This window comes from Vibrio metschnikovii CIP 69.14 (assembly GCF_000176155.1).
Taxonomy (GTDB): Bacteria; Pseudomonadota; Gammaproteobacteria; order Enterobacterales; family Vibrionaceae; genus Vibrio; species Vibrio metschnikovii.
In genome coordinates, this window is record NZ_ACZO01000004.1 from 57,672 (window position 1) to 115,342 (window position 57,671).

Sequence of the window (57,671 nt, forward strand, 5' to 3'; positions counted from 1 at the left end):
GAGATCGCAAAATTGATGGGGCGTTTTGTACGAGTTGACGACGAATCTTGTTTATCACGCGTATTATCCGTTACCTTAAGAGACTGAACGCCCATCATAATGGATGTTAAGGTCACAATACCTGTTATGCATCAAAAAATGGTTATCGATTAAGATGAGCAATGACGCTTTCCAGCGTATCAAATCAAGGTTATAGTTGATGGGTTTCTGATGAGTAATTCTTACCGTGAATAGCACATACTGTATAGCATTGGTCATATTTTGATGGCCGCTCAAGATTTATCCTATTGGTTTGGCCATCTTGCCGATTCTAGTCCGGCGTTTATGGCTATTTTAGATAACCAACATCACTATGTTTTAATCAATGAGCGTTATGCCGAACTAACCGGTTTAACTTGCTTTGAATTGATTGGTATGAATGATAGCGATACGTTCGGAGACGCTTTCTATCAGCAAGTAAAACCTTATTATATCAATGCCTTTGCTGGACAGGCACAAGAACTGACATTAACTCTCAATCATCCATCACGTAGCACGAGTCAATGGCACCTCAATATTACACCACTGATTCAGACGCCTCACCACCCTGATTATATTATTGTTCATGCCTTAGAGACCTCAGAACAACACCGGCTCTTACATTCACTGCAAGAATCTGAACTTAAGTTCAGCGCACTCAGTGCACTCCTTAATGAAGGGGTTTTCTTAATTGAAGATGATTGTATATTGGCCGCGAATCCTTCTGCAGCGCGCTTACTTGGCTTCGATGAAACACAGGATTTGCTGGGAGAAACGCTTTCATCATTATTTAGCGATGAAAGCAACCAAAGTGGTTTTAATCACACCTTAGTTCAACAGTTGCTGATCAATCCTATCCACTGTTTCACACATGCTGATTACGGCCCTCCTAAAAGAGTCCAGTTAAGCGCGGTCAGAACGCCACTGTTCGGTAGTCATGTACAGCTGGTGGTTATGGAAGATAAATCGACAATGACCCCTATTTCATCGTCTTATCCGGCCGATGAAGGGTATGTGGATTCGTTAAGTGGTGTCTATACGCGCACTGGTTTTATCAAACGCCTTGATCATCTTATTGAACAACATACGCCGTTGATCATGCTCTATCTCGACATTGATAACTTTAAAAATATTAATGATTCATTAGGACACCATATCGGCGATAACGTCATTAAAGAAGTGGCAATTCGTCTAAAACGCCTACTTCCGGCGCAAGCGATACTCGGTCATCTGGGTGGGGATGAATTTGCGCTTATTTTACCTTACCCAGAGCATCGCCACAGCGGTGAGATGCTCGCTGAACGGATCATCAACTTAATTAATCAACCTTTTGATTTGCATCACTTTAGTAAACGATTGGCCTGCTCTATTGGCAGCGTGCTTTACCCCGGTGATGGCCACAATGCTCGCGTTCTACTACAAAATGCCGATACTGCCATGTATGAAGCCAAAGAGCGTGGCCGTAACCGCTTAGTGCAGTTTGATAATCAAATGAACAAAGAAGCGCGCATGCGCTTGTGGCTGGAAATTGAGCTGCAAAAAGCCTTGCAACAAAATGGTTTGGAAGTCTGGTATCAACCCAAAGTCAACGCTCGTGATTTTAGTATTAATGGTGCTGAGGCATTGGTACGCTGGAAGCATCCGATTGAAGGGTACATCAGTCCTGGGGCTTTTATTCCGGTCGCAGAAAAAGCCGGGTTAATCGAACATTTGGGCCGAGTGGTGATCCGTGAAGTATTTACCACAGTCAAGCGTTGGGAGCAGCAAAACCTACTGCCAGGCAATGTCGCGATCAATATCTCGCCTGAACAATTTGCCAACCCACAGTTGATCGATTATCTGACTAAGTTACTTCGCCAAACACAGTTAAATCCTCGTTATATTACCTTTGAATTAACCGAAAGCGCGATCATGAGTGGTAGTGAACATACTCTGCAAATGCTCAGTGCAATAAAAAAATTAGGCTTTAGCTTATCGATTGACGATTTTGGAACTGGCTATTCATCGCTAGCGTATTTAGCCCGTTTCCCGATCGACGAATTAAAAATTGATCGATCGTTTATCAGCGATATGGATAACTTACCCAAACAGATCACGGTGATCGAAAGCATTATTAAACTGGGTCAATCCCTCAATCTAACCGTGGTAGCAGAAGGCGTTGAAACTCAACAACAGGCGATACTGTTATCTAACCTTCATTGCCATACGATCCAAGGTTTTCATTTTTATCGTCCCCAACCTAAAGAAGAGGTTGAAGTACTTTTTTCCCAGCATCGCCGTAGCCACTAAAGCACTCCGTCCGGCTACTCTCGTCGCGATTGATGATCAATAATCCGAGAATTTTCTTCCCTTTGAATCACTTAAAATAGCCATTGATTGAGTGAAACCTGCCTTATATCAATTCCCTAACACAGAATAATTCCTACACTAACGCACATTTATCAAAAAACAGTAATGAGCAATGGAACTACTCTGCCCAGCGGGTAATTTACCCGCCCTAAAAACCGCCGTTGATTGTGGCGCAGACGCGGTCTATCTCGGATTTAAAGATGAGACCAATGCCCGGCACTTCGCAGGACTCAATTTCAGTGGTAACAAACTCGATAAAGCGATCCAATATGCCCATGACCGACATAAAAAAGTTCATGTCGCTTTAAACACTTTCGCTCATCCAGAGGGATTTCAGCGTTGGACGCAAGCCGTCGATAATGCAGCAAACTCTGGTGTTGATGCTTTGATCATCGCTGATATTGCCTTACTCGATTACGCGACACAACATTACCCGGATATGGAGCTGCACCTTTCGGTACAAGCTTCAGCGACGAATGTCAAAGCAATTGAGTACTACCAACAACAGTTTAATATTAAGCGAGTTGTGCTGCCTCGAGTACTCTCCATTCATCAAGTAAAGCAACTGTCTCGGACAATCCCTTCCGGTGTAGAGCTAGAAGTTTTCGCTTTTGGCAGTTTATGCATTATGTCCGAAGGTCGTTGTTATCTGTCTTCTTACCTAACCGGCGAGTCTCCCAATACGGTTGGCGCTTGCTCACCAGCCAAATATGTTCGCTGGCAAGAAACCGCTAATGGGCTTGAATCTCGCTTAAATAATGTTCTTATCGACCGCTATACGCATGGTGAAAATGCGGGCTACCCGACCCTGTGTAAAGGACGCTTTATCAGTGATATCGCCGGTCAATCTAAGCATTATCATGCACTTGAAGAGCCCACCAGTTTAAATACCTTGTCTATGTTACCTGAATTGTTTGCGGCTAACGTTGCCTCGGTCAAAATTGAAGGACGACAGCGCAGCCCTGCTTACGTTGAACAAGTGACGAAAACTTGGCGTGCAGCCATTGATAGCTATCTTGCTGCACCAGAGCGCTACCAAGTTCGAACGGAATGGGATAACTGCTTAGCGAATGTGTCGGAAGGAAGACAAACCACACTCGGTGCATACCATCGACAGTGGCAATGATAGGATAGAAAATCATGAAATACGCTTTAGGCCCATTACTGTATTTTTGGCCCAAAACAGACGTCGAATCGTTTTATCAACACGCTCTGTCTAGCTCAGCGGATATCGTTTATTTAGGCGAAACCGTCTGTTCGAAACGTCGCGAAATGAAAGCGGGCGATTGGTTTGATATTGCCAAGCAGCTCGCGGCAGCAGGAAAAGAAGTCGTCCTCTCGACCATGGCGCTCTTAGAAGCGCCCAGTGAAATCAATCTGATGAAGAAGTACATTGATAATGGTGAGTTTACTATTGAAGCGAATGACGTGGCAGCGATTCAGCTTGCTTATCAACAAGGCGTCCCGTTTGTCGTTGGTCCTGCTATCAATTGTTATAACGCTTATGTGCTCAAACGGTTTCTACAACAAGGTATGATTCGCTGGTGTATGCCCGTCGAGTTATCGCGTGAATGGTTAATCAATGTGTTGAATCAGTGTGATGATTTGAATATTCGTGGCAAATTTACCACCGAGGTGTTTGCGCATGGTTATTTACCACTCGCCTATTCGGCCCGTTGTTTCACCGCGCGCGCAGAAAACCTAGCCAAAGACGAGTGTCAAACCTGTTGTATTCGCTATCCGACCGGTATTCAGGTCACCAGTCAGGAGGGGCAAGCCGTCTTTAACCTCAATGGCATTCAAACTCAATCTGGCTATTGCTATAACTTAATCAATGAGCAAGCGGGCATGCAAGGATTCGTCGATGTCGTTCGTCTTAGTCCATTAGGGCAGGAGACTTTTTCACTTATCGATGCGTTTAAAGCCAATCAAAACGCCGAGCATCCTCAACGGTTAGACAACCATCAATGCAATGGTTATTGGCATCAATTACCAGGATTAGACGTTCATTATCAATAGTTCTCTGACGCCCAACTCATAAAAATTGGCTTGGGCGTCCGTAAATCGCGTTATTGTGCGACTCGCGCTTTGGCTAAATGAGCTTCTCGTAAATCATGATACATACGGCCTAATTCAATAAAGGCATAACGATGCTCAACATACTCATAGACATTAAAAGCAATCGCTAATTTATACAGCGAAATAGCCTGTGCAAAGTTATCTTCCATTTGATAACGTTTACCAAGATAGAAGTACGCCTCGGTGAGCTGCTGTGCCAATAAGGTATTATCACGGGTGGTGCTTAATAGCGCTTTAAACACCTGATCTTGTGGAATCTCATCCAGCATCACACCAACCAATACCCAGCCACACTGTTCATCATGATCTTGATAGCGGTTCAATAAATCGTTCTTCGCTTGCTGTGGATTGACATCCGATTGAATAATGTAGAGCCACAAAGCGCGAAAAGGGTCGCTCGGGTCTTGCTGATAATGAGCTTGAATATCTTGTAACGCGAGCTCTGGACGGTCACCATAATACAGGGCGATAGCGCGGTTTCTAAGGGCATATTCGTTGCTTGGATCAAGTTCTAAAGTAGAGTCAAATGCTTCATAGGCAGCATCAAATTCACCTGCTTCGGTATAATAAACCCCAAGCAAATTAAAAATATCTGGCTGAGCCGGGTTTAAGGCCAATGACTGAGTAAAGTCTAATCGTGCTAGATCTCGCAGTCCGAGATTATCGTAGCCATTGCCACGTTCAAAAAACATTTTTGCTCGCAGTTCATCGTTCAAATCGGTACGCTGCAATAATTGGCTTAAACGAGCAATCTGCACTTCCTGCTGAATCGTGGATTGCAAGGGAATCGCCATCGGTGGATAAACCCAGTGCGTTGCTTGAGAACCACCTTTTACGGCGCATCCAGCCAATAACAAAATCATGACACTTACTAGAGCGCTTTGAAACCATTTCACAAATCAGTACTCCTGTGGTTCCCCTAATCAATAAAAAAGGGAGCGAATAGGCTCCCTTTATAACATGCTTTATCACGAAAAAGCGAAAACTGTTATTTCACTTCTGTCGTTAAGCGATTATTCTGCCGCAGGTGCAGTGTTTTCTGCACTGGCTTCTTCTGCTGGTTTCTCTACCGCTTCTTTCATGCTCAAACGAACACGACCTTGACGGTCTATCTCCAACACTTTTACTTGTACTTCTTGGCCTTCTGCAAGGACGTCTGACACTTTTTCAATACGCTTATCTGCGATTTGTGAAATATGTACTAGGCCATCTTTACCAGGAAGAATCGTTACAAAGGCACCAAAATCAGCAAGACGAGCAACTTTACCCGTATAAATCTTACCGACTTCGACTTCCGCGGTAATTTGCAGAATACGACGAATCGCTTCTTGCGCTTGATCACCGTCAGTGGCAGCAATTTTGATCGTACCGTCATCTTCGATTTCAATCGTCGTGCCCGTTTCTTCGGTCAACATACGAATCACTGCACCGCCTTTACCAATCACATCTTTGATCTTTTCAGAGCTGATCTTCATGGTATGGATACGAGGCGCAAATTCTGAAATATCATCACGGGCACCAGCAATTGCTTGATCCATAACTGAAAGAATGTGCAAACGAGCACCTTTCGCTTGGTTCAGAGCAATCTGCATGATCTCTTTAGTGATACCTTCGATCTTGATATCCATCTGTAGTGCAGTCACACCGTTTGAGGTACCTGCCACTTTAAAGTCCATATCACCAAGATGATCTTCATCACCTAAAATGTCAGAAAGAACAACGAAATTCTCGTCTTCTTTGACTAGGCCCATTGCGATACCAGCAACAGAAGCCTTAATAGGCACGCCAGCATCCATAAGAGCCAAAGATGAACCACATACTGAGGCCATTGATGATGAACCGTTTGATTCAGTGATCTCAGAAACAACACGTACCGTGTACGGGAATTCATCCGCAGAAGGCATTACCGCTGCGATACCGCGCTTAGCCAAACGACCATGACCAATTTCACGACGCTTAGGTGAACCAACAAAACCTGTCTCACCAACACAGTAAGGAGGGAAGTTGTAATGCAGCATGAAGTAATCTTTACGCTCACCCGTTAACTCATCGATAATTTGAGCATCACGCTGAGTGCCTAGTGTCGCCGTGACTAGTGCTTGCGTTTCACCACGAGTGAACAAAGAACTACCATGTGTACGTGGTAATACACCGGTACGTACATCCAAGGCACGGATCATGTCTTTTTCACGACCATCAATACGTTTTTCACCCGCAATGATGCGACCACGAACGACTTGTTTTTCAAGTGCGCCTAGCAGCTTCTTAATTTTCATTACATCTTGCGAATCATCTTCAGCCAAGATCGCCGCAATGACATCGGCTTTGATCGCCGCGACTTTCTCGTAACGCGCCATTTTTTCGATGATTTGGTACGCTTCGGTTAGACGAACTTCAGCTAGCTGAGCAATTTTCTCTTTTAATGCGGTATTTTCTTGTGGTGCAACCCAATCCCAAGATGGCGTAGCCACTTCAGCTGCAAATTCATTGATGGCATTAATGACCACTTGTTGTTGATCGTGACCATAAACCACCGCGGCTAGCATCTCTTCTTCGCTGAGGATGTCGGCTTCTGACTCAACCATCAACACCGCGCCTTCCGTACCTGCAACAACAAGGTCAAGACGTGATTGATCCAACTCTTTCGGGCTTGGGTTAAGTACCAATTGACCATTGATATGACCAACACGAGCAGCACCAATTGGACCATTAAATGGCATGCCAGAAATCGCTAACGCAGCAGAGGTACCAATCATGGTAACGATATCTGGTTGAACATTTGGGTTAACCGATACTACCGTGGCAATCACTTGTACTTCGTTAGTAAAAGCATCATGGAACAGAGGGCGAATAGGACGGTCGATAAGACGAGCGATTAACGTTTCACTTTCTGAAGGACGACCTTCACGCTTAAAGAAACCGCCAGGAATTTTACCCGCAGCGTAGGTACGCTCTTGGTAGTTAACCGTTAATGGGAAGAAATCTTGTCCTTCTACGGCGTCTTTTTTACCAACCACAGAAACAAAAACGGCGGTATCATCCATCGTCGCCATCACAGCGGCTGTCGCTTGGCGAGCCATTACACCGGTTTCTAACGTCACGGTATGATTACCGTATTGGAAAGTTTTCACTACTGGTTTTTCGAACATTAAGTTTTTCCTTTTCTAGGTGAGACCTAGATAAATTGAACAAGACTCAAAGCACTACCAATCGCGACTAGTAAAAAAAGACTCGCTGATCCTAATCTGTTTTTAATAGCCGCGACCTGCTGGTCGACTGGGGTGACTGTAATGCGATGAGAAATAATCGTGCCAACCATCAAAGTTGGACGGGATGTAGTATAAACTACTTAGCTAGGGATATGCCAAATTTAGATAACAAAAAAAGGGGCATTAGCCCCTTTTTTAAACAAACTGTACTATGCAGCCACTGATTAGCGACGTAGGCCTAGACGTTTGATAAGGTCTTGGTAGCGTCCTAGATCTTTACCTTTTAGGTAGTCTAGAAGTTTACGACGACTTGAAACCATACGTAGCAGACCACGACGGCTGTGGTGATCGCCTTTGTGCGTTTTGAAGTGACCTTGTAAGTGGTTGATAGAAGCAGTCAGTAGTGCTACTTGTACTTCTGGTGAACCAGTATCGCCTTCGGCACGTGCGTATTCAGCAACGATTGCTGCTTTAGTTTCTGCATTCAGAGACATTATTCTCTCCTAAAGAGTTAAGTTTATTATTGTGCCAGCCAATCTCTGATTCAGCCGACACGCGAGCGCGAATTATAGGGAATAACGCGCAGACACACAAGCGCAAACTCGCTTAGCCTGAGCGGATTATTGTGGATAAACCACTAAACGTTTCGGAGCGACTTTTCCATCTTGATCAATTTGCCCTACGCCAAGAAAACGCCGTTGTTCGCCTTCGGTCATTCTAACCAGACCTTCGGTGGGGGCTCCGAAAACTTGCACCGCTTGTCCATGTTGAACCATATGGGCAAGTTCAGCAATCAGGTTAACCTCTGGCAAATCTTGTACAGCCGTATCCATTGGCAGTAGCAATTCATCCAATCGCTGATACTTCTCACTCTCTTCGCCCTGTACTTCTTCAACCAAGGCATTCAATTGCTCTAAGGTCACCATGCTTTGATACGGGTAATTGGCGACTCCAATACGGCGCAACATGGTGACATGAGCACCACAACCGAGCATCTCACCTAAATCATCAACAATCGTTCGAATGTAAGTCCCTTTAGAACAGTGGACTTCCATCTCTACTTCATCGCCTTCAAAACGGTGTAAGGTGATCTCATAGACATTGATTTTTCGAGCTTCACGGGCCACTTCAATCCCTTGGCGCGCATACTCATAAAGTGGCTTACCTTGATGTTTTAAGGCAGAAAACATCGAAGGAACTTGCCAGGTTTGCCCCTGAAAAGAAGCAATATGAGTCAGCAGTGTTTCACGCTGTACATTGACCGGACGAGTTTCTACTACTTGACCATCAGAATCTGAGGTATCAGTGCGCTGACCTAGTTTAGCAATCACACGATAACGCTTATCAGAATCGAGTAAAAACTGAGAAAACTTGGTCGCCTCCCCCAAACAAATCGGTAACATCCCCGTCGCTAATGGATCAAGCGCACCGGTGTGTCCTGCTTTTTCAGCAAAATAGAGGCGTTTCACTTTCTGTAGTATATCGTTCGATGAGATGCCCGTGGTTTTATCGAGTAGTAAGACGCCGTTAATTGCACGGCCTTTACGACGTCGTGCCATTACTCTTCGTCCTCTCGACCTGCATCTTGTTGACGACGTTTATCTTGATTGACCACTTCAGTGACTAAGTTAGACATCCGCATCCCTTCGACAAGAGTATTGTCATAGTGGAAACGAATTTCTGGTGTTAGACGTAAGCGAATTCGCTTACCAAGCATCATACGAATGTGCACTTCGTGCTCACGCAGCGCTTTAATACAAGACTCTGGTGTTTGCTCTCCGATACAAAGAAAGGTCACAAACACTTTCGCATACGCTAAGTCTCGTGAGACTTCCACATCGGATATGGTAACCATTCCTAAACGTGAATCACGAACTTCACGCTGTAAAATCATCGCTAATTCTTTTTGTAATTGCTGAGCCACTCGCTGAGTTCGGCTAAATTCTTTTGGCATATTTTTTCTCACTAATAGAAAGAATGGGGGGATGGTTTCCCAGCCCCCCATGGTGTATTCAACAACCTAACATTACCGTAAATGCAATTTTAGTTGCTAGTCGATGGTACGCTGGATCTCAACGATTTCAAAGACTTCGATCTGGTCACCAACGCGTACGTCGTTATAGTTTTTAACGCCGATACCACATTCGTAACCATTCTTAACTTCAGCTACATCATCTTTAAAACGACGTAGTGATTCAAGCTCGCCTTCATAAATAACCACGTTATCACGTAGAACACGGATTGGACTGTTACGCTTAATGGTACCTTCCGTTACCATACAGCCAGCAATCGCACCCAGTTTTGGTGATTTGAAGACATCACGTACTTGAGCAAGACCAATGATCTCTTGCTTAAATTCAGGGGCAAGCATACCGCTCATCGCTTGCTTCACTTCATCGATCAATTGGTAAATGATCGAGTAGTAACGCAGATCGATATTTTCATCTTCAATCGTACGACGAGCAGAGGCATCGGCACGCACGTTAAAACCAACCACGATAGCGTTAGATGCTGCCGCTAATACCGCATCCGTTTCCGTAATACCGCCAACACCAGAACCGACAATGTTCACTTTAACTTCATCAGTTGATAGTTTTTTCAGTGATTCAGCAATCGCTTCTACAGAACCTTGTACGTCGGCTTTCAGTACCACGTTCAACTCAGCAACATCACCGGCCGCCATATTTGAGAACATGTTCTCAAGTTTAGACTTCTGTTGACGAGCGAGTTTAACATCACGGAATTTACCTTGACGATAGTTAGCCACTTCACGAGCTTTACGCTCATCACGAACCACGGTTGCTTCATCACCAGCAGAAGGAACGCCAGATAAACCGAGGATCTCAACTGGAATTGATGGGCCAGCATGCTCAATCTCGTTACCCACTTCATCACGCATCGCACGTACACGGCCATATTCCTGACCACATAAAACGATGTCGCCTTTATTCAAGGTACCCGATTGAACCAACACAGTCGCGACTGGGCCACGGCCTTTATCTAAGCGAGATTCAATCACCACGCCTGACGCCATACCTTCTTTAACGGCTTTCAACTCAAGCACTTCTGCTTGTAGAAGAATCGCTTCAAGTAAGCCATCAATATTGGTGCCTTGTTTAGCAGAGATATGGACGAACATGTTTTCGCCGCCCCACTCTTCAGGCATGATATCGTACTGAGCAAGCTCATTTTTCACGTTATCTGGATTAGCCGCTTCTTTATCGATTTTGTTGACCGCAACGATAAGAGGAACCCCTGCCGCTTTCGCATGCTGAATCGCTTCTACCGTTTGAGGCATTACGCCATCATCTGCAGCAACAACCAACACAACGATATCCGTTGCTTGAGCACCACGAGCACGCATTGAAGTAAACGCAGCGTGTCCCGGAGTATCAAGGAAGGTAATCATACCATTAGGCGTTTCTACATGGTAAGCACCGATATGCTGGGTAATACCACCCGCTTCGGCATCAGCCACGTGAGTACGACGAATATAGTCAAGCGTTGACGTTTTACCATGGTCAACGTGGCCCATAATCGTTACGACAGGAGCACGAGAAACCAGTTCAAACTTATTATCACGATCAGAAAGAATGGCTTCTTCTAGCTCATTTTCTTTACGCAAAATAACTTTATGTCCCATCTCTTCTGCCACTAATTGAGCCGTTTCTTGGTCAATCACTTGGTTGATGGTAGCCATAGCGCCCATTTTCATCATCACTTTGATGACTTCGGTGGCTTTTACCGACATCTTATTGGCTAGCTCAGAAATTACGATGGTTTCACCAATCACAACGTCTGATTTAGCAACAACGGCGCTCTTATCGAAGCCATGTTGCATTGATGTAGGTTTGTTAATTCGACCTTTACGTCCCGCTTTACCGCCACGAGTACGTGAACCACGCTCTTGTTTATCATCACGTGAGGATAATTTGGTCTTTTTCAATTTGGCTGCACGACGAGCGCCTTCTTCACGACGGTCTGCTTCATCTTCCGCCTCACGTGCATGAGTTGAGGTGGTTAGATGGTAATCTGTATCTTCTTGCATATTGCCTTTTTTCTCTTCTTCAGCAGACCAGCGATCTTTATTTTTTTCGGCCAACTCGCGTGCTATCTCTAGCTGACGCTGACTTTCCTCTTCAATTTTACGCTGAGCCTCTTCTTCTTGGCGGCGTTTTAATTGTTCGGCCTCTTTTCGTGCTGCTTCTTGCTTTGATTTATCTTGTGCAGAACGCTCACGTTTTGCTTGATTGACTTCAACCGGTACATCACGTTGAGCTTCTTCGGCTTCACGCTTCGCCTTCTCTTCTGCTTCACGCTGAGCTTTCTCTTGCGCTTCACGTGCAGCCTTTTCTTCAGCCTCACGTTTCAATGCTGCTTCGGCTTCACGTTTGGCTTTTTCTTCTGCTTCACGTTGCGCTGCTTCTTCAGCTTCACGTTTAGCATCATCTTCAATTACACTGCGCTTAACATACGTCCGTTTTTTGCGCACTTCAACCTGAACATTCTTACTTTTACCACCACCGGCATTCACACTCAGTGTGCTGCGGGTTTTACGCTGGAGGGTTAAACGAGTCGGCTCAGAACCTTCACCATGTTCTTTACGCAAATGAGTAAGAAGTTTTTGTTTCTCTTCTTCACTTACATGATCTGAACCCGCTTTTTCCATACCTGCATCAGCAAGCTGTTCTAATAAGCGGTCAACTGGCGTACCAATTTCTTCACTCAGTGCTTTAACTGTAAGTTGTGTCATGCCGCTTCCTCCCCTGCTGAAACTATGCGTCTTCGCCAAACCAACAAATATTGCGAGCCGCCATAATTAATTCGCCCGCACGCTCTTCGGTTAGGCCTTCAATACCTTCAAGATCGTCGATGCCTTGGTCAGCGAGATCTTCCAGAGTTGCTACTCCTTTCGCTGCCAATTTAAATGCCATATCACGCTCTAAACCAGCTAAACCAAGCAGATCATCTGCTGGCTCAAGCCCTTCAAATGACTCTTCTTGCGTTAGGGCAATCGTCGTTAATGCCTCTTTGGCACGAGCGCGTATTTCTTCGATGATCTCTTCATTCAGACCATCGATTTCAAGCAACTCGCTTACTGGAACATAAGCTATCTCTTCTAACGTAGAGAAGCCTTCTTCTACTAACATCTCGGCAAAATCTTGCTCAATATCGAGGTACTTCATAAATTTCTCGATAGAGGCGGTTGATTCTTCTTGATGTTTTTTCTGTAAATCTGCAACCGTCATCACGTTCAGTTCCCAACCAGTAAGTTGAGAGGCTAAGCGGACGTTTTGACCATTGCGACCAATCGCTTGAGCTAAATTATCGGCTTCAACAGCAATATCCATTGAGTGGGCGTCTTCATCAACAATGATCGAAGCAACATCAGCAGGAGCCATCGCATTGATAACGAACTGCGCAGGGTTATCATCCCACAGCACGATATCGATACGCTCACCACCAAGCTCACTAGACACCGCTTGTACACGTGCACCACGCATACCTACGCAAGCACCGACAGGGTCGATGCGCTTATCGTTACTTTTCACCGCGATTTTAGCGCGAGAACCAGGATCACGTGCCGCGCCTTTTAGCTCGATCATCTCTTCGCCAATTTCTGGAACTTCAACACGGAAGAGTTCAGCAAGCATTTCCGGTTTAGAGCGCGTAATAAACAGTTGGAAACCACGAGCTTCAGGTGCCACTTTAAAGAGCAAACCACGCACTCGGTCACCTGAGCGGAAGTTTTCACGTGGTAATTGGTCTTCACGTAGAATTACCGCTTCCGCGTTATTACCCAAATCAACAATCACGCTATCGCGGTTAACTTTCTTAACCACGCCAGTGACAAGCTCACCTTCGTTATCGATAAACTGTTCAACAATTTGCGCACGTTCGGCTTCACGGACTTTCTGTACGATCACTTGCTTAGCAGTTTGAGTGGTAATGCGATCAAAAGTCACTGACTCAATTTGATCTTCAATGTAATCACCCAACTGAACCGTTTCATCATCATAATTCGCCGCATCAAACGAGATCTCTTTGGTTGGATGCTCAACGTTTTCAACCACTAACCAACGACGGAAAGTTTCAAACTCACCCGTTTTACGGTCGATAGCAACACGAACCTCAATTTCCATTTCGTGTTTTTTCTTGGTCGACGTAGCCAAAGCTGTCTCTAACGCTTCAAAAATACGTTCACGAGGTACCGCTTTCTCATTAGAAACCGCCTCAACGACCGCTAAAATTTCTTTACTCATTGTTATAGCCTCTTAAGCTCTATTCTCTAGGAGAACTAAAATTTAGGGATCAGGTTAGCTTTGGCAATATTACTCAGGGCGAAATATTCTTCTTGCCCATCAGCAATAACGGTGACCGTTTCGCCTTCAACCGCATGGATAATACCTTTCCATTTACGGCGATTAGCAACAGCCATTTTTAAGACAATGCTGACCTCGTGACCTATAAACTGCTCGTAATGTGCTGCTTTAAAGAGTGGTCTTTCCAAACCAGGCGAGGATACTTCTAAGTTGTAAGCGACCGTGATCGGGTCTTCAACGTCCAGTACCGCACTGACTTGGTGACTAACTTCAGCACAAGCATCAACGGTGATGCCATTTTCATGATCAATATAGATACGCAGTGTTGAATGTTCACCAGCACGCACAAATTCTAATCCAACTAATTCATAACCTGTTGCCGCTACTGGCGCTTCAAGCATTTCAGTAAGTTGTCTTTCTAAACCAGTCATTTAAACCACTCCAGAAACAAAAAAAGGGCATAGAGCCCAATTTAAATTCCAAGCAAGCACCTGAAATTTTCATGATGAAATTCAGATAACAAAAAACCCCGAAAGTCGGGGTTTTTTGTTGCTGGACCCTGATAAATTGAGAAATTATTCTCAACTGCAGTGAGGTTAACACTGCCAAACTTGCATCAATTTACCACTTAGGTAAATGGTTGCGGGGGCCGGATTTGAACCGACGACCTTCGGGTTATGAGCCCGACGAGCTACCAAGCTGCTCCACCCCGCGTCCGACTTGTAAGCAATTATACGCGCTACAAGGTGATTTACAAGTTTGTAAATAATGGTGCCGAGAGAGGGACTCGAACCCTCACACCATAGGCGCTAGCACCTCATGCTAGTGTGTCTACCAATTTCACCATCTCGGCATAACCTGACTTATCTTTTGATAAGTTTAGCGAGGAATCTCATCGCCTTTAGGGGCTGGAATATCACTCACTGAGTTATCAGCTTGCTCGACCACATGACCTTGTAACGGGTCAACCCATTGTGATTCGGTTTTGTGTGTAGACATATTGCCTAACACCAAGCTAATAACAAAAAATGCGGTTGCAAAAACTGCAGTCATTCGGGTTAAAAAGTTACCTGAGCCACCAGCACCAAACACTGTGTTTGAAGCACCGGCACCGAATGAGGCTCCCATATCTGCGCCTTTACCTTGTTGAATCAACACTAGGCCGATAATACCAACCGCTGCCAACAGGTAAATCACAAGTAGAACTGTAAACATTGCTTCCACCTATGTTCCAAATTGTTGAGCCAGCGCCGTTCAATCATGCGACTTAAACAAGGCTAGCGACCTCCTCATCGAGGGCGGACGCAATACTAACGAATGCCCGTTTCGCTGACAAGAGGTATTTAGCAAAAAAGTCTTTTTTATCAATCAAACGGTCAAAAAAGGCTCAACAATCGGCATTGATAACGCTATTCTCTCTATTTATTAACATTGGTCGCCATTAAAAAATAGAGAAAAAGACGCTAAAAACTTAGCAATTGGCTTTGACCGCCGCCGCAATCTCTAACGCTGATGCTTGTACTAACTGGGCATCTTCGCCCTCTACCATCACTCGAATAAGAGGCTCGGTGCCCGACGCACGTAACAGTACCCGTCCTTTATCACCGAGCTGAGATTCAACCTGCTTTACCGCCGCCAATACCGCTGTCGATTCAAGAGGTTTGCTCTGCCCACTAAAGCGAACATTTTCTAACACTTGTGGATAGAGAGTCATACCTTGCGATAATTCATATAAAGACAAATTACTGTCAATAACCGAGGCTAACACTTGCAACGCGGCAACAATGGCATCTCCAGTCGTGACTTTGTCGAGTAAAATCACATGCCCTGAATTTTCAGCACCAATTTTCCACCCTTTTTCGAGCAGTTTTTCCATTACATAGCGATCACCGACCGCTGCGCGGACAAATGGAATACCTAGCTGCTTTAAGCCATTTTCCATGCCTAAATTCGTCATCAGGGTGCCAACCACCCCACCTTTCAGCTCACCTCGGCGCAGAGCATCACGAGCAATGATATAAGCTATCTGATCGCCATCGATTTTATGCCCCAAATGATCAACCATGATGATTCGATCACCATCACCATCAAAAGCCAGCCCTAAATCGGCTTGCTCAGCCACCACTTTCTGTTGCAAGGCACGAACATCGGTCGCACCCACCTGATCGTTGATGTTTAAACCATTCGGCTCAGTGCCGATGGAGACCACTTCTGCACCTAGCTCTTTAAAAACATTAGGGGCGATATGGTAGGTTGCCCCATGAGCGCAATCGACCACGATTTTTAAACCAGATAGACTAAGTGTGGAAGGAAAAGTACTTTTGCAAAATTCGATATAACGGCCAGCAGCATCGACCAAACGAGTCGCTTTACCCAACTCAGCCGATTCAACACATTCAATCGGTTTATCTAATTCAGCCTCGATAGCCAATTCCAGTTCATCGGGTAATTTAGTCCCAGCAGAAGAGAAGAATTTGATGCCATTGTCATAATAAGGGTTATGCGATGCAGAAATCACAATCCCCGCTTCGGCGCGAAAAGTTTGGGTAAGATAAGCAACGGCAGGCGTCGGCATTGGCCCAGTGAAAATCGCTTTTAACCCGGCAGCAGCTAGACCTGCTTCTAATGCAGACTCCAGCATATAACCTGAAATTCGCGTGTCTTTACCGATAATCACTTTTTTGGTGCCTTGCTGAGCCAACACACGCCCCGCAGCCCAACCAAGTTTTAAAACAAAATCAGGCGTGATTGGATACTCACCAACTCGGCCTCGAATACCATCGGTGCCAAAATAACGTCTAGTGTTAGACATAATACTTCCTTAATGTTTATGACGCTGCATCATTTGTATGATCGTCAATGCTTCTACGGTTTGTTCAACATCATGTACGCGAAGAATCTGCGCACCTTTTAAAGCCGCTAATGTTGCGCTCGTCACGCTCGCCACCATGCATTGTGCCGGCTTTTTACCTAATGGTTTAAACAACATTGATTTACGAGACATTCCAGCCAGTAAAGGCAAACCAAAATGGTGAAAGGCCTCTAAATTCGCTAACAGATGATAATTGTGTTCCAGTGATTTACCAAAACCAAATCCAGGATCCAGAATAATATTCTGGCGTAGGATCCCCGCTTTCTCACATGCGGCAATACGCTCGACTAAAAATTCATCCACCTCTTTTAAAATATCATCATATTCAGGAGCGATTTGCATCGTTCTTGGCTGGCCTTTCATATGCATAATACACACTGGCACTTGGGCATCGGCGGCGGCTTGCAAAGCCCCCGGCTCTTGTAACGCTCGTACATCATTAATTAAATCAGCGCCCGCTTGTACCGCCTGACGCATAACTTCCGCTTTACTGGTATCAATCGATATCCAAATTTCAGGATAATGATGGCGGATAGCCTGAATAACCGGGATCACTCGTCCAAGCTCTTCGGCGAGCGATACCTCTGGCGCCCCCGGACGTGTCGATTCACCACCGATATCAATAATGCTGACTCCGGCATCAATCATCTGTTTGGCTCGTAAAAGTGCACGCTGTACAGTGGTGTATTGACCACCGTCAGAAAAAGAGTCTGGGGTCGTATTCAGTATTCCCATCACTTGAGGCTGGTCAAGCTGAAGCTGTTTGGTTGTGGTTTGAATTTTCATAAGCCTCTGAATATAGAATGGATTAACAAAGAATACGTTACCCCTATCACTCACTAAGCTCAAGAGTTATAGCAAAACGATAAATAACTTATTCATCGAAATGGCAATCCAAAACGTGTTCGCCAGTAAGTAAAAAACCCCGAACAAGTCGGGGTTTGATTATCAGATAAAACGTTAATCTTTATCTTTGTGTTCTGAAGCTGGTGGAGTTTCCACATCAGATTCTGCAGAAGCGGTAGACTCTGGCTCAACATTATCTTGAGTGGCTCTAGCAGCCTGATCGGCCCAACCAGCAGGTTCACGAATCTCCGATTTACGAGCCATCAAATCATCAATCTGTCCTGCATCGATGGTTTCATATTTCATCAGTGCGTCTTTCATCGCGTGCATAATATCCATGTTTTTCTCAAGGATCTCACGGGCACGATCATAGTTACGGTCAATGATCTTACGAACTTCATCATCAATCAGCTTGGCAGTATCTTCAGAAACGTGCTTAGTTTGTGTCACACTACGACCTAAGAACACTTCACCTTCATCTTCTGCATAGAGAAGAGGACCGAGTTTCTCTGAAAAACCCCATTGAGTGACCATCTTGCGAGCAATCGCTGTGGCTCGCTCAATGTCATTCGAAGCTCCAGTAGAAACGTTATCAGCACCATAAATCAGCTCTTCAGCAAGACGGCCGCCATAAAGACTGGATATCATCGATTCTAGATGTTGCTTAGACATGCTGACACGATCTTGTTCTGGTAAGTACATAGTCACACCCAACGCTCTTCCGCGAGGGATAATAGAAACTTTGTACACCGGATCATGTTCAGGGACTAAACGCCCAACAATCGCGTGGCCAGCCTCGTGATAAGCCGTTGATGCTTTCGTCTCTTCAGACATCACCATTGAGCGGCGCTCTGCACCCATCATGATTTTGTCTTTAGCCAGTTCAAACTCAACCATAGACACATTGCGTTTATTACCACGAGCCGCAAATAGTGCCGCTTCATTGACGAGGTTGGCTAAATCTGCCCCCGAGAAGCCCGGTGTACCACGAGCAATCAACGACGGTTGCACATCATTCGCTAATGGGACTTTACGCATGTGAACTTTTAAGATTTGCTCACGACCACGAACATCAGGTAAACCAACGACAACTTGGCGGTCGAAACGACCTGGACGTAATAATGCAGGGTCCAATACATCAGGACGGTTAGTTGCGGCAATAACGATAACGCCTTCGTTACCTTCAAAACCGTCCATCTCAACCAACATTTGGTTTAAGGTTTGTTCACGTTCATCGTGACCACCGCCGACACCAGCACCACGCTGACGACCGACCGCATCAATTTCATCGATAAAAATGATACAAGGCGAGGCTTTTTTAGCTTGCTCAAACATGTCGCGCACGCGCGATGCACCAACACCGACAAACATTTCAACGAAGTCAGAACCAGAGATAGTGAAAAAAGGCACCTTGGCTTCACCAGCAATTGCTTTAGCCAGCAAGGTTTTACCCGTACCAGGGGGACCAACCATCAACACACCCGTTGGGATTTTACCACCCAACTTCTGGAATCGACTAGGATCGCGCAGATAATCAACCAATTCTTTGACGTCTTCTTTCGCTTCATCACAGCCAGCAACGTCAGTAAAATTCGTTTTAATCTGCTCTTCACTCATCATCCGAGCTTTACTTTTGCCGAAGGACATGGCGCCTTTGCCACCGCCGCCCTGCATTTGACGCATGAAGAAAATCCACACCCCAATTAGCAATATCATTGGGAACCAAGAGATAAAGATGGTTCCAAGCAGACTTTGTTCTTCTGGTGGTGTTCCTTGTACTCTTACGTTTTGATTAATCAGATCATCAAGCAGCTTTTGATCATATACTGGCATGTAAGTAACGAATCGACTGTTACTACCACGGCGAGTAAAGGTAATTTCGCTGTTCTTGAATTGAGCTTCCTGAATTTGGCCTTGACCAACTTCTTGTACGAATGTGGTGTAGTTGTAGTCCACTGTTCTTCCGCTGCTGTCACCAGGGCCAAAGCTCTGGAAAACCGACATCAGCACAACGGCGATAACCAGCCACAGTATTAGATTTTTTGCCATGTCACTCAAGGTGCAAGCCTCGCGATAACTAGTTGTAATTAAAGGTAGGGTACTACAGTTTGTAGGCTGTAGCTATAGTGTTAACTCTCACCGATAAAGGCAAATAGTTAACCTTTGTAACCAGTGGCAACAACATAAACCTCTCGAGAGCGTGCTCTTGAAGAATCTGGTTTACGAATTTTGACCGCCTTGAACATACTACGTACCTCTTGGACATAATGATCAAAACCTTCGCCCTGGAACACTTTGACCACAAAACTACCATTAGGGATAAGAACTTGTCGACACATATCTAATGCTAATTCCACCAGATACATCGCTCTTGGTTGATCCACTGAATTATTTCCGGCCATATTAGGGGCCATATCAGACATCACCACATCAACCATATCTGGTTGAATACGTTCGATTAATGCAGCCAGAACGCTCTCTTCTCGGAAGTCACCTTGTAAAAAAGAGACACCGGCAATCGAATCCATCGGCAAAATGTCACAAGCAATGACCTGTCCTGTATCACCAACAATACTAGCCGCATATTGTGACCAACCACCGGGCGCAGCCCCTAAATCAACGACGGTCATACCAGTACGCAGTAACTTATCCTTACTTTGGATCTCTTTTAGCTTAAAAATCGCACGTGAACGATAACCTTTCTTTTTTGCTTCATGAACATAGATGTCATCAAAATGCTCTTTCAACCAACGAGAAGAACTCGCGGAATGTTTCTGTTTACTCATTCGATACCTAACTAAGGTGCTTCTATTCGAGAAAGTCTTGTAGAAAATATAGTCTTCCTGAGTAGATGGCGCTAAAATGGTGGTTTTCAACCCTAATATTAATAAATTTGGTCGCGTAATGAATCTAAGCAACAAACAAAAGCAGCACCTGAAAGGATTGGCTCACCACTTAAACCCAGTAGTATTGATGGGTGCCAATGGCCTCACCGAAGCTGTTTTGGCAGAAATCGAAATTGCGCTTAACTATCATGAACTCATTAAAGTCAAGGTAGTATCAGAAGACCGTGAAACGAAACTATTGATTGTTGATGCGATCGTTCGTGAAACGGGTGCAGAAAAAGTCCAAGTCATTGGTAAAACCTTGGTCCTTTACCGCCCATCTGAGCAGCGTAAAATCGAATTACCCCGCAAATAAATTGCTCCGTTCGATAAGTATGCGAGCATCGCTACTTAAGCTTATAAAAAGGTCGCCTTGGGCGACCTTTTTATTGTTGTTTCTGTTAAACACTCGGTACACACTACGAAATACCTCTCGACGGTTAATCTCAATAGTGTCTCAGCTCGATTTACAGATAATCAACCTTGTCTATTTCAAAGACTTTATCACCGCCTGGGGTCGAGATGGTGACTTCGTCACCTTCCATTTTACCAATTAACCCACGAGCAATCGGTGAACTGACTGAAATGCGTCCTGCTTTGATTTCCGCTTCATCATCACCCACGATTTGATAACGCTTCTCTTCATCAGTATCGACATCAATCAAGCTCACTGTCGAACCAAAAATCACTTTTCCTGTGTTTTCTATCTTTGCGATATCAATCACTTGAGCTACCGATAATTTATATTCGATATCGCGAATCTGAGCTTCGCAGATCCCTTGCTCTTCTCGAGCGGCATGATATTCGGCATTCTCTTTTAAATCACCTAATTCACGAGCTTCAGCAATCGCTTGAGTGATTTTTGGACGCAGCTTAAGTAGTCGCTCAAGTTCATCACGCAGCAATTTTTCACCGCGTACGGTCATTGGAACTTTTTCCATCTTATTACCTCTATGCCAAAACTATCTTTGGACAATACAAAACTACCCAACCCGATAAGGGGGTCAGGTAGTCGTCTTTGAATGCATACTTATCAGTGTAAACAAACATGACGATGAAATCATCCAAATTCAATCATTGCGATCAAAAATTGAGATTAGGCACAATGAGGTAAATTTAATGTGATCCATCCCACACACCAACCTAGTTAAAAAACATTCAAAATGACTAAAAAAATCTAAATAACCCACTTAGAAACAACGGTCAGACCAGCGACCAAAAACCTATAAAGTGAATTAAAATCAAAGGTTTGATATTTTTTACATCGCAATAAAACACTGTTCATTACTGGAATTTATATCATTTTACTAACGGATAACGGAACTTTGCAGTTACAAAGGTAGACACGAATAGGTCGAATGTTTCACCTGTGGGTTCACTTCTTTGAAGTCACACGAGTAGAAACATTGGTTGTTCGTTGCACATATCAATGATTTGAACCATCGCTTTCAAACGCTGTTATGTCGCCGATAACAATTTATGGACAGTAAATTAGGACTTAATAAAATGAACAAAACTCTGATTGCTCTAGCAGTTTCAGCTGCCGCAATGACCGCTGGCGTTAATGCTGGTGAAATTTACAACCAAGATGGAACTTCGCTTGCGCTAGGTGGCCGTGCTGAAGCTCGTCTATCTCTAAAAGATGGTAAAGCAGAAGATGCTTCACGTGTACGTATCAATGTACTGGGCAAAACTCAAATCAATGACAGCCTGTATGGTCTTGGTTTCTACGAAGGTGAATTCACTACAGCTGATAAAGGCGGTGAAGTAGATAAAGGAAGTAATGACCTAACTAACCGTTACGCTTTTGCTGGTATCGGCGGTGATTTTGGTCTAGTGACTTACGGTAAAAATGACGGCGCACTAGGTGTGATCACTGACTTTACCGATATCATGGCTTACCACGGTAATAAAGCGGCTTACAAACTGACCGTTGCTGACCGTGCTGACAACATGCTGACTTACGCGGGTCAATTTGATGATCTTGCAGTAAAAGCCAGCTACCGTTTTGCTGACCGTGTAGAAGGGGTAAATTTTGGTGACAATAACCAAGATGGTTACTCACTCTCTGCAATTTATGCATTTGCTGACACTGGCTTTGCTGTTGGTGCTGGTTACGCCGATCAAGACAAAGCTGATCAGTGGATGCTAGCGGCCTCTTACGCGATCAACGATTTGTACTTTGCCGGTACTTACGTTGATGGTCAAGACAAGAGTGGCGTTAACAAAAAAGACAAAACTGGTTATGAGTTAGCCGCTAAATACACGATGCAACAAACTGTATTTACGACTTCTTACAACTACTTAGAGTCTAAAACTTCAGGTCAAAAAACTGACGAAGCTGATAGCATTGCTATCGATGCAACTTACTTCTTCAAGCCTAACTTCCGTTCTTACATCTCATACAACTTTAACCTGCTAGATTCAGATAAAGTAGGTAAAGTGAACGCTGAAGATGAGCTAGCTCTAGGTCTACGTTACGACTTCTAAGTCGCCCTAATTACGCATAATGATGCTTAATTAACACTCCAAACGCCTGCGCACTAGCAGGCGTTTTATTCTCTGGCTATACTTGCCTTCCTGTTTGATTGATTGTCGATTGTTTATGCATTGTCTATGGCGCCGTCTTTCCTCTATTTTCATGTTGTCTTACCTGTTTATCGTGCTCCCCGTTTGGGCAGACTTTGAGCAAGCAAAAGCACAACTGCCAACAGGTACTCGCAGCGGTTTAATCAGCCAATTACTCAATGAACAGCAAACCGTTAACCAATACACCGATGGGTATTTCCCACCTGCCAGCACCTTAAAAATCATTACGGCTTTGGCGAGCCAACTCGAACTCGGTGAGCAATTTCGTTTTACCACCGAGTTACGTGCTGATAACAATCAGCTGGCCTTGATTTTTTCTGGCGATCCAACTTTAACTACCGCCAACTTACGTCAATTATTCAGTCAATATCGCTCTAAACACGGTCGCAAGATTAGCGGAGATATCTGGCTCGACATCAGTCAATTCAGTGGTTATCAACGAGCGGTAGGTTGGCCTTGGGATAGTCTTGGCGTGTGTTATAGCGCTCCGGTCAGCGCGGTTAATCTTGATGGCAACTGTATTCAAGCGTCGATTTATACCCAAGATAACGGTTCTACTCGAGTTTATGTTCCCCCTCATTACCCGGTTCATGTCAGTAGTGAGGCTAAAACGGTCTCTCAAGCTCTGCAGCAAAGCTTACATTGTGATTTAGAGTTAATCGCCACGCCTAACAATCATTATCAATTGTCAGGCTGTTTAGCGGAACGTGAGCAACCACTACCGCTTCGCTTTGCCGTACAAAATCCTGAACTCTACGCTCAACGCGTCATTCATCAACTGCTACGACAACTTGGCATCCATTTAGAAGGCGATATAAAAATCGGTCAGCCTCCAGAAATACAGACTATGGCGAGTATTGCGATACATCGCTCGGCAGCACTGCCTGAACTGCTCAAAATCATGCTCCAAGACTCGAATAACTTGATTGCTGACTCTCTCACCAAAACCTTAGGCCAGCACTTTTTTTTGCAGCCCGGAAGCTTTGCTAATGGCACTGAAGCCATGAAACAAATTATCTTTGCCAACACCGGAATTGATTTGCAAGATGCTCAGTTAGTCGATGGCTCAGGGTTATCACGTAATAACCGCTTACGCTTAGAGTCGATGCGTCAAATCCTTGCCTATTTGGCTGCTCACGATCAGCAATTATCGTTATTGAGTTTGCTGCCAACGGCCGGAGAGAGTGGAACTTTACTCTATCGTCGTAGTATGCGTCATAGTAGCGTACGAGGTCAGCTTATCGCCAAAAGTGGCTCGTTATACGGCACACATAACATGGCGGGTTTTGTTGTCAATGAGCAAGGTAAACCACTAAGCCTATTTATTCAGTACGTGACGGATTATTTCCCATCCACTGCCAATGCTCACTTACCGATAGAACCACCCATTACCCAATTTGAGCTACGTTTCTATCAAGATGTGATTAACATGGCTCACGGCCAATAAACAAAAAGCGCCTAACGGCGCTTTTTGTTTATTGGTTTTTATTTCTTGGGGATAAGCTTGTCGCTTTACCACATCACGGTTTAACTACCCTCGGTAGCTCATCACAAATCATGACTCAATGGTTACTCGCGCGAACTTACGTTTACCAACTTGATAGACATAAGTTCCGACCGCTGGAATGCACTTCGCATCATCGAGCTTTTCACCGTCTTGCTTAGCCGCGCCTTGTTTGACCATACGCATCGCATCCGAAGTTGAGCCCACCAGCCCAGCCTCTTTGAGTAAGTTAGCAATCGCGATTCCTTGAGCAAAGGTAAACTCTGGCATTTCATCAGGTAGAGCACCTTTTTGAAAACGATTAATGAATTCTTGTTCTGCCGCATCAGCGTCCGCTTGTGAATGGAAACGAGCGATGATCTCTTTAGCCAGTAGAATTTTAACGTCTCTTGGGTTAGCACCGTTTGCCACATCGGCTTTAAATTGCTCGACTTCCGCTAAAGGACGGAAAGACAACAATTCATAATAACTCCACATCAAATCGTCAGAGATTGACATGATCTTACCAAACATTTCGCTTGGCGCTTCGCTTACCCCAATATAGTTGTGCGCGGACTTAGACATTTTCTTTTCGCCATCTAAGCCAACCAGTAGTGGCATCATCAATACTACTTGAGGCTTCTGACCATGTGATTTTTGCAGCTCTCGTCCCATCAGCAAATTGAACTTCTGATCCGTGCCCCCTAATTCAACATCGGTTTCCATCGCAACGGAATCATAACCTTGCAGTAAAGGGTACATAAACTCATGAATCGCAATCGGTTGACCGCCTGTGTAGCGCTTTTTAAAATCATCCCGTTCCAACATTCGCGCTACAGTTTGGTTAGCGGCAAGTCGGATCATCCCTTCAGCACCGAGCTCAGACAGCCATTCAGAGTTAAACTGAATTTTCGTTTTTGCCGGATCAAGGATCTTAAACACTTGCTGCTTATAAGTCTCCGCGTTACGTAGAACATCTTCGCGCGTCAACGGCGGACGAGTGGTATTTTTACCGGTTGGGTCACCGACCATTCCCGTAAAGTCACCAATCAAGAAAGTAACATCATGGCCTAAATCTTGGAAAGTGCGCAGCTTGTTTAAGATCACCGTATGACCTAAATGGATATCTGGTGCCGTTGGATCTGCCCCAAGCTTAATCCGCAAAGGACGACCTTCTTTCAGTTTTGCGATTAATTCCTCTTCTGGAATTAACTCTTCAACACCACGCTTAATCTCAGCTAACGCCGCTTCAATACTCGCCATTCTTGTTCACTCCCACAGATTTGGCAAAAATTTAATAGTTTGACATCTTACTTGAATAGCGATGCCTTTTGAAACCAGTTAGACTAACCAAATAACGATTTTATTCACGAATGATTGAACGAACACGAGTATGCTAGCGATTTTTGCTCGTCTTCCCTGGGTGCATCAGGCATGTATTGCCTTTTTTAGTGCGGTGATTGTTATCGCGTTATTTTTCCTCCCGGATCAGGAAGCATTAAGAAACCACCCAGAGCGACTCCAAATTGGTCGCCACTATCCTTTGACCATTGACCGGGAAGCATTAGCTCCAGGCAGTACGGTATTGCCTTCCGCTCTACTACGCTGGGAAACGCATAACGTTAATTCGGGAGAAAGTGCGGCACTTCTTTTTCAACGTCTTGGCCTGTCGGCTCGTTTACTCCATGAACTGACGTCCAGTGATCCACAAATCAACCAACAATTGAGTCGTTTACGCCCCGGTGATGAGTTGCAATTTGGGTTTGATGAAAATAACCAATTCATTCAACTTAAACGGCGCATTACGCCTTATGAAACCTTTGATATCACGCGCACCGATTCTGGTTTTTCAGCTCGGTTTGATAAAAAAGAGGTCTTCTACCAATACAATTATGCTCAAGCTGAAATTACCTCAAACTTTTGGAATGCAGCGAGAGGCGCAGGTTTAACGGCTAACCAGATTATGGAATTAGCGGGCATTTTTGGTTGGGATATTGACTTTGCGTTAGATATTCGCTCAGGAGATCATTTTCGCTTACTGTTTGAAGAGAAAATTGTCGAAGGTGAAGTGGTGGGGCGAGGACGAATTATCGCCACTCAATTTACTAACCAAGGCACAACCTTTACTGCCATTTTGGACGAACATACTGGGCAATATTATGATGAAACCGGCCGAGCAATGAAAAAAGCGTTTCTACGTGCACCTCTTGATTTTCGACGCGTATCATCAAACTTCAACCCTCGCCGCCTTCATCCAGTCACCGGCCAACTAAGGGCGCATCGAGGTACAGACTACGTTGCTCCAGTGGGCACACCCATTTGGGCCGCTGGTGACGGCGTAGTTGAACGCTCTAGCTATAACCAATTTAATGGTAATTATGTCTTTATTCGCCACAGTAATACCTATTTAACCAAATACCTCCACCTAACTCGACGCACGGTGAAGACCGGAGAGCGGGTTCGCCAAGGTCAAGTGATTGGTACATTAGGAGGAACCGGACGGGTCACTGGCCCTCATTTACACTACGAGTTTCTGGTTAATGGCGTTCATAAAGATCCACGCACAGTCGATCTTCCTCAATCAAAATCCTTAACCGGACAAGCAAAAGCGACATTTTTAGCTAATGCTAAAATTCGCCTTGATACTTTATCGCGTTATGGGCAGCTACTCTACGCAACCCCTTAACCCTACAAAAAAGCCCTTGTTAGACTAAGGGCTTTTTGATAACTCTATATTTACAACACGCTTGGACGTTAAACACTAAATGACGCACCACAACCACAGGTCGTTGTCGCATTAGGGTTATTAATAAAAAAGCGCGAGCCGTCTAACCCATCGGTATAATCCACCACACCGCCAATCAAATACTGTAAACTCATTGGGTCAACCACTAAAGTAACGCCACTATTTTCGATGGTGGTGTCCCCTTCGTTAACACTTTCGTCAAACGTAAAACCATATTGGAAACCGCTGCAGCCGCCACCAGTAATATAAACACGCAGTTTCAACTGTGGATTTTCTTCTTCTTCAATTAATGTGCGTACTCGCGTTGCAGCGGCATCAGAAAAAGTTAAGGGTACATTGACTTCGCTCACGACGACCTCTCTCATTGGTGTCAATACTCATTGCTTGTTGATGAGCATGTTTATTTTTTCTAATCTGATGATTATCTAATACCTGACTGTTTCGTTCAAGTATTAGCCGAATAATCTCACCGATCCCGTCATTCCTCTTCCACCAAATCGTAGGCATTCAGGGAAAAAACGATAAGCATCTATCGCCGAGCAAGAGTAACGATTTTTATCGGCAATGCCACCATTTTGCACTGAGTAGACCGATAAATGTTATAAATTGAGGGAAAAGATTTCGTCTCATCACTGAGCAGCGTACAATGTTCCACGCAATGAATCTTAGGGTAGATTAATCTTTCAACGTGAACGTTTATTCGATATAGCGATAAAAAAACAAAGCGTTGCCGCTGGACGATAAGCCGTTTTATTCCCATGAATATAGCGAGATTGAGCAACATAAATACCGCCAAGGCAGCCATAGTTTGCCGTGGGAAAAGTATAAACTGGCTTATATCGCAACGCGAGGATTACGCTTTATCATCGCTTTTAGGGTAAACATATCCTCAGCGACAAAGGTCTACATGCCCTAACCAATATTAAGAGGAATTCTCAATGACCAAATCAGAAGATCTGTATCAAAAAGCGCAAATCAAAATCCCTGGCGGCGTTAATTCTCCGGTGCGCGCTTTTAGTGGTGTTGGTGGCTCGCCAATTTTTATCGACCGTGCTGATGGCGCACTGATTTTTGATGCAGATGGTAAAGCCTACATTGATTATGTTGGCTCATGGGGCCCAATGATCCTTGGTCATAATCATACCGTGATCCGCGATGCCGTGATCCATGCCGCTCAGCGAGGTCTCAGCTTTGGCGCGCCGACGGAAATGGAAATCACTATGGCAGAATTGGTCTCTGAACTGGTCCCTTCCATGGAACAGTTGCGCATGGTCAGTTCTGGCACAGAAGCAACCATGAGTGCCATTCGTTTAGCTCGCGGTTATACTGGACGGGATAAAATCCTAAAGTTCGAAGGCTGTTATCACGGCCATGCCGATAGCCTATTAGTCAAAGCTGGTTCAGGAGCCTTAACCCTCGGCCAACCGAGCTCACCAGGTGTTCCAGCTGATTTCGCCAAACACACACTCACTGCCCGTTTTAATGATTTACAATCCGTACGTGAGCTGTTCGCGGCGCATCCTGGTGAGATCGCCTGTATTATCGTTGAGCCAGTCGCGGGGAATATGAACTGCATTCCTCCAGTAGCTGGCTTCCATGAAGGTTTACGTGAAATCTGTGATCAAGAAGGCGCGTTATTGATCTTTGATGAAGTCATGACTGGCTTTCGCGTTGCCCTTGGAGGAGCACAAGCTCACTACAATATCCACCCCGACTTAACCACTTTAGGTAAAGTGATTGGCGGAGGAATGCCTGTGGGAGCTTTTGGTGGTCGTAAAGAAATTATGCAGTATATTGCTCCAACAGGCCCCGTCTATCAAGCAGGTACGCTTTCAGGCAATCCGATTGCCATGGCAGCGGGTTACGCTTGTCTGTCGCTATTAAGACAAGAAGGTAATGAGAAAAATTTAGCCGCTAAAACCAAACAACTGGCCGATGGCTTTAAACAGCTCGCGGATAAGCACGCTGTCCCATTGGTCGTTAATCAGGTCGGTGGCATGTTCGGCTTCTTCTTTACCGACCAACCCAGCGTAACCTGCTACGAAGAGGTAGCAAAATGCGATATTGAGCGGTTTAAGCGTTTCTTCCATTTAATGTTAGGTTATGGGGTGTATCTAGCACCTTCAGCATTTGAAGCTTGCTTTACCTCTTTAGCGCACGGTAGCCGAGAAATAGAAGCTACTTTAGAAGCCGCTGACCGCAGCTTCGCTCAGTTAGCTCAAGAAGGGTAATTAACATATATCGGATTTAACTTATTGAACTGAGGGGTATTGATTTTTCGCCATGCCATTGATTGCGAATATTCAACACCCCTACTATGTAGGCAGAAAGCCCACAACGTCTATTGCCGTTAGTGCCAAAAAAACATCACTAATATGGCAAGTGAAGCAAGCAAAATCATCGTCCAAGGTATACGTTGAACCCATGAGGTTTTCGTCGCGCAGCAAGATTTCTTTTCACAACAACCCATTTTTATCTCTCCCATTGCCCAAATACGCAATCCAAGCCATTATAGACAGTGTCACAACGAAATCGAAACTAACTCTATGTCATTTATCTGTTTGTGACGATGGTGTTAGTAAATAGACAATGGTTCTAATGATTCTGTCCATCGCTCACTGATATCCGACATCCTGACATAGAAAATCAACCAGTAGAAAGGGGCCACTAGCGTGTCCGATAAAACTAGACTTACCGTCAACCATTGGGTTTTGATTGGCGCATTATGCATCGCCATATTCAGCTGTTATCAACTGATTCAACCTTATAGTAATGCGATCATGATGGCATTTATTCTATCGCTATTGATTTTCCCGATTCATCAACGCTTAGAATATCGTCTAGCTCAGAAAAAAAAATCTTACTGCCCTACTCTCGTGTATTATTTTGACGTTTATTATTGTGATACCGTCGATATTGGTTTTTTCAGCCATCGTCCAACAAGGTGCTCGCTTTGCACAAACGCTCTATCACTGGGGGAATGAAGGTGGCATTCAAACGGCGCTTAGTCACCCTTTGATCATTAAAACACTTACGTTTACCAACCAATACCTCCCCTTTCATGAGGTAACACCGCAGCAAATCGCCCAAAAAACCGCTCAATTTGCAACCTCTTTTGGTAGCAGTCTGGTGGCCATTAGCGCCAAAATCGTCGGTGATGTCACGCATTTAGTCATGAACTTTTTCTTAATGTTGTTTGTGCTGTTTTTCCTGCTCCGCGATCACGATAAGATCATTAATGTACTGCGACACATTTTGCCGTTATCTCGTAGCCAAGAAGATAAATTACTGCATGAAATCCAGCAGGTATCGAAATCCGCTATCATGGGGTCATTTCTTACTGCCATAGCGCAAGGCGTAGCGGGCGGATTGGCAATGTGGCTCGTTGGCTTACCCGGACTGTTTTGGGGTACCATGATGGGCTTCGCCTCTTTTATTCCTTTAATCGGTACAGCATTGATTTGGATCCCAGCAACGCTGTACTTATTGGTTATCGGTGACACCGCTTGGGCATTGTTCTTATTAATCTGGAGTATTGCCATTGTTGGTTCGATTGATAACTTATTGCGTCCCCTGCTGATGCAAGGCAGCGCAGGCATGAATACCTTAATGATCTTCTTCTCACTATTGGGAGGGATCCAGCTCTTTGGTTTGATAGGACTTATCTACGGACCACTGATTTTTGCGATTACTATTGTCCTGTTTAACCTCTATGAAGAAGAATTTGCGAGCTTTTTAAATCAAAAAGACCGTCACTAAAGCGCTTCAAGCCAAGCGCTGATTATGCGAAAATTGCGCCCTTTGCCGTTCACCACGAGTTTGTTATGTCACATTACACAGCCCCAAGTCAGATCACGCAGCGTCAATTCGCTTATTTCGCAGGCAAAAAAGTCTTGGTTGCCGGGGAGGTGGAAGATAGCTTTCCCATCGAGTTAAGCAAACACTGCGACGCAGTGACCGTTTTTACTACCCACTATGGCTATTATCGTCAATTACAGACCTCTTCTGCCGTGAAAAGTTATTTTGGCGCAGAGTTGACTGCCGACATTACGGCTGACTTGTTGCTGATTTATTGGCCAAAAGCAAAACTGGAAGCGCAATTTTTACTCGCCATGTTGTTGGCTAAACTGCCTGCACCGTGTGAAGTCATCGTCGTGGGAGAAAACCGCTCAGGAATAAAAGCCGTCGAAAAACTGTTTGCCCCTTATGGCACGATAAAAAAATACGATTCTGCTCGTCGTTGCTCATTCTATTGGGGACAATGTACACAACCTGTTGTTGCTTTTGATTTAGAAGATTGGTTTAAATCTTATACCGTTCATTACCAGCAACACACACTGACTATCCGCAGCCTACCCGGGGTATTTAGCCACGGTGAATTCGATTTAGGCAGTCAACTTCTGCTCGATAGCTTGCCCTCCCTGCAAGGCAAAGTACTTGATTTTGGTTGCGGTGCTGGCGTTTTGGGCTGTGTAATGAGTATACTTAATCCAGAGATTCAACTCGAAATGTGTGATATCAGCGCCCTCGCAATTTACTCTAGCCAAGCGACATTAGCGGCGAATGGCCTAACGGGACGAGTCTTTGCTTCCGATGTTTATTCAGATACTGGCCAAGATTATCAATCGATTGTTACTAACCCGCCCTTTCATTCAGGGCTAGACACCAGCTATCGAGCAACGGAAACCTTATTACAGCAAGCCCCCAATCATTTGACCGCGTCTGGTCAACTGTTTGTCGTTGCTAATAATTTCCTCAAATACCCACCATTAATAGAACAAGCATTCGGTAATTGTGTGACACTAAATAAGACGGGTAAATTCTCAATTTATCACGCCCAAAAATAAGCTTACTGTCCGTAAATTGCCGTTTTTAACGACAATTTACGGAAGTAACATCAAAAAATTGCGCCCACCGACACGGTTTACTGTCAACTTACTTGTCAAAGTAAAAAAACACGTTAATTTCGTTATTTCATACACGTCACTTTATTCAATTTTCTCACTAAGGCTTTGTTGACTGTGAGCACCATTACAAATAACCCTTTGTTTAAATTTAAGTTTCATCGACAACATAAATTTAAACGTCTACAAAACACTCTGATGTTAGCGTTTCTGGCGGTCAGCCTCACTCCGCTAACGGTAACAGCCTTGTTCTTTCTTCATTCACACAGTAAAGACTTACAAGAACAAAGTACCTCACATCTCATTTCTGTACGAGATACCAAGCAGCAACAAATTATCGATTATCTCAGCGCCAAAGAGTCTGAAGTGATGGGATTTGTTCGTTCAGAACTTGCCTATGCCAGCGGTGGACGTTTTTACGGTTTGGTCAATGCCTTTCAACGATTAGGGGAAAATATTGAGCAAGCGCGTCTGCACGCTCAACAACGCTATATCCCCGGTTCTGGCGATCAAATCAGAACCTCTATTTTACCTAAATCAAGTAGTTACGCAGGTAGTGAACGTTATCGTCTACTGCACAAACGTTACCATGCAAGTTATCTAGAGCTACTGAAACGGTCTGACTTTGACGATATTCTGATCGTCGATCTACAGGGTAATGTGGTCTATTCAATTTTCAAGCATGCGTATTATGGCACGAATCTACTCAGCGATAATCCGCAGAACTCACCTCTAGGACGAACCTTCCAGCAACTGGAACAGCAAGTGACTGAGCAACGTAAGGTCAATGAAGACTATACCCCTGTCATTGTGTCTGATTTTGCTGAATACAATGGACGCCAATATGCTTGGATGGGCGCACCCATTATTCAACAAGGCTATCTTCACAGTTATGCCATGTTCCGTCTGCCGAATAATGGCATCACCAAATTAATTGCCGATCATAATCAAGACTCAGCCAAAAGGACGTTATTGGTTGGCCAAGATCACCGTTCTCGTACGCTGGCTTATCAACAAGCCGATGTGGATACCAGCAGTGACGTGATTCAGTTGGCACTCAATGGCTCGCGCTCGGTCACAACCTATGAGAATACGCTCGGTGAAAAACAGATTGCCGCTTATGCGCCGATTCATTTGCAAAATCTCAATTGGGCTTTAGTTGTCGAACTCCCTGAAAAAGAAGCCTTTGCCCGAGTAAGACAACTGGAAAAATTATTTATTTTCGCGATGTTAACGGCGATCATCTTAGTGGTCATCGCTTCTCACTATCTCTCTAACTTTATTACTCTCCCTTTACTCAAACTCACTTGGGCAGCAGAACGCGTCTCCGCCGGTGATTTGGATCAACCGATCATTCATACTCAACGGCGCGATGAAATTGGCCGTTTGGCAGTTAGTTTTGAAAGAATGCAACGCTCGATCCGTGAAAAAATCCAACTGATCAAATCACAAAATATTGAGTTAGAAGATAATATCCAGCTGATTCGTAAACAAAATGATGAACTGCAATTAGCCAACAAACTTAAAGATGAGTTTTTAGCGACCACATCACATGAGCTACGTACTCCATTACACGGCATGATAGGCATTGCCGAAGCTTTGACTTCCGGTGCTAATGGGCCAATCAGTGCAGCCCACCGCTATCAACTCGACATTATTATCAGTAGCGGTCAACGTCTTGCCAATCTTGTTGATGATTTACTCGATTATCACAAGATGCGTTATGGTCATCTCGATATCGAAACTCAAGCCGTTAATCTCTCCAATGCGACCAGAATGGTGCTTGAGCTGTCTCATCATCTGCTCGGTAAAAAAACACTACGGATTATTAACCAAATTGCCGATCAGCCATTATGGGTATCGGCTGATGCTCAGCGACTTGAACAGGTACTGTATAACCTGATTGGTAATGCGATTAAATATACCTCTGAAGGAAAAATTGTTATTTCAGCCACCCCAATGGAGCATCAAGTTAGAATCCAAGTGGTCGATACTGGACAAGGCATTCCTGCTGAGCAATTGGAGCATATTTTTGAACCGCTAATTCAAGCCGGGTACGATAGCAGCCGTTATCGTCAAGGTGCGGGTTTAGGATTGACGATTAGCCGCCAATTAATTGAATTAATGCAAGGCTCCTTGTACGTCAGTAGCCAGCCGATGGTCGGTACCACCTTTAGTTTTACGCTGCCACTCGCGACTTCACAACAAATTGCTCAAGCGCAGCGCAGTCAAATTGCTCATTTTCAAGCACCAGAATTATCCTCGATTGACGATCTCGAACAGCTGCAACAACCAGAAAACCCACAAGGTCCTCTACTGCTGATTGCCGATGATGAGCCGGTTAACCTGCGTGTATTAGACAGTTTTTTACGTCTAGAAGGCTATCGTGTCCGAACAGCACTCGATGGCCATGAGGTTATTGAAGCGATTGCCAAAGAGAAACCTGAACTTTTACTGCTCGATGTGATGATGCCCGGCATGAGTGGTTATCAGGTCTGTGAGCAATTAAGAGAGCAGTACGATCATGCGCAACTACCAATTATAATGCTAACCGCATTAACCCAAAGTGATGATCGGATCAGAGGCTTTGCCGCTGGCGCCAATGACTATTTATCAAAACCTTTTAATAAACAAGAACTCGCCGCTCGAATTAAAGCTCACTTAAGCGCCAGTAAAGCAGAGCAACGTCGTATTGAAAATGCTCAACTTCAAAAAGAGCTCAAACAACGAGCGATGGTCGAAGCCAGTTTACTTGAAACTCAAGGCCGACTATTAGAGCAACTGGATTCAGCGCCAGAAGCGATTTTGTGTTTACGAGAAGACAATAAAATCCGCTTTGCCAATGAGGCGGCCTGTAAGCTATTTAAACGCAGCCAAGATCAACTCAAACGCTCTAACGCCGAAGAGTTGATTGCCCCTAAATATTTACTGGTTGAGCAAGAGCATTATTGCGGGAACATCGATATTTATATCGATGATGTCAGACAACATCTCTCCGCTGATGTGCTTCGCTTACCGGAAGGAAGCAGTTTTAAAACAATGTACATTTTTAATGTCGGTGGAAATCTTAACGCCAATCGTATCCACCAACTAGAAACCGCCGTCGACGCGTTATCAAGCTATGCTTTTGCTGGTGATAAAGACAAACTTCAGCAGTTAAAAGAGCTAGGAGGTGAATTTACTCGCATCGCAGAAAAAGTGGCCGGAGAAACCCCATCAAAACAGGCGTTAATGCGCGCCGTGTTGGTTGATGCGATGACGAGCGCTCTCGACTACTGGGAAAAAGTCACAGGACAAAGTAAGTTTACGTTTGCTGAACAAAGCGGATTATGGCGCGTCTATTTAGACCGTAGTACTTTGCAAACTCGAACATTGGATAAGTACTTACGTATTGAAACGCTACCCAAAACGCCTCGCTGGCGCACGGTGCTGAACTCACTTGACTACATATTGGAACACTGTCAGGAGCAAGGCCCAGAGCGAACCTACATCGAAGTACAACGAGATAAATTACAGCAATTGTTAACGAGCGATTAAGCGCCGCTGTACTGGCTAACCTTTCCTGCATAACAATCACGACCCTTTATCAAACAAGCCTATTTAAATAGGCTTGTTTGAATGCTCAACCACTCATTTGTATCTACAGTATGATGACCGCCATCCCCCAACTGATGGCCACCAACTCAATCATCATCAAGCTAACGTTCGTTGATTTTCTTATCAAAACAACCCTCTGATTTATCTCTCTATACCTATAATTTTGCCGTTAAATCGGCAACCAATTCAGCATTGCACCTTGTTTAACTGGCTAATAAGTCAAGTTTGCGAAGATAATCACAACAATTTGCCAGATTTAATTTATGAAGTGAAATTTCTATTTTTAACACCAGTGAGCAAGGTCTCAGTAAACCAATAAAAAAGATTACCCATTATAAATAAAGGGATAAAAAGATAGTGACCACTCACAAATGGGCAGCGTGATTGACTCATTTGCGAAGTGCATCACTGTTTACTATTTCAACACTTATGAGGCAATTAGATTCATTTTAACAAAACTAACGTCAAGCAAGAGTATTTTGACGTTTTTAACGGGAATTAGAATTGATAATTTTCCTTGTAAGGTGTTTCCTTACCTCTGTCAACGACCTACAGGCCACTCATGCCATTGAGCTTTGACTTAATGAACATCATGAGGTGGGTCATTGCCGAGTGTTAATCCAATGATGACATTCAAACCCTATTCATATCCGTATGTGAAATGAAAGCAAATAGTAAGGAACAGCTATGCTTGCCAATATAAAAAAAACTGCCCTAGCCGCTGCCGTAATTACTGCAGCTGCAACCGTGTCAACTCCAGCGTTTGCACGCAGTGAGTTGACCATCGTACCCGATTTTTACCCAACCATGGTGCGTAACTTTAACCCTTATCTTGCCACGAACTTAAGAACGACCACTGACTTCATTTATGAACCATTAGTCATTTTTAATGAAATGCACGGTAATACTCCCGTTATGCGTTTAGCCGAAAATTTCTCCATGTCCGACGATTTAATGAGTGTCACTTTCGATATTCGTAAAGGCGTCAAATGGTCAGATGGTAAAGGCTTTAGCGCGAACGACGTCATCTTCTCATTCAATCTAGTGAAAGAAAAACCTGAACTAGATCAACGCGGTATCAATAAGTGGGTCACCAGCGTTGAGAAAATTAATGACTACAAAGTGCGTTTTCGTTTAAGTGAAGCTAACTCCAACGTTCCTTATGAAATTGCTCAGGTACCGATTGTTGCTCAACATATCTGGAAAGATGTTAAAGAACCAACGACATTCACTAACCAAAATCCGGTTGGCACAGGCCCATTTACCGAAATTGATACCTTTACTCCACAACTTTACATCCAGTGCCGCAACCCGAATTACTGGGACGCAGCAAGCCTAAAAGTCGATTGTTTACGCGTGCCACAAATTGCCAATAACGACCAATTATTGGGACAAATTATTAACTCTGAGCTTGACTGGACATCGTCATTTGTTCCCGATATCGATCGTACTTACGCGGCGGCCAATCCAAATCACCACTACTGGTATCCAGCGGCAGGAACACAAGCGTTTATGATTAACTTCAAAAACGCCGATCCTGCGAAAAAAGAAGCACTGACTAACGTTGATTTCCGTCGCGCCTTCTCAATGGCACTGGATCGTCAAACCATCATTGATATCGCCTTCTATGGCGGTGGTACGGTCAACGATTTCGCTTCTGGTCTCGGCTACGCGTTTGAAGCATGGTCAGATAAAGCGGTACACGATAAGTATAAAGGCTTCAATACCTACAATGTCGAAGGTGCCAAAGCGCTACTCGCCAAAGCTGGCTTTAAAGATATTAACGGTAATGGTTTTGTCGAAACACCATCAGGTAAAACCTTTGAGTTGTTAATTCAATCGCCTAATGGCTGGACTGATTTTAATAACACCGTTCAGCTAGCCGTTGAACAGTTACAAGAAGTGGGCATTAGAGCTCGAGCACGTACGCCTGAGTTTGCAGTTTATAACCAAGCCATGCTCGAAGGTAACTACGATGTCGCTTATACCAACTACTTCCATGGTGCCGATCCTTATACTTATTGGAATAGTGGTTATAACTCAGCGCTACAGTCTGGTGATGGAATGCCGCGTTTCGCCATGCATTTCTTCAAAAATGAAGAGCTTGACCGTCTTCTAAACAGCTTCTACAAAACCGCAGACCGTAATGAACAGCTAGCCATTGCTCACAAGATCCAAAAGATCATCGCTGAAAATCAAGTCACCGCTCCTGTTTTGTCTGGGGCTTGGATGTACCAATATAACACCACGCGCTTTACTGGCTGGTGGAACGAAGAAAATCCAAAAGGCCGTCCAAGTATTTGGGCTGGTATCCCAGAGCGTTTACTGCATGTACTGGATTTAAAACCCGTTAAGTAAACGTTGATTGCTGCGGCGCATTCGTTGCGCCGCTTTTAAAAATCCCCTCTCTTATTAATGATAAGTATGGCGCGTGTCGTCAGGGGATTTCTCGCTCTCAACTTTCTGTGAGCGACCTGAATGATATAACCAAACGGCTTGGAGTTGCAGCTAGCCAACATTACCGCAACTTCAAATAGCACGGGGTTATCAGGATGACTGGGTGAGTAAGGGGTAAGTTATGGGATATTTTTTAAGACGTTTGTCATTTTATTTTGCGGCGTTGCTGGTTGCAGCAACCCTCAATTTTATTATACCGCGAGCCATGCCCGGAGATCCGGTGACCATGATGTTCGCACACGCAACCGCACAAGTGACACCAGAACGAATTGAAGCCATGAGACAACTGCTTGGCTTTGTTGATGGGCCGATTTGGGTTCAATATTTTACTTATATGAAAAGCATCCTCAGTTGGGAACTTGGGACATCGATCAAATTCTATCCATTAAGTGTTAATGAGCTTTTAGCGGGTGCTTTTGGTTGGTCACTATTCCTTGCAGGCACAGCGGTGATTATTTCATTTTCGATTGGCTCTATTCTCGGCATCTTTGCTGCTTGGAAACGAGGCAGTTACTACGACTCTTTTGTGACCCCTGGGATGCTGGTAATTCAAGCGGTTCCCCAAGTGGTTATTGCCATGCTCGCCATGTACACCTTTGCTATCGGCTTAAGATGGTTCCCAACTGGTTACGCTTACACACCAGGTACTATTCCAGACTGGACAAGCTGGGCCTTTATTAAAAACGTAGGATTTCACGCTGTACTGCCTTTGCTTTGCGCCTCAATCGTGCAAATAGGTGGCTTCTTAGTCAACATGCGCAACAACATGATTAACTTATTGGCTGAAGATTACATCACGATGGCGAAAGGCAAAGGACTCAGTGAAAACCGAGTGGTTTTTAACTACGCCGCTCGTAATGCTCTATTACCCAGCGTCACCGCTCTTTCAATGTCACTCGGCATGGCGATAGGTGGTCAATTAATTATTGAAATTATCTTTAACTACCCCGGCCTTGGTACGGTTTTGTTCAACGCGATCACCGCGCGAGATTACCAAGTTTTGCAAGGCCAATTGATCATCATGACGCTCTTTATGCTGTTCTTTAACTTACTCGCCGACATGCTTTATGTTGTGCTCGACCCGCGTTTACGCCGGGGAGGTAAATAATTATGCAAGCACTCGTGAAACTTCTTCGTGGTAATAGAATGGCAATGCTCGGAGTGATCATTCTTAGCCTGTTCTTACTTATGGCCATTTTTGCGCCGTTAATTACTCAACATGCACCCGATAAACGGACGGGAAATCCACATGAATACCCAAGCTTTATCGTCAAAGCTGCAAAAGCCAATCCAGACGGTTGGATAGCGACTAATCTGGGTAACGATCGTCGAACTTTGGCGATGTCCAAAAAAGAGAACCATGTGCTCGGCACTACCCGTATGGGACGAGATGTGTGGGCGCAAGTGGCCTATGGAGCAAGAGTATCACTGGCGGTCGGTTTTGGCGCTGGGATCACCGTATGCTTTTTAGCCACGATTATTGGCGTCTCAGCGGGTTACTTTGGTGGAAAAATCGATGATTTTCTTACCGCTGCGATGAACATCATGTTGGTGATTCCCCAATACCCCTTACTGTTTGTGGTCGCCGCCTTCATTGGTCAAGCTGGACCACTGACCATCGCGCTGATAATCGGTTGTACCTCCTGGGCTTGGGGCGCTCGAGTCGTGCGAGCACAAACCATGGCACTGCGTGAAAAAGAGTTTGTCAAAGCCGCAGAAGTGCTTGGTGAGTCTTCTTGGCGGATCATTTTTGTCGAAATTCTTCCTAACCTGATTTCGATTGTTGGGGCAAGTTTTATCGGCTCGGTGATGTACGCGATCATGATGGAAGCCACCATCTCCTTCCTCGGTTTAGGCGATCCAAACACCATCAGCTGGGGCATCATGCTCTATAACGTACAAACCTCCTCCTCGATGTTAATTGGCGCTTGGTGGGAACTGTTAGCTCCTTGCCTTTCTTTAACCTTATTGGTGACTGGCTTAGCGTTACTTAACTTCGCGGTTGATGAGATAGCAAACCCACAATTGCGTTCTCATAAAGGCATGAAACGTTGGAAGAAGCTTGCTAAGCAAGAACAGAAAGAGCGTAAACCAGCCATGCAACCTCAACAAGCCATTTGGAGCGGAGACAAATAATCATGACCCAACCTATTATCTCAATCCGCAACCTCTGTGTTGATTATATTACTGATGCGGGCGATGTTCGCGCTTGTAATAATGTCAGCTTTGATATTGCGCCAAAAGAAATCTTTGGCCTCGCTGGCGAATCTGGTTGTGGTAAATCGACCGTCGCTTTCTCGTTAATGCGTTTACATAAGCCGCCCGCATTTATTACTGGGGGAGAAGTGATCTTCAACGGCGAAAATATTTTGCAATACAGTGAAGAACGTATGCAGTCCTTTCGCTGGAGCCAAATGTCGATGGTCTTCCAAAGTGCCATGAATGCACTTAACCCTGTATTGACCATGGAAGAGCAGTTTTGTGACGTGATCATGCGTCACACCAATATGAGCCGCTCACAGGCCAAACGGCGTGCTGAAGGCTTATTAGAGATTGTCGACATTCATCCTAGCCGTCTCAATGACTATCCACATCAATTTTCCGGAGGGATGCGTCAACGACTAGTGATTGCGATTGCTTTAGCCCTTAATCCAAAAATGATCATTATGGATGAGCCCACTACTGCATTGGATGTGGTCGTCCAACGTGAGATCTTGCAAAAGATCTATGCGTTAAAAGAGGAATTTGGCTTTGCCATTTTGTTCATCACTCACGATTTGTCTTTGATGGTCGAATTCTCAGACCGGATTGGGATTATGTACTCTGGTGAACTGATTGAGGTGGCTCCTTCTAAACAAATTTTAGAGACCCCTTATCACCCTTATACCAAAGGGCTAGGCAGCTCGTTCCCACCCTTAACCGGACCGAAAAATAAACTCACAGGAATCCCTGGCAATCCACTGAACTTATTGGAAATTCCCCATGGTTGCCGTTTTCAAGCTCGCTGCGATCGCGTTCATGAAGCCTGCAGCAAAGTGCCCACTGAGTTGCGTCTAATTGAACAAGGACGCTTCTCGAATTGCCATCTCTATGGTGAGCCGATTGCTCAGCGAAAAGCATGAGTATTGAGGTAGGCAAACAACTGAATTTCTGGAGATAACAATGAGTAATGTATTAGGCCAACTGTTGGTGGAAGGTAAGAATCTCGTCAAGGATTTTCCACTCAATAGCAATAGTCTTAAACAACCGATGATGCGCGCTATCAATGACGTATCATTTAAAATGTACAAAAGTCGTGGCTTATCAGTCGTGGGAGAATCTGGTTCAGGGAAATCAACCACGGCCAAAATGATCGCCAAGATGTATGCCCCTAGTTCAGGAACGATTGAATACAAAGGCAGAGATATTCTTAACATTAAATCACGTTCAGATTTAATGCACTACCGTGAGGGTGTGCAGATGGTATGGCAAGATCCCTTTGGATCGCTCAATCCAACCCATACTATTTTTCATCACATCGCTCGTCCGCTACTGATCCATAAAAAAGTCACACCGGGGAATAAAAAAGAGCTGCAAGAGCGAGTGTATGATTTGCTTGAGCAGGTTGGTTTGATTCCGCCGAAAGAGACCGCTGAAAAATACCCTCATCAGCTCTCTGGTGGACAGCGACAACGCATCAACTTAGCTCGTAATATCGCCGTTGGCGCAGAAGTGGTACTCGCTGATGAACCAACCTCGATGCTCGATGTGTCGATTCGTGCTGGGGTCTTGAACTTAATGCAAGAGATGAAGTTTGAAAAACAGATGTCTCTACTCTATATCACCCATGATATCGCCACCGCCCGTTATATTGCCGAAGATCTCGCCGTGATGTATGTCGGTCATATGGTCGAATGGGGAGACACCGATGAGATCATTCACGATCCACAGCATCCTTATACCCAGTTGCTCGTCTCTGCGGTTCCCGATCCTAAAAAGTCGATTCATGAAAAGCTCAAAGGCAATAAAGGTGAAATTCCACTCTGGACACCCGACTCCGTTGGCTGTCCCTTTGCTGGGCGATGCCTGCACGCCAGCGAGCGCTGCCGAGAAAAACTGCCCGAGGTCACCCAGCTATCAGAAAACCATTTTGTGCGCTGTTATTTATTTGAACATTAATACTGGCCTTATCGTTGGCTCGCGACTTTGGGGTCACGATAAGGAAATGTCGAATCGCTATCTGCAAACAACTTGGAGCGTCAAATAGCAAGGAGATAAATAACTATTGAATCATCAACATAACAACGATTTTGCGTGATTAACGGAGAGAGGAATGCAATTACTCACTAACCACATTGGTTATGAAGCGCTAGGACCTAAACAGGCCGTATTATTGACCTATCAATCGGCTTTTTACGTTGAAGAGGCTCGCTTGGTGTGTGCGCATACACATCAAACGATGGCTCGTATTGCGATTGAATTTGGTGGCCAAGTGGATGGTTGGCATCAAGGTCATTTTCATCGTCTCGATTTTTCGGCCATCACGCAAATGGGTCAATTCTATCTTTGTGTCGATAACGCACGCTCAGCCACCTTTAGTATTCAATCTGGGCTACTAATGCAGCGTACCTTTTCGGATGTACTGCATTATTTTAAATCACAACGCTGTGCTGGCGTATTCGATAGACAAGATAAGCAAGTACCACTGCTGGGCACTTCACTCACTGCCGATGTGCACGGCGGTTGGTACGATGCTTCTGGTGACGTCAGTAAATATTTTAGTCACCTTTCTTACGCTAACTATTTGAACCCACAACAAACACCTATGGTGGTATGGAATATGCTCAAAGGGTTAGCGCTTGTAAACCATCACTCGGGTTTTGCTGATTTCTCTCGCACTCGTCTCATGGAAGAGGCGTTGTTTGGTGCTGATTTTCTCGTTCGTATGCAAAACGCCGAGGGTTTTTTTTATGTCACGGTATTTGACAAGTGGAGTAAAGATCCCAAACAACGCGAAATTTGTAGCTATGCCACTCAACAAGGGCACAAATCAGAAGATTATCAAGCTGGCTTTCGTCAAGGTGCAGGAGTGGCGATTGCCGCACTAGCCGCCGCCGCTCGCCAACCCGAGCACGGTGAGTTTACTCAACAGCAGTATCTAGAGGCAGCTCAGCGGGGTTATCAACATTTACTCACCGCCAATCTCGCTTATCTAGATGATCAGCAAGAAAATATTATTGATGAATATTGCGCCCTATTAGCCAGTTGTGAGCTCTATCAAAGCACTCAGCAAGCCTACTATTTACTCGAAGCTCGCCAATGGGCTCAGCGTTTATCTGCTCGACAAATGAGTGATGAACAGCATAACCATTTTTGGTCAGCCAATCAGGACGGTTCGCGCCCTTATTATCACGGTGTTGAAGCTGGTTTTCCTGTGATTGCACTGTGTGAATATCTGGCAATTGAGCCTGAACTGACCCAGCGCGAAGCTGTGCAGCAGGTGGTGACTCAAGCCTGTCAATTTGAACTGGCCATTACGTCACAAGTACACAATCCTTTCGGTTACCCACGACAATACGTATGTGACACTAAAGGCGTAAAACGCAGCGCTTTTTTCATGGCTCACGACAACGAAACTGGTTACTGGTGGCAAGGGGAAAATGCTCGGCTCGCTTCATTAGCCAGTATGGCTTACTTAGTACAGCCTTATCTTACCGATAACCGCCTGAGTCAGTCATTACTTGCACTAGCCCACAATTCACTGAATTGGATTTTGGGGCTTAATCCTTATGACCTCTGCATGCTCGATGGTCATGGCCATCATAATCCCGATTATTTACCAGATTTAGGCTTTTTTAATGCTAAGGGCGGGATCTGCAATGGGATTACCGCAGGATTTGATGATGAGCAAGATATCGCCTTTAACCCTGAACCACAAAAAGACGATTTGTTACAAAACTGGCGCTGGGCGGAGCAATGGATGCCTCATGCCGCTTGGTATTTGTTAGCAATGACCACTCAGTTTGCTCACTTTACCTCCGTAGGAGAATAACCATGAGTCCGCATTTAACTCACTTCCTCAACGTCAATGGCAGTAAGGATAGAGTATGAATTATCGAATGGATTTTGCTGTGCTGAGCGAACAAGCTAGCCATTGCCGTTTTGGCTTAACCTTGCATAATCTAAGCGATCAGCCCCTGACTGACTGGCGCTTACACTTTGTGATTGAGCGTTATATTGACCCCAATTCTCTCACTCAAGGTCAGCTACAGCAAACAGGGAGCTTTTGCACCATCGAGCCTAATTGCCAGATTTTAGCTGCCAATAGCCACTTTTACTGTGAATTTAGCATAAAAACCGCACCATTCCATTTTTATACCGACGGTATTAAAGAGGCTTTTATCGAATGGTCAAGTGCCAATACTATTCATCGCCAAGCCGTTACCGTCACGCCCATCGCTCTGCTGTCTAGCCATAAACGGCGCAGTGTTGTCGATGTGGTTGAACGCGCAGAGCTGTGTTTAATTCCCTACCCTAATCAGCTGCAGCGACTCGATGGCAAACTCTCTTTACCTCGCCAAAGTGGATTCGCAATACAAACGGAAAAAGCTCATCACGCCAGTCAGTGGTTTCAGCAGCAGCTGATGGCGTTATACGCTTTCCCTATTGACGAGCAAGCGGAAGCCACGCCGATCCTTTATTGTCTTAAACCGACACTTGATGCACAAAGTTATCAATTAGAGATCAACCAACAAGCCATTCGCGTCTTCGCCAATAGCGAAACTGGCTTTATGTATGCCAGCGCTACGCTATTACAGCTCGCGCAACACAATGATCCGGTTCTCGATTTTCCCTGCCTAACCATTAGTGATGCTCCGCGCTTTGACTACCGAGGCATGATGCTCGATTGCGCGCGACATTTTCACCCATTAGAGACGGTTAAACGCTTAATCAATCAACTGGCCTACTACAAATTCAATACTTTTCATTGGCATTTAACCGATGACGAAGGCTGGCGGATTGAAATTAAATCGCTGCCGCAACTAACGGACATTGGCGCATGGCGCGGTGTTGATGAGGAACTAGAGCCCCAGTACAGCACGCTCACGGAACGTCATGGGGGATTTTATCGTCAACACGAAATCAAAGAGGTGATTGCCTATGCCGCTGAGCGTGGGATCACGGTCATCCCAGAAATCGATATTCCCGGTCACAGCCGCGCGGCCATCAAGTCACTCCCAGAGTGGTTAATCGATAGTGAGGATCCCTCTGCTTATCGCAGTATTCAATATTATACCGATAACGTGCTCTCTCCCGCTCTGCCCGGCACCTATCAGTTTATTGATCGGGTTTTAGAAGAAGTCGCGGCCCTGTTTCCAAGCCCATGGGTTCACATCGGTGGCGATGAAGTCCCTGAGGGTGTCTGGCTCAATAGCCCTAAGTGCCAAGCGTTAATGGCAGAGCATGGTTATACCAGTAGCCATGAATTACAAGGTCATCTGCTGCGTTATGCTGAGCAAAAACTCAAGTCACTGGGTAAACGCATGGTCGGATGGGAAGAGGCGCACCATGGCAATAAAGTCAGCAAAGATACCGTGATCTACTCTTGGTTATCCGAAAAAGCCGCTTTGCACTGCGCCAAGCAAGGCTTTGATGTGATCTTACAACCGGGACAATTTACCTACTTAGACATCGTACAAGATTACGCGCCAGAAGAACCTGGTGTTGATTGGGCAGGAGTGACACCGCTAGAACGCGCTTATGGCTATGAGCCATTAGCTGAAGTCGCCGATAACGATCCGCTGCGTAAACGTATTCTCGGTATTCAATGCGCCCTATGGTGCGAACGAATCAATAACCAATCACGTCTCGATTATATGATTTATCCACGCTTAACCGCTCTCGCCGAAGCTGGCTGGACCAAAAAACAGCATCGTGATTGGTCCCGTTATTTGACACGTTTAAAAGGTCATCTGCCGCTACTTGAGCAGCAAGGTATTCACTATCGCAATCCATGGCAAGCAAAGCAGCAGAACTAAACCCACTTAACTATTTATTTTTTATCTGCCCCATTGAGCAGTGTTTGAAAAGGAAAACATCATGAAATACGGCTATTTCGATAATGAAAATCGCGAATACGTCATTACTCGCCCCGATGCTCCGGCCCCGTGGACCAATTACCTTGGCACAGAAAAATTCTGCAGTGTGATTTCACATAACGCTGGCGGATACGCTTTCTATCATTCTCCTGAGTACAATCGTGTCACTAAGTTTCGACCGAACTTTACTCAAGATCGTCCCGGTCATTATGTTTATTTACGTGATGATACCAGTGGTGATTTTTGGTCTATTTCTTGGCAGCCGGTGGCGAAAAGCCTTGCCCAAGCCAAATATGAAGTTCGCCATGGTCTGTCTTACTCAATCTTTAAATGCGAATACCAAGGTATCGTCGCCAGCAAAACGCTGTTTGTACCCAAAGGAGAAGATGCTGAGCTGTGGGATGTGGTGATTGAAAACACGTCCAATGAGACTCGTACCATCAGTGCTTTCAACTACGTTGAATTTTCCTTTAGCCATATTAAATCTGATAACCAAAACCATCAGATGTCACTTTATTCTGCTGGTACTGAATATAAAGAAGGGGTGATTGAATACGATCTGTATTACAACACTGATGATTTCTTAGGTTTTTATTATCTCACCGCGACCTTCGATGCCGACAGCTACGACGGTCAACGAGACCAATTCCTCGGCATGTACCGTGATGAAGCCAACCCAATTGCGGTAGAGCAAGGTCGATGCTCAAACAGCGCACAAACTTGCTATAACCATTGTGGTGCGCTGCATAAACAATTTGTCCTCCAACCCGGAGAAAAAGTCCGTTTTGCTGTGGTATTAGGGGTCGGGAAAGGTAACGGCGCAAGACTACGTGAAAAATATAAAGATCCGCAACAGGTTGATCAAGCATTGGCAGGGATAAAAGCCCATTGGGATGAACGCTGCGCTAAGTTTCAAGTCAAATCCCCTAATCCAGGCTTGGATACCATGATTAACACTTGGACGCTCTACCAAGCGGAAACCTGCGTAGTCTGGTCACGCTTTGCCTCTTTCATCGAAGTGGGTGGGCGTACTGGGCTTGGTTATCGTGATACCGCGCAAGATGCCATTTCAGTTCCTCATACTAACCCTGAAATGACCCGTAAACGCTTAGTTGATCTGCTGCGTGGTCAAGTGCAAGCGGGCTACGGTTTACACCTTTTTGATCCAGACTGGTTTGATCCAGAAAAAGCCAATGTCAAACCATCAAAATCGCCGACCGTCGTTCCAACGCCTTCTGATGACGATAAGATCCACGGTATCAAAGACACTTGCTCTGACGATCACCTATGGATTGTACCGACCATCTTAAATTACGTGAAAGAGACTGGCGATATGGCCTTTATCGATCAAGTCATTCCTTATGCCGATGGCGGTGATGCCACCGTGTACCAGCATATGATGTCAGCACTCGATTTCTCCGCCGAATACGTGGGTCAAACCGGAATTTGTAAAGGTCTACGCGCCGACTGGAACGACTGTCTAAATCTAGGTGGCGGTGAGTCAGCGATGGTGTCTTTTCTTCACTTCTGGGCACTAGAAGCATTCCTCGAACTGTCTCGATTCCGTCACGATGAAGCGGCCACCGATAAATACCAAGCCATGGCTAACGGGGTGCGCGCCGCGTGTGAAACCCATTTATGGGATGAACAAGGTCAATGGTACATTCGCGGCCTGACTAAAGATGGCGATAAGATTGGCACTTTTGACCAAGTGGAAGGCAAAGTGCATCTGGAATCCAATTCACTGGCTGTGCTGTCTGGTGCGGTGAGTCACGAACGTGGCATCAAAGCCATGGATGCAGTGTATGAATATCTATTCTCTCAATATGGCTTACATCTCAATGCGCCCTCATTTGCTACCCCGAACGATGATATTGGTTTTGTGACTCGTGTTTACCAAGGGGTAAAAGAAAATGGCGCGATTTTCTCTCACCCTAACCCTTGGGCCTGGGTGGCTGAAGCAAAACTCGGCCGTGGCGATCGAGCGATGGAATTGTACGATGCGCTGAATCCTTATAATCAAAACGATCATATCGAAACTCGTATCGCTGAGCCCTACTCCTATGTGCAGTTCATCATGGGTCGCGATCATAAAGATCATGGCCGAGCCAACCATCCTTGGCTGACTGGTACTTCTGGTTGGGCTTACTACGCCACCACCAACTTTATGTTGGGGATTCGCACTGGCTTTGAGGGCTTAGACGTCGATCCTTGTATCCCAACCTCATGGCCTGGTTTTGAAGTCACCCGTCAATGGCGCGATGCGACCTATCAGATCAAGGTGGAAAACCCTGATCACGTCTCTAAAGGTGTGAAATCGATCACTTTGAACGGTCAAGCAATTGAAGGGGCGATTCCGGTGCAAACAGCAGGCTCAGTCAATCAAGTCATCGTCACTATGGGCTAAGTCGTCCCTATGGACTAAACAGCTTGGGGCGTATTTTTGCGCCCCTCTAAGGAGAGAAGCATGATTCAATTTGGTACCGGAGGCTGGCGAGCCTTCATTGGTGAAGAGTTTACCAAAGATAATGTACGCATCGTCGCACAAGCACTAGCCAATATCATTCAGCAAGAACAGGTCGCAGAGCAAGGCTTTGTGATTGGCTATGATCGCCGCTTTTTATCCGATAAGGCCGGGCGTTGGTTTGCAGAAGTCCTTGCGGGCAATGGCATCGTGGTCAGTTTTATTAATAAATTTGTCCCCACGCCTGTGGTGATGTTTCAAGCAAAAGTTATGGACTGTGCTTACTCTGCCTGCATTACCGCTTCGCATAATCCGGCCGATTATAATGGCATTAAAGTGTTTATCCGCGGTGGACGTGACGCAGATGAAATTATTACTAAAAAAATTGAACAACAGACAGCAAGGTTGACGCTTAGCGACATTCGATCGCTCGATTTTGAACAAGCTATCGCGGAACAGCTTATCATCAACATTAACCCGATGAATGACTTTGTTGATTCGATCATTAACTTGATTGATATTGACGCGATCCGTAAAGCGAATTTACGGGTATTGATCGATCCTATGTTTGGCGTGGCGAAAAATGCGCTACAAACGGTACTGATCAATGGCCGCTGTGATGTCGATGTGATCAACGATGGGAAAAATCCCGATTTTGGCGGATTAATGCCATCGCCCAGTGCCGCCACCTTGTATCGCCTGCAACACCTAGTGAAAAATGAAGGTTATGACATTGGCATTGGCACCGATGGCGATGCAGATCGACTGGGGATTATTGATGAAAAAGGCCATTTTATTCATCCCAACGAAGTGCTAATGCTGCTTTACTATTACTTACTGGAATATAAAGGCTGGAAAGGTTCGGTAGTACGTAATATTGCCACTACGCATCTACTGGATAAAATTGCCACAGATCATGGCGAGCAATGCTTTGAAGTTCCGGTTGGCTTTAAGCATATTTCTTCACAAATGGAAGCAGCTGATGCTTTGATTGGCGGTGAAAGTTCAGGGGGGTTGACCATTCGCGGGCATATCAAAGGTAAAGACGGCGTCTTTGCTTCTAGCTTATTGGTAGAAATGCTCAGTGTCACCGGCAAAAAACTCTCGGAATTATTGCAAGAGATTTATGGCCGCTATGGTTATGCTTACACCGCCGAAGGGGATTGTAAATTTAGTCCGCAACAAAAAGCCTCTCTGTACAATAAGCTGTATGTTGAAAAACAGCTGCCAGACTTTGATGATGAGATAGAAAAAGTCAGCTACGAAGATGGAGCGAAAGTCTATTTTTCGAACGGCGGCTGGATCATTGCCCGTTTTTCCGGCACTGAACCTTTGCTGAGGATCTTTGCCGAGATGGCCGATAAGCCCACCGCGGAACGATTAGTCGACCAAATGAAAGCATTTTTACAACTTTAATCCCGATTAAAGTTCTGTAGGCTCACTAGGGTGTGTTTATTTTTCGCGGTTAAATTTTGTTCGAGATAAACAGACCCTAGGGGTACAATATCGAAGTGAAAGTCATCGTACTTTCACTTCTTCCAATACTCGAATAAAGCGGCCAACCTAACGTCTTTATCTTCCCATCTTTTGATAAAGCTCAGACCGCTCCCCCCTTTCTTTATCATACAATTTGTTACAATTACTCAACTCTTGATTTTATTGTTTTCTTTCAAGGCATTAAATCACATTATTGATTTTTGATATTTTCCACCATGACTAGCTATTGACCCAAAGAGTGCGATTAATAATAATTATCAAACTTATTTATATAATAGTATCGATAACGCTTAATGCCAGCGCAGTAAGTAAAGTTAAATACCGTCGATTGTCCTACTCATTGAGATAAAAGGTTTATTCATGCAAAAGAAGTTGCTCTCAACTGTCGCTTTAGTCAGTAGTTTGATTACCGCCCCCTTGCTCCACGCTCAAGACATCACGCTTTATTCAGGCCGTGGTGAAACTCTTGTTAAACCGATCATCGAACAATTTGAAAAGCAGAGTGGCATTAAAGTTAACGTACGTTATGGTGATACCGCTCAACTTGCGGTGTTATTGCAAGAAGAAGGCGCTCGCTCACCAGCCGATGTGTATTGGGGACAAGATGCAGGCGCGATGGGAGCACTGGCTAACGCAGGTCTCTTAGCCACGCTACCAGAAGCGGTTTACAAACAGCTACCTGAAATTTATACCAGTAAAACGGGTCAATGGGTTGCCGCCAGTGGCCGCTCACGCGTGATCGCTTATTCGACTGAACGCGCTTCTGCGGAAGACATTCCAGCCTCTGTGTTTGATTTAACTTCCGAAAAATACCAAGGCCGTTTTGGTCTCGCACCAACCAACGGGGGCTTCCAGTCATTCGTTACAGCGATGCGAGTACAACATGGTGACGAGAAAACCTTGGCGTGGTTAAAGGCGATGAAAGCCAACCAGCCGAAAATTTATCGTAATAACACCACTCAAATACAAGCGATTGGCGATGGCGAAATTGATTTTGCGTTGGTCAATAACTACTACTTACCACGCTTTGTTGCCGCCAATGCGAGCTTCCCAGCTAAGCAGACTTACTTTGCCGAAGGTGACATTGGTAACTTAGTTAATGTCGCGGGTGTTGCTGTCTTAAAAAGCAGTAAAAAGCAGCCTCAAGCGATTCAATTTATTGAGTACATGTTGTCTCCTGCCGCTCAACAATACTTCACCTCAGTAGTTGGTGAATACCCAGTCACTCAGGGCATTATTCCTAACCCTGTTTTGGGTGAGCTAGATACACTATTGCAAGCGGCACCAAGTATTGATCTCGATCAACTGGCTGATTTACAAGGTACCTTAAAACTGTTGCGTGACGCAGGTTTGCTATAAGTTTTACGATAATTTCGTACCTTATTCATTACCCTTAATGGTAATATCTCGACCACAAAGCCAGTGCGCAAGCATTGGCTTTGCTATTTAATCGTAATTTATAGTATGCAACTTGGCTCTATAATTTGGCCTTGATCAGACTATCTCCGTCTCAGCGTTATCACGCTCAATCAAGAGATAGTAATAATTAGTAAACTCCACCAAGGACGCTGAATACAGGTAGTAACTCCTATGAGTGTTTCATCACAACCAGACTTTTCTATACGAGCGATTGGTCAACGTCCTCCGTTTTATTTACTGCTCAGTGCTGGTTTTATCTCGCTATTGATGATCATTCCGCTGTTTTACTTGGTTCTGCGTGCATCACAAGCTGATTATGATCAGCTGATTGAATTGGTGTTTCGCGCACGCAATTGGCAACTTTTACTCAATACATTATCTCTGACCTTTGGCGTACTCGCCGTTTGTACCTTTTTAGCACTGCCCATGGCGTGGTTAGTTACCCGTACCTCGATAGCAGGAAAACAGCTGTTAACCATTCTAGCCATTGTTCCCCTTGCGATACCCGGTTACGTGATGGCTTATGCTCTACTCGGTATCGGCGGCAATATGGGGGCATTAGCTCACCTATTTGATATTCGAATCAGTAATATCTCCGGCTATTGGGGGGCGGTGTGGGCGCTGGCGCTTTATACCTATCCGTATATATTTCTGAATCTACGTGCAGCGCTGTTAGGATTAGACAGTAGCTTGGAAGAAAGTGCCTACAGCCTTGGTTATTCACGATTGGCCACCTTTCGTTTTGTGATGCTGCCACACTTATTACCGGCGCTCCTCGCTGGCTATATAGTGGTGGCTCTTTATGTGCTCGGCGATTTTGGCGCCGTAGCCTTAATGCGCTATGAAGCGTTTAGTTTTGCGATTTTTAATCAGTATTCAGGGGCATTTGATCGGATTTACGCCGCTTGGTTATCACTCATGTTACTGGCACTCGCGGGCAGTTTTTTATTAATTGAATACTCATTGTTAAAACGGAAACGCCTGTCCAGTGTCGGTAGTGGTGTTACTCGTCATGCAAAACCGTTCGCCTTAGGAGCTTGGACTCCTGCAGCCTGGCTCTATGTCACTGTCGTGTTTTCCGCCTCCATTGGTTTGCCTTTAACCATGCTCGGTTACTGGATGATCGTCATACCACCGGATATCAATTTGCTCATGCAAGTCCCTTTCACTTTTGCACGCTCTGCCTTTGCCGCCGCACCCGCCGCGTTATTGGCGGCTTTGATGGCGCTGCCGCTGTGTTATTTAGTGACTCGCTATCCATCGCCGTTAACACGCACCATGGAACGCAGTGCTTACATTGGTTATGCACTGCCTCCTTTAACCCTCGCTTTAGCCATGGTGTTTTTTGCTCTGCATAGTGCATTTTTCTTATACCAGACCTTAGCATTGCTGATCTTGACTTGGAGTCTAGCCACCCTTGCCTTAGCGATGGGCCCGATCCGCAGCGCGCTAATCCAAACCCGTCAAAATACCGAAGAAGCGGCGCAGTCCTTAGGTTATAGTTCAAGCGCTAGTTTTTTGTATGTGGTACTCCCTCGCTTAAGACGCGGTATTTTAGCTTCGATAGCCTTGGTATTTCTGTTCTGCATGAAAGAACTGCCGATCACTTTCTTACTCGCTCCTACGGGTTATCACACTTTAGCGGTGACGGTGTTTTCACGAACTTCGGAAGGGCTGATGGCAGAGGCTGCCCCCTTTGCGACGGCGATTGTTTTATTTTCTAGTTTATCGATCGGTTTAATCTTAAATCGTGAAAAGATCAAAGGGACCCAATGAGTTCATACAACCTTGTTATTGACGCTATGCAAGACACCTTAGCGGCTGAAAAATCGCCTCATTGCCAATACCAAATTCAAGCGCAGCAATTAAGTAAATGGTTTACTGATAGCGATCAACCTGCAGTCAGCGATGTTTCTTTTCAACTGCAAGCCGGTGAAATTTTGGCTTTATTAGGTCCCAGCGGCTGCGGAAAAACCACCACATTACGCATGCTGGCTGGATTTGAGCAACCTAACTCAGGCCAGATTGCCCTTCATGGCCAAGAGGTCACTCAACGACCCGCACAAGAACGTAATATCGGCATCGTCTTTCAAGATTATGCGCTGTTTCCGCACATGACGGTGGAACAAAACATCATGTTTGCCATGCGTACGACGCCCAAAAATCAGCGTGCAGAAAAAGCGATCCCTTGGTTAGAGTTAATGGGACTAAGCCATTTATGTCATCGTTATCCCAATGAGTTATCTGGCGGTCAGCAACAGCGAGTTGCACTCGCGCGCACCTTAGCCGCAGAGCCCGATCTCGTGCTACTTGATGAGCCGTTTAGTAACCTTGATGCGGCACTGCGTGAAGCCACGCGTAATGAAATGCGTCAATTATTTAAACGCTCAGGAACAACGGTGATTTTAGTGACTCATGATCAAGCGGAAGCACTGTGCTTCGCCGATAAAATTGGCGTGATGCAACAAGGTAAATTGGTGCAAATCGGTACGCCACAACAGGTCTATCAGCAACCGATCAATGCGTTTGTTGCTCAGTTCTTAGGTCATACTAATTTAATCACCGGTCAAGTTGATGGCGATCAAGTACAGACTCGCTTAGGCAATATCACGCTTCCCGGATTGTCTGAACCCAGTGTTACTCTCTCTATTCGACCAGAAGATATTCAACTGAGCAGCCAGCTAAACCAGCAGCAGACACAAGCGACGGTGATCAGCCGTGAATTTCGTGGCCATGATTACTTTTATACCCTACAACTGGATGAACTGAATTTATCAGTCATCACTAACCGTCACGCTGAATTTGCCGTGGGTCAAACGGTCGCTATTACCAACATCGCTTACGCTTGCCGTTTACTTGCATAAAAAATCCCCTTACTGAGCCTTCAGTAAGGGGATGATCAACGATTCAATATCGCTATTTTAGAGTGACAAATTCAGGGTAAGCATCAACGCCGCAGTCATGAATGTCCATGCCTTGCATTTCTTCTTCTTCAGTGACTCGAATACCAATCGTCGCTTTGAGAATCGCCCACACCACCAAGCTAGCCGTAAACACCCAAGCAAAAATCACCGCAGCACCTAATAATTGAGCGGTTAATGTCGCTTCAGGGTTACTTAAAGGCACCACCAGCAAACCAAACAAACCACACACACCGTGTACTGAGATGGCACCGACTGGATCATCAATTTTGAGTTTATCCAAACCGACAATACTGAACACCACAATCACTCCAGCCACTGCGCCAATCGCCACCGAATAGAGAGGCGATGGTGACAGAGGATCGGCGGTGATCGCCACTAAACCCGCTAATGCACCATTGAGGATCATGGTCAGATCGGCTTTACCCCAAGTAGTTTTGCATACCAGTAGCGCTGCAATCGCTCCCGCTGCCGCTGCCGCATTAGTATTTAAGAACACTTGCGCTACTGAGGTGGCATTCTCAAAATCGGAGATCATTAATTGTGAGCCACCGTTAAAGCCAAACCAACCAAACCATAGAATAAAGGTCCCCAAGGTTGCTAACGGCATGTTTGAACCAGGGATCGGGAAGATTTGGCCATTTTTACCATACTTACCTTTACGAGCACCGAGCAAGAGCACACCCGCTAAAGCCGCAGAGGCTCCCGCCATATGCACAATTCCTGAACCAGCAAAATCACTGTATCCTGCCGCATCCAAAAAGCCGCCACCCCATGTCCAGTAACCTGAAACCGGATAAATAAATGCCGTTAACACTAAGGCAAAAATCAAAAACGCCCACAGCTTCATTCGCTCAGCCACGGCGCCAGAGACCACTGACATCGCGGTAGCCACAAACACCACTTGGAAAAAGAAATCCGCTTGCAAAGCAAAATCAGCACCTTCTTCTTGGCTACCAATTAAACCACCCAGTGAAGGAAATAAACCACCTTCAGCATTATCAACATACATAATGTGATAGCCGACGATCAAAAACGTTGTACAAGCTATCGCATATAAAACAAAGTTTTTGGTTAAAATTTCGGTGGTGTTCTTAGAGCGAACTAAACCCGCTTCTAACATGGCAAATCCAGCCGCCATCCACATCACTAATGCGCCAGAAATTAATAAAAAGAACGTATCCAGTGCATAGCGCAGCTCAGTTACTGTCAGTGACAATTCCATAGTCATATTCTCCAATCCATTGAATGTTAAAGCGCTTCACTGTCGGTTTCGCCAGTACGAATGCGAACCGCGTGGCTTAAGTCATAAACAAAAATCTTGCCATCACCGATTTTCCCGGTGTGCGCCGCTTTAATGATCGCCTCAAGAACGCGATCAACATTATCAGCTTGAGTGGCAATTTCTAATTTCACCTTGGGTAAAAAATCCACTTGGTATTCAGCACCGCGGTATAACTCAGTGTGCCCTTTTTGGCGTCCAAAACCTTTAACTTCAGTCACCGTCATCCCTTCAATGCCAACATCCGCTAAAGCCTCACGTACATCATCGAGCTTAAAAGGTTTAATTATCGCGTTAATCAGTTTCATCGTATCCTCTCAATCGCAGTCATCCATTTCCTACTCATACAATCCAAGGTACGTGCCAACTTTTTAACGTATTGTTTATAAAGATTATTTACTTAAAATTAGCGCTTAAAATATGCAAAACGCACCATAAAGGTGCGTAAATTCCCACTATTGAAGCAACCGCTTCACGTTTCACTGATGTTGTGCAACGTATTGTCAGCCTCGACCTAACCGAGCGAAGTCGGCCGATAGCGAATAAATTCACACCACTGCTCAATCATCAAGATAAAATCATCCAAACCACAGCTCGCTGTGCTTTCACAATCATAAAAATCAAAGTCACTCTCGATGTCTAACTCATCCTCATGAGACAACACATTGGCTTGCACAGTCACTTCATCGGCTAGGATCATCAAGCTAATTTCACGCCCTTCTAAGATATGCTCTTGGTTCGGCGCTTGCTGGGCTTGATGAATGGCTTGTAACACTTGATCGACTTTTTGACGGTCATGACTGATCTCTTCTTGCAACCAGCGGCCAATGATTTCGTGGCCCATTGAAAATGCGCAGTAATAACTGCCATCAAGGGTATTTTTTTTAAATTCGTAGTCCATCAGGTTCTCTGCCATTAATGCTTGGGGATAAATAGAATCTTGTTATTATCGATGATTATCGACACTAAAGAAACTCAACGGTCTCCTTGCTCAGCGATGGTTTACTCTAATCAACGGCCTCAGCCCAATAAGGTGTAATAATGAAAATTGTCATTGCTCCTGATTCATACAAAGAAAGCCTAACTGCGATGGAAGTGGCTACCGCGATTGAAAATGGATTTAAACAAGTCTTCCCTAACGCCCAGTACCTAAAATTACCCATGGCCGATGGTGGAGAAGGCACGGTTCAATCCCTAGTTGACGCGACCGGTGGATCCATTTTTATGGCCACAGTCACCGCCCCTTTAGGTGAACAGATTGAAGGTTTCTACGGATTAATGGGCGATGGTAAAACGGCTATCATAGAGATGGCGGCCGCATCTGGTTTACACCTTGTCGCGCCAGAGCTGCGCAACCCAATGAAAACCACCAGCTATGGCACCGGTGAACTGATCAAAGCTGCACTCGAGCACGAGGTTGAGCAGATCATCATAGGGATTGGTGGCAGCGCGACTAACGATGGCGGTTTAGGCATGGCGCAAGCATTAGGGGTTAAAATGCTGGATGCACAAGGCGATGAGCTAGGTTTTGGTGGTGAAGAACTGGCTAAGCTGGCTCGCATTGATACCTCTGCTATCGACCCACGCTTAGCTAAAATCACGCTACAAGTGGCTTGTGATGTGAATAATCCTTTATGCGGTAAACAAGGGGCA

Annotated in this window: 43 protein-coding genes, 2 tRNA genes and 1 pseudogene (2 of these 46 cut by a window edge); 24 read left to right on the forward strand and 22 right to left on the reverse strand. The window is 45.0% G+C overall.

The features are described 5' to 3' along the window. Nucleotides 1-58: the beginning of a ubiquinone anaerobic biosynthesis accessory factor UbiT gene (gene ubiT, locus VIB_RS01420; RefSeq protein WP_040903790.1), read on the reverse strand. 470 nt of this gene lie to the left of the window's left edge; the window shows 58 of its 528 coding nt (coding positions 1-58); the start codon lies at nt 56-58; the stop codon falls past the left edge of the window. Nucleotides 59-264: 206 nt separating this feature from the next. Here ubiT and VIB_RS01425 point away from each other — a divergent pair, with 206 nt between their 5' ends. From VIB_RS01425 to VIB_RS01435, 3 genes are all read left to right on the forward strand, one after another. Next, on the forward strand, nt 265-2,307 hold the full coding sequence (locus tag VIB_RS01425) for a bifunctional diguanylate cyclase/phosphodiesterase (protein WP_004394148.1): 2,043 nt from the start codon (nt 265-267) through the stop codon (nt 2,305-2,307). Nucleotides 2,308-2,479: 172 nt separating this feature from the next. Continuing rightward, on the forward strand, nt 2,480-3,493 hold the full coding sequence (gene ubiU / locus VIB_RS01430) for a ubiquinone anaerobic biosynthesis protein UbiU (RefSeq protein WP_004394149.1): 1,014 nt from the start codon (nt 2,480-2,482) through the stop codon (nt 3,491-3,493). A gap of 14 nt (nt 3,494-3,507) precedes the next feature. Then, nucleotides 3,508-4,386: a U32 family peptidase gene (locus VIB_RS01435; protein ID WP_004394150.1), complete on the forward strand. Its 879-nt coding sequence runs from the start codon at nt 3,508-3,510 to the stop codon at nt 4,384-4,386. 50 nt (nt 4,387-4,436) lie between these two features. Here the strand turns inward: VIB_RS01435 and nlpI are convergent, their stop codons facing one another. The 15 genes from nlpI to rlmE form a co-directional block, all read right to left on the reverse strand. Further along, complete coding sequence (gene nlpI, locus VIB_RS01440) at nt 4,437-5,342, reverse strand: lipoprotein NlpI (protein ID WP_040903792.1); 906 nt, start codon at nt 5,340-5,342, stop codon at nt 4,437-4,439. Nucleotides 5,343-5,459: 117 nt separating this feature from the next. After that, complete coding sequence (pnp, locus tag VIB_RS01445) at nt 5,460-7,595, reverse strand: polyribonucleotide nucleotidyltransferase (RefSeq protein WP_004394153.1); 2,136 nt, start codon at nt 7,593-7,595, stop codon at nt 5,460-5,462. Nucleotides 7,596-7,879: 284 nt separating this feature from the next. Continuing rightward, nucleotides 7,880-8,149 (reverse strand): 30S ribosomal protein S15, encoded by a 270-nt coding sequence (gene rpsO, locus VIB_RS01450; protein WP_004394154.1) that lies wholly within the window; start codon nt 8,147-8,149, stop codon nt 7,880-7,882. Between the two features lie 126 nt (nt 8,150-8,275). Continuing rightward, nucleotides 8,276-9,214, reverse strand: a complete 939-nt coding sequence (gene truB, locus VIB_RS01455; protein ID WP_004394155.1) for a tRNA pseudouridine(55) synthase TruB — start codon at nt 9,212-9,214, stop codon at nt 8,276-8,278. Next, nucleotides 9,214-9,609 carry a 30S ribosome-binding factor RbfA gene (gene rbfA, locus VIB_RS01460; protein WP_004394156.1) on the reverse strand — a complete coding sequence of 132 codons (396 nt, stop codon included), beginning with the start codon at nt 9,607-9,609 and terminating at the stop codon, nt 9,214-9,216. Before rbfA ends, truB begins: the two co-directional genes overlap by 1 nt. A gap of 96 nt (nt 9,610-9,705) precedes the next feature. Then, nucleotides 9,706-12,408, reverse strand: a complete 2,703-nt coding sequence (gene infB, locus VIB_RS01465) for a translation initiation factor IF-2 (RefSeq protein WP_004394157.1) — start codon at nt 12,406-12,408, stop codon at nt 9,706-9,708. Nucleotides 12,409-12,430: 22 nt separating this feature from the next. Next, the gene (gene nusA, locus VIB_RS01470) at nt 12,431-13,918 is read right to left on the reverse strand and encodes a transcription termination factor NusA (protein ID WP_004394160.1); all 1,488 of its coding nucleotides are present in this window, start codon (nt 13,916-13,918) and stop codon (nt 12,431-12,433) included. 35 nt (nt 13,919-13,953) lie between these two features. Continuing rightward, the gene (gene rimP, locus VIB_RS01475; RefSeq protein WP_004394162.1) at nt 13,954-14,409 is read right to left on the reverse strand and encodes a ribosome maturation factor RimP; all 456 of its coding nucleotides are present in this window, start codon (nt 14,407-14,409) and stop codon (nt 13,954-13,956) included. A 206-nt stretch (nt 14,410-14,615) separates the two neighbouring features. Further along, nucleotides 14,616-14,692: transfer RNA gene (locus VIB_RS01480), tRNA-Met, on the reverse strand. Between the two features lie 55 nt (nt 14,693-14,747). After that, nucleotides 14,748-14,831: transfer RNA gene (locus tag VIB_RS01485), tRNA-Leu, on the reverse strand. A 26-nt stretch (nt 14,832-14,857) separates the two neighbouring features. Then, nucleotides 14,858-15,193 (reverse strand): preprotein translocase subunit SecG, encoded by a 336-nt coding sequence (gene secG / locus VIB_RS01490; RefSeq protein WP_040903793.1) that lies wholly within the window; start codon nt 15,191-15,193, stop codon nt 14,858-14,860. A 256-nt stretch (nt 15,194-15,449) separates the two neighbouring features. Further along, complete coding sequence (gene glmM / locus VIB_RS01495) at nt 15,450-16,790, reverse strand: phosphoglucosamine mutase (RefSeq protein ID WP_004394166.1); 1,341 nt, start codon at nt 16,788-16,790, stop codon at nt 15,450-15,452. Nucleotides 16,791-16,799: 9 nt separating this feature from the next. Then, entirely contained in the window at nt 16,800-17,636 is an 837-nt protein-coding gene (gene folP, locus VIB_RS01500) for a dihydropteroate synthase (protein ID WP_004394168.1), read from the reverse strand. Between the two features lie 174 nt (nt 17,637-17,810). Continuing rightward, nucleotides 17,811-19,754 carry an ATP-dependent zinc metalloprotease FtsH gene (gene ftsH, locus VIB_RS01505; RefSeq protein ID WP_040903794.1) on the reverse strand — a complete coding sequence of 648 codons (1,944 nt, stop codon included), beginning with the start codon at nt 19,752-19,754 and terminating at the stop codon, nt 17,811-17,813. A gap of 98 nt (nt 19,755-19,852) precedes the next feature. Further along, a complete protein-coding gene (gene rlmE / locus VIB_RS01510; protein ID WP_004394171.1) occupies nt 19,853-20,482 on the reverse strand; it encodes a 23S rRNA (uridine(2552)-2'-O)-methyltransferase RlmE in 630 nt (209 codons plus the stop codon). A gap of 118 nt (nt 20,483-20,600) precedes the next feature. Between rlmE and yhbY the strand changes: the two genes are divergently transcribed. Beyond that, entirely contained in the window at nt 20,601-20,897 is a 297-nt protein-coding gene (gene yhbY, locus VIB_RS01515; RefSeq protein WP_040903858.1) for a ribosome assembly RNA-binding protein YhbY, read from the forward strand. Between the two features lie 151 nt (nt 20,898-21,048). Here the strand turns inward: yhbY and greA are convergent, their stop codons facing one another. After that, the gene (gene greA / locus VIB_RS01520; protein WP_004394173.1) at nt 21,049-21,522 is read right to left on the reverse strand and encodes a transcription elongation factor GreA; all 474 of its coding nucleotides are present in this window, start codon (nt 21,520-21,522) and stop codon (nt 21,049-21,051) included. Nucleotides 21,523-22,087: 565 nt separating this feature from the next. On the opposite strand from greA, the gene VIB_RS01525 reads away from it, so the two are divergent. Both VIB_RS01525 and dacB read left to right on the forward strand, forming a co-directional pair. Continuing rightward, nucleotides 22,088-23,071 carry a porin gene (locus VIB_RS01525; RefSeq protein ID WP_004394174.1) on the forward strand — a complete coding sequence of 328 codons (984 nt, stop codon included), beginning with the start codon at nt 22,088-22,090 and terminating at the stop codon, nt 23,069-23,071. Between the two features lie 115 nt (nt 23,072-23,186). Further along, nucleotides 23,187-24,617: a serine-type D-Ala-D-Ala carboxypeptidase gene (gene dacB / locus VIB_RS01530; protein ID WP_004394175.1), complete on the forward strand. Its 1,431-nt coding sequence runs from the start codon at nt 23,187-23,189 to the stop codon at nt 24,615-24,617. Between the two features lie 108 nt (nt 24,618-24,725). Here dacB and tyrS read toward each other — a convergent pair whose 3' ends face one another. Then, on the reverse strand, nt 24,726-25,916 hold the full coding sequence (gene tyrS, locus VIB_RS01535) for a tyrosine--tRNA ligase (RefSeq protein WP_004394176.1): 1,191 nt from the start codon (nt 25,914-25,916) through the stop codon (nt 24,726-24,728). A gap of 130 nt (nt 25,917-26,046) precedes the next feature. On the opposite strand from tyrS, the gene VIB_RS01540 reads away from it, so the two are divergent. After that, nucleotides 26,047-27,339: a peptidoglycan DD-metalloendopeptidase family protein gene (locus tag VIB_RS01540; RefSeq protein WP_004394177.1), complete on the forward strand. Its 1,293-nt coding sequence runs from the start codon at nt 26,047-26,049 to the stop codon at nt 27,337-27,339. Between the two features lie 68 nt (nt 27,340-27,407). Here the strand turns inward: VIB_RS01540 and erpA are convergent, their stop codons facing one another. Continuing rightward, complete coding sequence (gene erpA, locus VIB_RS01545) at nt 27,408-27,749, reverse strand: iron-sulfur cluster insertion protein ErpA (RefSeq protein WP_004394178.1); 342 nt, start codon at nt 27,747-27,749, stop codon at nt 27,408-27,410. A 588-nt stretch (nt 27,750-28,337) separates the two neighbouring features. On the opposite strand from erpA, the gene hemL reads away from it, so the two are divergent. From hemL to VIB_RS01625, 16 genes and pseudogenes are all read left to right on the forward strand, one after another. Further along, nucleotides 28,338-29,630: a glutamate-1-semialdehyde 2,1-aminomutase gene (hemL, locus tag VIB_RS01550; protein ID WP_004394180.1), complete on the forward strand. Its 1,293-nt coding sequence runs from the start codon at nt 28,338-28,340 to the stop codon at nt 29,628-29,630. 441 nt (nt 29,631-30,071) lie between these two features. Continuing rightward, nucleotides 30,072-31,158 (forward strand): annotated as a pseudogene (locus VIB_RS01555) (AI-2E family transporter). A gap of 65 nt (nt 31,159-31,223) precedes the next feature. Next, nucleotides 31,224-32,246, forward strand: a complete 1,023-nt coding sequence (gene rsmC / locus VIB_RS01560) for a 16S rRNA (guanine(1207)-N(2))-methyltransferase RsmC (protein WP_004394185.1) — start codon at nt 31,224-31,226, stop codon at nt 32,244-32,246. A 255-nt stretch (nt 32,247-32,501) separates the two neighbouring features. Beyond that, on the forward strand, nt 32,502-35,840 hold the full coding sequence (locus VIB_RS01565; protein WP_050782702.1) for a hybrid sensor histidine kinase/response regulator: 3,339 nt from the start codon (nt 32,502-32,504) through the stop codon (nt 35,838-35,840). A gap of 747 nt (nt 35,841-36,587) precedes the next feature. Continuing rightward, nucleotides 36,588-38,258 carry an ABC transporter substrate-binding protein gene (locus tag VIB_RS01570; protein WP_004394189.1) on the forward strand — a complete coding sequence of 557 codons (1,671 nt, stop codon included), beginning with the start codon at nt 36,588-36,590 and terminating at the stop codon, nt 38,256-38,258. Nucleotides 38,259-38,478: 220 nt separating this feature from the next. Then, the gene (locus VIB_RS01575) at nt 38,479-39,465 is read left to right on the forward strand and encodes an ABC transporter permease (RefSeq protein WP_004394190.1); all 987 of its coding nucleotides are present in this window, start codon (nt 38,479-38,481) and stop codon (nt 39,463-39,465) included. 2 nt (nt 39,466-39,467) lie between these two features. After that, nucleotides 39,468-40,493, forward strand: a complete 1,026-nt coding sequence (locus VIB_RS01580) for an ABC transporter permease (RefSeq protein WP_004394192.1) — start codon at nt 39,468-39,470, stop codon at nt 40,491-40,493. A gap of 2 nt (nt 40,494-40,495) precedes the next feature. Beyond that, nucleotides 40,496-41,479: an ABC transporter ATP-binding protein gene (locus VIB_RS01585; RefSeq protein WP_004394193.1), complete on the forward strand. Its 984-nt coding sequence runs from the start codon at nt 40,496-40,498 to the stop codon at nt 41,477-41,479. 40 nt (nt 41,480-41,519) lie between these two features. After that, on the forward strand, nt 41,520-42,515 hold the full coding sequence (locus tag VIB_RS01590) for an ABC transporter ATP-binding protein (protein ID WP_004394196.1): 996 nt from the start codon (nt 41,520-41,522) through the stop codon (nt 42,513-42,515). Between the two features lie 154 nt (nt 42,516-42,669). Continuing rightward, nucleotides 42,670-44,388: a glycoside hydrolase family 9 protein gene (locus VIB_RS01595; RefSeq protein ID WP_004394202.1), complete on the forward strand. Its 1,719-nt coding sequence runs from the start codon at nt 42,670-42,672 to the stop codon at nt 44,386-44,388. A 55-nt stretch (nt 44,389-44,443) separates the two neighbouring features. Then, on the forward strand, nt 44,444-46,375 hold the full coding sequence (locus VIB_RS01600) for a beta-N-acetylhexosaminidase (RefSeq protein WP_004394206.1): 1,932 nt from the start codon (nt 44,444-44,446) through the stop codon (nt 46,373-46,375). 61 nt (nt 46,376-46,436) lie between these two features. Then, nucleotides 46,437-48,842 carry a glycoside hydrolase family 94 protein gene (locus VIB_RS01605; RefSeq protein ID WP_004394207.1) on the forward strand — a complete coding sequence of 802 codons (2,406 nt, stop codon included), beginning with the start codon at nt 46,437-46,439 and terminating at the stop codon, nt 48,840-48,842. Between the two features lie 60 nt (nt 48,843-48,902). Beyond that, nucleotides 48,903-50,315, forward strand: a complete 1,413-nt coding sequence (locus tag VIB_RS01610) for a phosphoglucomutase/phosphomannomutase family protein (protein WP_004394208.1) — start codon at nt 48,903-48,905, stop codon at nt 50,313-50,315. A gap of 441 nt (nt 50,316-50,756) precedes the next feature. Next, on the forward strand, nt 50,757-51,755 hold the full coding sequence (locus VIB_RS01615) for an iron ABC transporter substrate-binding protein (protein ID WP_004394209.1): 999 nt from the start codon (nt 50,757-50,759) through the stop codon (nt 51,753-51,755). 231 nt (nt 51,756-51,986) lie between these two features. After that, a complete protein-coding gene (locus VIB_RS01620) occupies nt 51,987-53,591 on the forward strand; it encodes an ABC transporter permease (RefSeq protein WP_004394210.1) in 1,605 nt (534 codons plus the stop codon). Continuing rightward, complete coding sequence (locus VIB_RS01625) at nt 53,588-54,679, forward strand: ABC transporter ATP-binding protein (protein WP_050782701.1); 1,092 nt, start codon at nt 53,588-53,590, stop codon at nt 54,677-54,679. The genes VIB_RS01620 and VIB_RS01625 overlap by 4 nt, the downstream gene beginning before the upstream one ends. Nucleotides 54,680-54,731: 52 nt before the next feature. Here the strand turns inward: VIB_RS01625 and VIB_RS01630 are convergent, their stop codons facing one another. From VIB_RS01630 to VIB_RS01640, 3 genes are all read right to left on the reverse strand, one after another. Then, complete coding sequence (locus VIB_RS01630; protein WP_040903795.1) at nt 54,732-55,961, reverse strand: ammonium transporter; 1,230 nt, start codon at nt 55,959-55,961, stop codon at nt 54,732-54,734. Nucleotides 55,962-55,987: 26 nt separating this feature from the next. Beyond that, nucleotides 55,988-56,326, reverse strand: coding sequence for a P-II family nitrogen regulator (gene glnK / locus VIB_RS01635; protein WP_004394213.1), 339 nt, complete (start codon nt 56,324-56,326; stop codon nt 55,988-55,990). Nucleotides 56,327-56,532: 206 nt separating this feature from the next. After that, nucleotides 56,533-56,919 (reverse strand): YacL family protein, encoded by a 387-nt coding sequence (locus VIB_RS01640; RefSeq protein WP_040903797.1) that lies wholly within the window; start codon nt 56,917-56,919, stop codon nt 56,533-56,535. A gap of 140 nt (nt 56,920-57,059) precedes the next feature. Between VIB_RS01640 and VIB_RS01645 the strand changes: the two genes are divergently transcribed. Beyond that, on the forward strand, nt 57,060-57,671 hold the 5' portion of the coding sequence (locus VIB_RS01645) for a glycerate kinase (protein ID WP_004394215.1). 534 nt of this gene lie beyond the right edge of the window; only the first 612 of its 1,146 coding nucleotides appear in the window; the start codon lies at nt 57,060-57,062; its stop codon lies off the right edge, out of view.

Bases quoted from the DNA above. Each gene is read 5' to 3' on its own strand.
- VIB_RS01425 (WP_004394148.1), top strand. From the start codon at position 265: ATGGCCGCTCAAGATTTATCCTATTGGTTTGGCCATCTTGCCGATTCT.
- ubiU (WP_004394149.1), top strand. From the start codon at position 2,480: ATGGAACTACTCTGCCCAGCGGGTAATTTACCCGCCCTAAAAACCGCC.
- VIB_RS01435 (WP_004394150.1), top strand. From the start codon at position 3,508: ATGAAATACGCTTTAGGCCCATTACTGTATTTTTGGCCCAAAACAGAC.
- pnp (WP_004394153.1), bottom strand. From the start codon at position 7,595: ATGTTCGAAAAACCAGTAGTGAAAACTTTCCAATACGGTAATCATACC.
- rpsO (WP_004394154.1), bottom strand. From the start codon at position 8,149: ATGTCTCTGAATGCAGAAACTAAAGCAGCAATCGTTGCTGAATACGCA.
- truB (WP_004394155.1), bottom strand. From the start codon at position 9,214: ATGGCACGACGTCGTAAAGGCCGTGCAATTAACGGCGTCTTACTACTC.
- rbfA (WP_004394156.1), bottom strand. From the start codon at position 9,609: ATGCCAAAAGAATTTAGCCGAACTCAGCGAGTGGCTCAGCAATTACAA.
- infB (WP_004394157.1), bottom strand. From the start codon at position 12,408: ATGACACAACTTACAGTTAAAGCACTGAGTGAAGAAATTGGTACGCCA.
- nusA (WP_004394160.1), bottom strand. From the start codon at position 13,918: ATGAGTAAAGAAATTTTAGCGGTCGTTGAGGCGGTTTCTAATGAGAAA.
- rimP (WP_004394162.1), bottom strand. From the start codon at position 14,409: ATGACTGGTTTAGAAAGACAACTTACTGAAATGCTTGAAGCGCCAGTA.
- secG (WP_040903793.1), bottom strand. From the start codon at position 15,193: ATGTTTACAGTTCTACTTGTGATTTACCTGTTGGCAGCGGTTGGTATT.
- glmM (WP_004394166.1), bottom strand. From the start codon at position 16,790: ATGTCTAACACTAGACGTTATTTTGGCACCGATGGTATTCGAGGCCGA.
- folP (WP_004394168.1), bottom strand. From the start codon at position 17,636: ATGAAAATTCAAACCACAACCAAACAGCTTCAGCTTGACCAGCCTCAA.
- rlmE (WP_004394171.1), bottom strand. From the start codon at position 20,482: ATGAGTAAACAGAAACATTCCGCGAGTTCTTCTCGTTGGTTGAAAGAG.
- yhbY (WP_040903858.1), top strand. From the start codon at position 20,601: ATGAATCTAAGCAACAAACAAAAGCAGCACCTGAAAGGATTGGCTCAC.
- greA (WP_004394173.1), bottom strand. From the start codon at position 21,522: ATGGAAAAAGTTCCAATGACCGTACGCGGTGAAAAATTGCTGCGTGAT.
- VIB_RS01525 (WP_004394174.1), top strand. From the start codon at position 22,088: ATGAACAAAACTCTGATTGCTCTAGCAGTTTCAGCTGCCGCAATGACC.
- dacB (WP_004394175.1), top strand. From the start codon at position 23,187: ATGCATTGTCTATGGCGCCGTCTTTCCTCTATTTTCATGTTGTCTTAC.
- tyrS (WP_004394176.1), bottom strand. From the start codon at position 25,916: ATGGCGAGTATTGAAGCGGCGTTAGCTGAGATTAAGCGTGGTGTTGAA.
- VIB_RS01540 (WP_004394177.1), top strand. From the start codon at position 26,047: ATGCTAGCGATTTTTGCTCGTCTTCCCTGGGTGCATCAGGCATGTATT.
- hemL (WP_004394180.1), top strand. From the start codon at position 28,338: ATGACCAAATCAGAAGATCTGTATCAAAAAGCGCAAATCAAAATCCCT.
- rsmC (WP_004394185.1), top strand. From the start codon at position 31,224: ATGTCACATTACACAGCCCCAAGTCAGATCACGCAGCGTCAATTCGCT.
- VIB_RS01565 (WP_050782702.1), top strand. From the start codon at position 32,502: ATGTTAGCGTTTCTGGCGGTCAGCCTCACTCCGCTAACGGTAACAGCC.
- VIB_RS01570 (WP_004394189.1), top strand. From the start codon at position 36,588: ATGCTTGCCAATATAAAAAAAACTGCCCTAGCCGCTGCCGTAATTACT.
- VIB_RS01575 (WP_004394190.1), top strand. From the start codon at position 38,479: ATGGGATATTTTTTAAGACGTTTGTCATTTTATTTTGCGGCGTTGCTG.
- VIB_RS01580 (WP_004394192.1), top strand. From the start codon at position 39,468: ATGCAAGCACTCGTGAAACTTCTTCGTGGTAATAGAATGGCAATGCTC.
- VIB_RS01585 (WP_004394193.1), top strand. From the start codon at position 40,496: ATGACCCAACCTATTATCTCAATCCGCAACCTCTGTGTTGATTATATT.
- VIB_RS01590 (WP_004394196.1), top strand. From the start codon at position 41,520: ATGAGTAATGTATTAGGCCAACTGTTGGTGGAAGGTAAGAATCTCGTC.
- VIB_RS01595 (WP_004394202.1), top strand. From the start codon at position 42,670: ATGCAATTACTCACTAACCACATTGGTTATGAAGCGCTAGGACCTAAA.
- VIB_RS01600 (WP_004394206.1), top strand. From the start codon at position 44,444: ATGAATTATCGAATGGATTTTGCTGTGCTGAGCGAACAAGCTAGCCAT.
- VIB_RS01605 (WP_004394207.1), top strand. From the start codon at position 46,437: ATGAAATACGGCTATTTCGATAATGAAAATCGCGAATACGTCATTACT.
- VIB_RS01610 (WP_004394208.1), top strand. From the start codon at position 48,903: ATGATTCAATTTGGTACCGGAGGCTGGCGAGCCTTCATTGGTGAAGAG.
- VIB_RS01615 (WP_004394209.1), top strand. From the start codon at position 50,757: ATGCAAAAGAAGTTGCTCTCAACTGTCGCTTTAGTCAGTAGTTTGATT.
- VIB_RS01620 (WP_004394210.1), top strand. From the start codon at position 51,987: ATGAGTGTTTCATCACAACCAGACTTTTCTATACGAGCGATTGGTCAA.
- VIB_RS01625 (WP_050782701.1), top strand. From the start codon at position 53,588: ATGAGTTCATACAACCTTGTTATTGACGCTATGCAAGACACCTTAGCG.
- VIB_RS01630 (WP_040903795.1), bottom strand. From the start codon at position 55,961: ATGGAATTGTCACTGACAGTAACTGAGCTGCGCTATGCACTGGATACG.
- glnK (WP_004394213.1), bottom strand. From the start codon at position 56,326: ATGAAACTGATTAACGCGATAATTAAACCTTTTAAGCTCGATGATGTA.
- VIB_RS01640 (WP_040903797.1), bottom strand. From the start codon at position 56,919: ATGGACTACGAATTTAAAAAAAATACCCTTGATGGCAGTTATTACTGC.